At 65.9% G+C, this 46,331-nt stretch carries 52 protein-coding genes and 1 tRNA gene (1 of these 53 only partly in view); 32 read left to right on the forward strand and 21 right to left on the reverse strand.

The features are described 5' to 3' along the window. A protein-coding gene (locus tag A5759_RS04525) for a DUF1214 domain-containing protein (protein WP_068194418.1) crosses the window boundary here: on the reverse strand, positions 1-535 show its 5' portion. It extends 494 nt beyond the left edge of the window; only the first 535 of its 1,029 coding nucleotides appear in the window; its start codon is at positions 533-535; its stop codon lies off the left edge, out of view. Positions 536-590: 55 nt separating this feature from the next. On the opposite strand from A5759_RS04525, the gene A5759_RS04530 reads away from it, so the two are divergent. Further along, on the forward strand, positions 591-1,067 hold the full coding sequence (locus tag A5759_RS04530) for an RrF2 family transcriptional regulator (RefSeq protein ID WP_068194421.1): 477 nt from the start codon (positions 591-593) through the stop codon (positions 1,065-1,067). A gap of 15 nt (positions 1,068-1,082) precedes the next feature. On the opposite strand, the gene A5759_RS04535 is transcribed toward A5759_RS04530, so the two are convergent. Continuing rightward, the gene (locus A5759_RS04535) at positions 1,083-1,475 is read right to left on the reverse strand and encodes a VOC family protein (protein ID WP_068194424.1); all 393 of its coding nucleotides are present in this window, start codon (positions 1,473-1,475) and stop codon (positions 1,083-1,085) included. 54 nt (positions 1,476-1,529) lie between these two features. On the opposite strand from A5759_RS04535, the gene A5759_RS04540 reads away from it, so the two are divergent. Beyond that, positions 1,530-2,543 carry a nitronate monooxygenase gene (locus tag A5759_RS04540; RefSeq protein ID WP_068194522.1) on the forward strand — a complete coding sequence of 338 codons (1,014 nt, stop codon included), beginning with the start codon at positions 1,530-1,532 and terminating at the stop codon, positions 2,541-2,543. Between the two features lie 3 nt (positions 2,544-2,546). Here the strand turns inward: A5759_RS04540 and A5759_RS04545 are convergent, their stop codons facing one another. Then, complete coding sequence (locus A5759_RS04545) at positions 2,547-2,960, reverse strand: VOC family protein (RefSeq protein WP_067088758.1); 414 nt, start codon at positions 2,958-2,960, stop codon at positions 2,547-2,549. Between the two features lie 48 nt (positions 2,961-3,008). On the opposite strand from A5759_RS04545, the gene A5759_RS04550 reads away from it, so the two are divergent. Together A5759_RS04550 and A5759_RS25525 are read left to right on the forward strand one after the other, a co-directional pair. Continuing rightward, positions 3,009-3,893 (forward strand): LLM class flavin-dependent oxidoreductase, encoded by an 885-nt coding sequence (locus tag A5759_RS04550; RefSeq protein WP_068194427.1) that lies wholly within the window; start codon positions 3,009-3,011, stop codon positions 3,891-3,893. 132 nt (positions 3,894-4,025) lie between these two features. Beyond that, positions 4,026-4,280: a hypothetical protein gene (locus A5759_RS25525; RefSeq protein WP_082961973.1), complete on the forward strand. Its 255-nt coding sequence runs from the start codon at positions 4,026-4,028 to the stop codon at positions 4,278-4,280. Positions 4,281-4,293: 13 nt separating this feature from the next. Here the strand turns inward: A5759_RS25525 and A5759_RS04555 are convergent, their stop codons facing one another. Then, positions 4,294-4,737, reverse strand: coding sequence for a nuclear transport factor 2 family protein (locus A5759_RS04555; protein WP_068194525.1), 444 nt, complete (start codon positions 4,735-4,737; stop codon positions 4,294-4,296). A gap of 74 nt (positions 4,738-4,811) precedes the next feature. On the opposite strand from A5759_RS04555, the gene A5759_RS04560 reads away from it, so the two are divergent. The 4 genes from A5759_RS04560 to A5759_RS04575 all read left to right on the forward strand — a co-directional run bounded on the left by A5759_RS04560 (position 4,812) and on the right by A5759_RS04575 (position 10,140). After that, a complete protein-coding gene (locus A5759_RS04560) occupies positions 4,812-5,702 on the forward strand; it encodes an SDR family NAD(P)-dependent oxidoreductase (RefSeq protein ID WP_068194430.1) in 891 nt (296 codons plus the stop codon). Between the two features lie 537 nt (positions 5,703-6,239). Further along, positions 6,240-8,045 (forward strand): molybdopterin-dependent oxidoreductase, encoded by a 1,806-nt coding sequence (locus tag A5759_RS04565; protein ID WP_082961974.1) that lies wholly within the window; start codon positions 6,240-6,242, stop codon positions 8,043-8,045. 351 nt (positions 8,046-8,396) lie between these two features. Next, positions 8,397-9,524 (forward strand): site-specific integrase, encoded by a 1,128-nt coding sequence (locus A5759_RS04570; protein ID WP_068194433.1) that lies wholly within the window; start codon positions 8,397-8,399, stop codon positions 9,522-9,524. A gap of 52 nt (positions 9,525-9,576) precedes the next feature. Continuing rightward, entirely contained in the window at positions 9,577-10,140 is a 564-nt protein-coding gene (locus A5759_RS04575; RefSeq protein WP_156616810.1) for a hypothetical protein, read from the forward strand. Between the two features lie 11 nt (positions 10,141-10,151). Here A5759_RS04575 and A5759_RS04580 read toward each other — a convergent pair whose 3' ends face one another. From A5759_RS04580 to A5759_RS04645, 14 genes are all read right to left on the reverse strand, one after another. After that, positions 10,152-10,961 carry a hypothetical protein gene (locus A5759_RS04580; RefSeq protein ID WP_068194439.1) on the reverse strand — a complete coding sequence of 270 codons (810 nt, stop codon included), beginning with the start codon at positions 10,959-10,961 and terminating at the stop codon, positions 10,152-10,154. Next, positions 10,958-11,269, reverse strand: a complete 312-nt coding sequence (locus A5759_RS04585; protein ID WP_231984542.1) for a hypothetical protein — start codon at positions 11,267-11,269, stop codon at positions 10,958-10,960. The genes A5759_RS04580 and A5759_RS04585 overlap by 4 nt, the downstream gene beginning before the upstream one ends. Before the next feature lie 466 nt (positions 11,270-11,735). Continuing rightward, positions 11,736-12,131 (reverse strand): hypothetical protein, encoded by a 396-nt coding sequence (locus A5759_RS25835; RefSeq protein ID WP_068194445.1) that lies wholly within the window; start codon positions 12,129-12,131, stop codon positions 11,736-11,738. A 54-nt stretch (positions 12,132-12,185) separates the two neighbouring features. Beyond that, a complete protein-coding gene (locus A5759_RS04595) occupies positions 12,186-12,524 on the reverse strand; it encodes a hypothetical protein (protein ID WP_068194448.1) in 339 nt (112 codons plus the stop codon). A 122-nt stretch (positions 12,525-12,646) separates the two neighbouring features. Then, positions 12,647-13,006 (reverse strand): HNH endonuclease, encoded by a 360-nt coding sequence (locus A5759_RS04600; RefSeq protein ID WP_068194452.1) that lies wholly within the window; start codon positions 13,004-13,006, stop codon positions 12,647-12,649. A gap of 821 nt (positions 13,007-13,827) precedes the next feature. Next, positions 13,828-14,685 carry a phage major capsid protein gene (locus A5759_RS04605; RefSeq protein WP_068194455.1) on the reverse strand — a complete coding sequence of 286 codons (858 nt, stop codon included), beginning with the start codon at positions 14,683-14,685 and terminating at the stop codon, positions 13,828-13,830. A 171-nt stretch (positions 14,686-14,856) separates the two neighbouring features. Then, on the reverse strand, positions 14,857-15,444 hold the full coding sequence (locus A5759_RS04610; protein WP_068194458.1) for a hypothetical protein: 588 nt from the start codon (positions 15,442-15,444) through the stop codon (positions 14,857-14,859). Further along, on the reverse strand, positions 15,444-15,761 hold the full coding sequence (locus A5759_RS04615) for a hypothetical protein (protein ID WP_231984543.1): 318 nt from the start codon (positions 15,759-15,761) through the stop codon (positions 15,444-15,446). The genes A5759_RS04610 and A5759_RS04615 overlap by 1 nt, the downstream gene beginning before the upstream one ends. Before the next feature lie 184 nt (positions 15,762-15,945). Continuing rightward, complete coding sequence (locus A5759_RS04620) at positions 15,946-16,242, reverse strand: hypothetical protein (RefSeq protein ID WP_068194460.1); 297 nt, start codon at positions 16,240-16,242, stop codon at positions 15,946-15,948. A gap of 6 nt (positions 16,243-16,248) precedes the next feature. Beyond that, entirely contained in the window at positions 16,249-16,488 is a 240-nt protein-coding gene (locus A5759_RS04625) for a hypothetical protein (protein WP_068194463.1), read from the reverse strand. Positions 16,489-16,494: 6 nt separating this feature from the next. Further along, positions 16,495-17,613: an AAA family ATPase gene (locus tag A5759_RS04630; protein ID WP_082961976.1), complete on the reverse strand. Its 1,119-nt coding sequence runs from the start codon at positions 17,611-17,613 to the stop codon at positions 16,495-16,497. Beyond that, positions 17,606-18,181 carry a hypothetical protein gene (locus A5759_RS04635; RefSeq protein WP_068194465.1) on the reverse strand — a complete coding sequence of 192 codons (576 nt, stop codon included), beginning with the start codon at positions 18,179-18,181 and terminating at the stop codon, positions 17,606-17,608. The genes A5759_RS04630 and A5759_RS04635 overlap by 8 nt, the downstream gene beginning before the upstream one ends. Beyond that, positions 18,171-18,371, reverse strand: a complete 201-nt coding sequence (locus tag A5759_RS04640) for a helix-turn-helix domain-containing protein (protein ID WP_068194468.1) — start codon at positions 18,369-18,371, stop codon at positions 18,171-18,173. Before A5759_RS04640 ends, A5759_RS04635 begins: the two co-directional genes overlap by 11 nt. Before the next feature lie 417 nt (positions 18,372-18,788). Beyond that, positions 18,789-18,861: transfer RNA gene (locus tag A5759_RS04645), tRNA-Arg, on the reverse strand. Between the two features lie 100 nt (positions 18,862-18,961). On the opposite strand from A5759_RS04645, the gene argS reads away from it, so the two are divergent. The 6 genes from argS to rho all read left to right on the forward strand — a co-directional run bounded on the left by argS (position 18,962) and on the right by rho (position 27,615). Next, positions 18,962-20,614 (forward strand): arginine--tRNA ligase, encoded by a 1,653-nt coding sequence (argS, locus tag A5759_RS04650; protein WP_068194471.1) that lies wholly within the window; start codon positions 18,962-18,964, stop codon positions 20,612-20,614. A 35-nt stretch (positions 20,615-20,649) separates the two neighbouring features. After that, on the forward strand, positions 20,650-22,029 hold the full coding sequence (gene lysA / locus A5759_RS04655) for a diaminopimelate decarboxylase (protein ID WP_197505954.1): 1,380 nt from the start codon (positions 20,650-20,652) through the stop codon (positions 22,027-22,029). Positions 22,030-22,031: 2 nt separating this feature from the next. After that, positions 22,032-23,357, forward strand: a complete 1,326-nt coding sequence (locus A5759_RS04660) for a homoserine dehydrogenase (protein WP_064397780.1) — start codon at positions 22,032-22,034, stop codon at positions 23,355-23,357. After that, on the forward strand, positions 23,354-24,436 hold the full coding sequence (gene thrC, locus A5759_RS04665) for a threonine synthase (protein WP_068194473.1): 1,083 nt from the start codon (positions 23,354-23,356) through the stop codon (positions 24,434-24,436). The genes A5759_RS04660 and thrC overlap by 4 nt, the downstream gene beginning before the upstream one ends. A 3-nt stretch (positions 24,437-24,439) precedes the next feature. Then, on the forward strand, positions 24,440-25,384 hold the full coding sequence (gene thrB / locus A5759_RS04670) for a homoserine kinase (RefSeq protein ID WP_068194475.1): 945 nt from the start codon (positions 24,440-24,442) through the stop codon (positions 25,382-25,384). A gap of 296 nt (positions 25,385-25,680) precedes the next feature. Beyond that, on the forward strand, positions 25,681-27,615 hold the full coding sequence (gene rho / locus A5759_RS04675; protein WP_068194478.1) for a transcription termination factor Rho: 1,935 nt from the start codon (positions 25,681-25,683) through the stop codon (positions 27,613-27,615). Between the two features lie 60 nt (positions 27,616-27,675). Here rho and A5759_RS04680 read toward each other — a convergent pair whose 3' ends face one another. Beyond that, a complete protein-coding gene (locus A5759_RS04680) occupies positions 27,676-28,125 on the reverse strand; it encodes a MarR family winged helix-turn-helix transcriptional regulator (RefSeq protein WP_068194481.1) in 450 nt (149 codons plus the stop codon). Positions 28,126-28,193: 68 nt separating this feature from the next. Here A5759_RS04680 and A5759_RS04685 point away from each other — a divergent pair, with 68 nt between their 5' ends. Next, positions 28,194-28,784: a maleylpyruvate isomerase family mycothiol-dependent enzyme gene (locus A5759_RS04685; protein WP_082961977.1), complete on the forward strand. Its 591-nt coding sequence runs from the start codon at positions 28,194-28,196 to the stop codon at positions 28,782-28,784. Here A5759_RS04685 and A5759_RS04690 read toward each other — a convergent pair. After that, the gene (locus A5759_RS04690) at positions 28,781-29,392 is read right to left on the reverse strand and encodes a TetR/AcrR family transcriptional regulator (RefSeq protein WP_068194484.1); all 612 of its coding nucleotides are present in this window, start codon (positions 29,390-29,392) and stop codon (positions 28,781-28,783) included. The two genes, A5759_RS04685 and A5759_RS04690, sit on opposite strands and share 4 nt — an antisense overlap. Positions 29,393-29,493: 101 nt before the next feature. Between A5759_RS04690 and fadD1 the strand changes: the two genes are divergently transcribed. From fadD1 to A5759_RS04770, 16 genes are all read left to right on the forward strand, one after another. Beyond that, positions 29,494-31,062 carry a fatty-acid--CoA ligase FadD1 gene (fadD1, locus tag A5759_RS04695; RefSeq protein WP_068194488.1) on the forward strand — a complete coding sequence of 523 codons (1,569 nt, stop codon included), beginning with the start codon at positions 29,494-29,496 and terminating at the stop codon, positions 31,060-31,062. A gap of 216 nt (positions 31,063-31,278) precedes the next feature. Beyond that, positions 31,279-31,557: a 50S ribosomal protein L31 gene (rpmE, locus tag A5759_RS04700; protein ID WP_066842455.1), complete on the forward strand. Its 279-nt coding sequence runs from the start codon at positions 31,279-31,281 to the stop codon at positions 31,555-31,557. A gap of 87 nt (positions 31,558-31,644) precedes the next feature. Next, the gene (gene prfA / locus A5759_RS04705; protein ID WP_068194489.1) at positions 31,645-32,736 is read left to right on the forward strand and encodes a peptide chain release factor 1; all 1,092 of its coding nucleotides are present in this window, start codon (positions 31,645-31,647) and stop codon (positions 32,734-32,736) included. After that, a complete protein-coding gene (gene prmC / locus A5759_RS04710) occupies positions 32,733-33,596 on the forward strand; it encodes a peptide chain release factor N(5)-glutamine methyltransferase (RefSeq protein WP_068194492.1) in 864 nt (287 codons plus the stop codon). The genes prfA and prmC overlap by 4 nt, the downstream gene beginning before the upstream one ends. A 22-nt stretch (positions 33,597-33,618) precedes the next feature. Beyond that, positions 33,619-34,272 (forward strand): L-threonylcarbamoyladenylate synthase, encoded by a 654-nt coding sequence (locus A5759_RS04715; protein WP_068194495.1) that lies wholly within the window; start codon positions 33,619-33,621, stop codon positions 34,270-34,272. A 2-nt stretch (positions 34,273-34,274) separates the two neighbouring features. Further along, on the forward strand, positions 34,275-35,492 hold the full coding sequence (locus A5759_RS04720) for a glycosyltransferase family 4 protein (protein ID WP_197505951.1): 1,218 nt from the start codon (positions 34,275-34,277) through the stop codon (positions 35,490-35,492). Positions 35,493-35,728: 236 nt separating this feature from the next. Next, on the forward strand, positions 35,729-36,181 hold the full coding sequence (locus tag A5759_RS04725; protein ID WP_064397803.1) for an ATP synthase subunit I: 453 nt from the start codon (positions 35,729-35,731) through the stop codon (positions 36,179-36,181). Beyond that, positions 36,181-36,936 carry a F0F1 ATP synthase subunit A gene (gene atpB, locus A5759_RS04730; protein WP_064397804.1) on the forward strand — a complete coding sequence of 252 codons (756 nt, stop codon included), beginning with the start codon at positions 36,181-36,183 and terminating at the stop codon, positions 36,934-36,936. Before A5759_RS04725 ends, atpB begins: the two co-directional genes overlap by 1 nt. Positions 36,937-37,001: 65 nt before the next feature. Further along, complete coding sequence (locus A5759_RS04735) at positions 37,002-37,250, forward strand: F0F1 ATP synthase subunit C (RefSeq protein ID WP_064347125.1); 249 nt, start codon at positions 37,002-37,004, stop codon at positions 37,248-37,250. Between the two features lie 8 nt (positions 37,251-37,258). Next, entirely contained in the window at positions 37,259-37,777 is a 519-nt protein-coding gene (locus A5759_RS04740) for a F0F1 ATP synthase subunit B (RefSeq protein ID WP_064418751.1), read from the forward strand. A 3-nt stretch (positions 37,778-37,780) separates the two neighbouring features. After that, complete coding sequence (locus A5759_RS04745; RefSeq protein ID WP_068194498.1) at positions 37,781-39,112, forward strand: F0F1 ATP synthase subunit B/delta; 1,332 nt, start codon at positions 37,781-37,783, stop codon at positions 39,110-39,112. 79 nt (positions 39,113-39,191) lie between these two features. Then, positions 39,192-40,838: a F0F1 ATP synthase subunit alpha gene (gene atpA, locus A5759_RS04750; protein WP_064397810.1), complete on the forward strand. Its 1,647-nt coding sequence runs from the start codon at positions 39,192-39,194 to the stop codon at positions 40,836-40,838. 13 nt (positions 40,839-40,851) lie between these two features. Continuing rightward, positions 40,852-41,778, forward strand: a complete 927-nt coding sequence (locus A5759_RS04755) for a F0F1 ATP synthase subunit gamma (protein WP_064397811.1) — start codon at positions 40,852-40,854, stop codon at positions 41,776-41,778. A 21-nt stretch (positions 41,779-41,799) separates the two neighbouring features. Next, on the forward strand, positions 41,800-43,326 hold the full coding sequence (gene atpD / locus A5759_RS04760; RefSeq protein ID WP_068194501.1) for a F0F1 ATP synthase subunit beta: 1,527 nt from the start codon (positions 41,800-41,802) through the stop codon (positions 43,324-43,326). A 2-nt stretch (positions 43,327-43,328) separates the two neighbouring features. After that, the gene (locus tag A5759_RS04765; RefSeq protein ID WP_064397815.1) at positions 43,329-43,694 is read left to right on the forward strand and encodes a F0F1 ATP synthase subunit epsilon; all 366 of its coding nucleotides are present in this window, start codon (positions 43,329-43,331) and stop codon (positions 43,692-43,694) included. Positions 43,695-43,733: 39 nt separating this feature from the next. After that, the gene (locus A5759_RS04770; protein ID WP_068194503.1) at positions 43,734-44,180 is read left to right on the forward strand and encodes a DUF2550 domain-containing protein; all 447 of its coding nucleotides are present in this window, start codon (positions 43,734-43,736) and stop codon (positions 44,178-44,180) included. Here the strand turns inward: A5759_RS04770 and A5759_RS04775 are convergent. Further along, positions 44,177-44,755, reverse strand: coding sequence for a cob(I)yrinic acid a,c-diamide adenosyltransferase (locus A5759_RS04775; RefSeq protein WP_068194507.1), 579 nt, complete (start codon positions 44,753-44,755; stop codon positions 44,177-44,179). The genes A5759_RS04770 and A5759_RS04775 overlap by 4 nt on opposite strands. A 70-nt stretch (positions 44,756-44,825) precedes the next feature. Between A5759_RS04775 and murA the strand changes: the two genes are divergently transcribed. Further along, complete coding sequence (gene murA, locus A5759_RS04780) at positions 44,826-46,079, forward strand: UDP-N-acetylglucosamine 1-carboxyvinyltransferase (protein WP_064397820.1); 1,254 nt, start codon at positions 44,826-44,828, stop codon at positions 46,077-46,079. Positions 46,080-46,331 lie beyond the last annotated feature (252 nt).

A 46,331-nucleotide genomic window follows, 5' to 3' on the forward strand; every position in this document is an offset into this window, starting at 1 on the left:
TAGGGGAAGGGGGTGTGTCGTCGGCGTCGAGCACCTCGATGTGGCACCAGCCGGGGCTTGCCGGATCCGAGCTGTGGTGCGCATAGCGCACCCACACCGACGACGACCCCGGCGGCAGGTCCGCCAGCGTGGCGGTGAACTTCCCGTCGGAATCGATCTCCAGGTCGCCGGTCTCCAGGCGTGCCACAGCTGCCGCGTCGGCGACACCGGTCCCGCTGTACACCGTGATCGACTGGTACACCGAGTCTCCGACGTTGCCCGAGATTCGGTAGGTCCGGTTGTCGCGAATGTCGGTGATCCAATACCGGAAGTCGGGATTGTCCATGAAGAACTTCTCCCGCCAACCGTTGAACGGCACCAGTTCCGGGCGATCGCGGTCGACTTCGAGGCGGCCCAGCAGATTGTTGAGGGCCCGCGTCAGTGCCCGCTGGCCGTCGGCCTGTTCGCTCGGGTCGAGCCCTTCGGTGAACTCGGCCAGCGTCTCCCCGGCCGTGCGCATCCCGTCGACCAGTGTCCGCCAACCCTCACCCGCCATAGCTGCCGAACGTACCAACCGGGTCGTGCACGCGGTCAGTGGCAGAATCCTTCAGATGCGTATGTCGGCCAAAGCGGAGTACGCCGTCCGCGCGATGGTGCAACTGGCCACCGCCGACGACGGTGTCCTCGTCACCACCGACGACCTGGCCAAGGCGCAGGGCATTCCTCCGCAGTTCCTCGTCGACATCCTGTCCGCCCTGCGCACCGATCGACTCGTGCGCAGCCACCGCGGCCGCGAAGGCGGCTACGAGTTGGCCCGCCCGGCGAAAGACATCAGCATCGCCGACGTGCTGCGTTGCATCGACGGCCCGCTGGCCAGCGTTCGTGACATCGGACTGGGAGATCTGCCCTATACGGGCCCGACGACGCCGCTGACCGACGTCTGGCGTGCACTGCGCGCAAGCATGCGATCGGTGCTCGAGCAGACGAGCATCGCCGACGTGGCCGCCGATGCGCTGCCCAAGCGCGTCCGCAAGCTCGCCGACGACTACCGCGATCAGGAGACCAAGCGGGGACACTCGCTGAACTAGCCTCGTTGGCGCGGGTCAGGTCGCGCCGGAACCGTAGGGCCGGGTGATGATCTCGAGATAGTGGCCCGCCGGGTCCTGGAAGTAGACACCGCGACCGCCGTCGTTGTGGTTGATCTCGCCCGGGCGCATGCCCCGCGGATCTGCCCAGTGCTGCAGGCCGCGCGCCAGGACGCGGTCGTAGATGTCGGAGAACTCGTCCTCGGACACCAGGAATGCGTAGTGCTGCGGACGGATGTCCTCGTCCGGGCCGACTTGGGCGTAATCGAGGCTGGCGTCGTGCGCCAGGTCCACGACCAGAAAGTGACCAAACTCCCGGGCAGGGGGCAACCCGAACAACTCGGTGAAGAACCGGGCCGATTCCTCGCGGTCTTTCGAGGCCACGATGGTGTGGTTGAAGGTGATGGCCATACCGATTCAGTCAACCACCGCGGTGGCGCGCCGACAACGATGCACGATGGACGCGTGACCTTCGACTTCAGGGAACTTGAACATCCCGTCATCGTGGCCCCGATGGCGGGCGGCCCCTCCACGCCGCAACTCGCCGCCGCGGGAACCAGGGCAGGCGGACTGGGTTTCGTCGCCGCCGGTTACCTGACCGCCGAGGTGTTCGGCGAACGCCTCAGTGCGACACAGCGGCTGACAACCGGCCCGGTGGGTGCGAACCTGTTCGCATCGCAGCCCAGCGCCGCCGATCCCGAGACGATCGCCCGCTATACGCAGGCACTGATCCGCGACGCCGAACGCTACGGCGCCACGCTCGGTGAGCCCCGGTTCGATGACGACGCCTGGGCGGCCAAGATCGACGTCTTGGCCGACCTCAAGCCCGCGGTGGCGTCGTTCACCTTCGGTCTGCCCAGCGCCGAGGAGATACAGCGGTTGCGCGCGGCCGGCATCACCACGGTCGGCACCGTGACCACGCTCGCCGAAGCGCAGCAGGCGGTGGCCCGCGGCGTGGATGCGGTCGCCGTGCAGGGCCCCGGTGCCGGAGGCCACCGCGGCACGTTCGACCCGACCGCGCGGCCGTCAGAGGTCCCGCTGGACGAACTGCTGGCTTCGGTGATCGCCGACGTCGACGTGCCCGTCGTCGCCGCGGGAGGCCTGATGAGCGCCGACGACATCGACCGGGTGCGGTGCGCCGGTGCGGTGGCCGCACAACTGGGCACCGCGTTCCTTCTCGCCGACGAGGCCGGCAGCAGTGCCGTGCACCGTGCCGCACTACAAGACCGTTCCTTCACCGAAACGGTTGTGACGAAGGCATTCTCGGGCCGCTACGCACGCGGCCTGCGCAACCGGTTCGTCGACGACCACGAAGACGAGGCGCCGCTGGGTTACCCCGAGGTGCACTACCTGACCAGCCCGTTGCGGGCGGCCGCCGTGCGCGCGGGCGACCCGCACGGCGTGAACGTGTGGGCGGGTACGGGCTTCCGCGACGCGAAGCCGGGTTCGGTGGCCGACATCATCGGCAGGCTCACCTGAGGGTCACTTCGGGGCGCTCAGCTCCAGCGCGATGTTGTCCGGGTCGCGGAACTCCAGGATGTACATCGGGCCGATGTCCTTGATGGGTTCGTGGTCGATGCCGAGATCGTCGAGATGGCTTTCGGCGGAATCGAGTTCGTCCTTGCTGTTCAGCCGGAACGCGACGTGGTCGAGGCCGGTGCGGTCCTCGTCAAAGGTGTCGGTTCCCACGGGCCGCAGAGCGACCAGGACGCCACCTAGGTCGTAGATGACGCCGCCGTACAGGAAGCTCAACGCCTCGCGAGTGGCCGCATTGGCGCCCTCCGGAAGCTCGATGAACACGCGCCAGCCGAACACCGACTCATAGAACTCCCGCGACCGTTCGATGTCGGTGACCGTGAGCCGGAGGTGCGCGATGGACGTGGTGGTGATCGCCATGCCCCACATGCTGCCAGTCGTGCCAGAATCGCCGTTGTGCAAGTCGGAATGACGATGCCGGTCATGGAACCCGACCTCGATGCGAAGACGCTCGAGACCTGGGCCCGCGTGATCGACGAAGGGCCGTTCTCGTCGCTGTGCTGGGGTGAGCGCATCGCGTTCGACAACCCGCATTCGCTGACGTTGCTCGGGGCGCTCGCCGTGTGGACCGAGCGCGTCCGGCTCGTGACGACCGTCATCGTCCCGCAGTTGCACGATCCCGTGATGCTGGCCAAGGCGCTGGCCACCGGCGACATGCTCTGTGGCGGCCGGCTGACGGTCGGTCTGGGCGTGGGCGGCAGGGAGGAGGACTACCGCGCGGTGGCCGCGGACCCGACCGGCCAAACAATGCGCGGGATGGCCGATCGTGTCGCGGTGATGCGCAGAATCTGGGCGGGGGAGAAGGTCACCGAATCCGTCCTCCCGGTCGGTCCGGTGCCGGTTCAGCCCGGCGGACCCAAACTGTTGGTCGGCACGATCGGGCCGAAGACCGTCCGCAGCGCGGCCGGATGGGCGGACGGGCTGGCAGGTACGACGCTCGATCTCGATGTCGCCCGACAGAACGAACTGTTCGACGTCGCCCGCACCGCGTGGGCCGAGGCCGTTAAGCCCGCGCCGCACCTGGCGACGTCGTTCTGGTTCGCGATCGGCGAGGGTGAACAGCCCCGCGAACAGGTACATCGACATTTGCGGCGGTACATGAACTGGATCCCCGGCGACATCGTCGACGCGATGGCGCCCACGACGGGTTGGGCGGGCACCGAACAGGAACTTCTCGATGTTCTACACCGGTTCGAGGACATCGGCACCGACGAAATTCATCTGATTCCAACGAGTTCGGACATCGAGCAGGTGCGCAAGGTCGCCGAGGTGATCAGCGAGTTCGCGCCGTAGGGCGGTTGGCGGTCGGTTCCGCGCGAATGGCAGGATGGGTCTGTCGGGGAAGTCGTGAGGGTCGCATGGCGTTGGACTGCAATACGAGCGTCCATAGCAGCGGCGGGGGCAGATTGCCGAGAGGAAATCACGATGACGATGACAGGATTGAAGAGGTTAGCGGCAGGAGCCGTGATGGTCGGGGCGTTGGGATTCGCCGCAGGCCTCGGCGCGGGCCAGGCGGTGGCCGACGACCACTGGTGGCACCCGCCAGGACCGGGGCATATCGTTCCGCCACCAGGGCATATCGCGCACATCCCGGGGGTTCCGCCGCCCGGGCATATCGCCCATATCCCCGGCGTTCCGCCGCCCGGACATTGGGACAAGCCCTGGAAGTGGTGGAGGTGACCCGGGGCCGCCGCTAGAACTTCAGGTGGTGGCTGGTGTCGCCGACCTGGTCGATGAAGATGGTGCGAGTGTCGAACCACCACGCGCCATCGACGCGGTGGAACGTGTCGCGGTAACGACCGGTCACGATGACCTGCAGTGGTAGGTCCGGTGTCGCCTGCGTGACGCAGTAATAAGCGCTCCCGCGGGCGGTACCGGCCTCGTCGTCGACGAGCACGGTGACGTTCGTGGTCAGGTGTTTGGTCCTCGGTGTGCCGTCGTCGTAGAGGCGCACCGCCATTGCGAACATCTCGCGTGCGCGGTTCGCACCCTCGAACACCGTGTCCGGCGGTCCGTTCTCGACGGCGTTGATCCGCCCGTGGGCAAACAGTGCGCCGACACCTTCGAGGTCGCCGGCATCGATTCGCTCGGCGTATGCGTAGACGAGATTCTCGATCTCGCGGGCGGAGTCGCTCATCGGCGAGTAGACAACCAGCACCGATGTGTCGTGTCAACGATCGCGGGTGTCGGGGTTGTCGCTAATCTCGTGCGATGGCTACGAACTGGTCGCCGAGCAGGCTGGGCAATCTCAGCGGACAGCGGATCGTCGTCACCGGCGCGACGAACGGTGTCGGGCTGGCGACGGCGCGGGCGTTGGCCGGTGCGGGCGCGCACGTGATCCTCGCCGTGCGCAACCTCGAACTCGGCGCACAGCGGGCGGCCGAGATGGGCGGAGACACCTCGGTGCTCAAACTCGACCTCGCCGATCAGTCGTCGGTGCGCGCCTTCCCCGAGTTGCTCGAGGGCGACGTCGACATCCTCATCAACAACGCGGGCCTCGTCGCGCAGAACCGGCGCGAGACCAACGACGGTTTCGAGATCACGCTCGGCACCAACTTCCTCGGACCGTTCGCGTTGACCAACCTGCTATTTCCACGGGTGCGCTCGAAGATCATCAACGTGGGCTCCGACGCGCACAAGTCGGCGACGTTCAATTTTGACGACCCGCATCTGCGCTCGAGCAAATGGTCGGCGTTCCCGGCCTACGCCCGGTCGAAGCTGGCCGTGATGTGGTGGGGGCTGCAGCTCGACCGCCGGCTGCGTGAGGCCGATTCGCCGATCAGCAGCTTCCTCACGCATCCCGGCTGGGTGGCGTCCAACCTGTCGAACGTCTCGGAAAAGCCAGTCATGGCCGCGTTTCACGGGGTGGTCAAGACGGTGGCGCGGGTGCTCGCCAACGATCTCGACGCGGGCGCCGCTCCGACGTTGTACTGCATCACCGAGCCGATCCCGCCCGGCAGCTATGTCGGCATCGACAGCCGGTACGGGCTGAAGGGTGGGCCGACGCTGAGCGGTCGCGGCGCGGTCGCGTGCGATTACGACGACGCCCGCAGGTTGTGGGAGTTCGCCCAGAAGGAAACCGGCACCAGCCTGCCGGTATAGTCAGCCGCTCGCGATCTACGCGACGAGCAGCACGAGACGCGCCTTCGCTTCTCAGGTTCATCATCCGTTGGTATATGCACGTACTCAGGCTCAGTACAGCGAATTCACATACAGCAGAGTTACTTTGGTATTACCCCTCTCAATAAGCATGGAGGTGAGAGGTAATGAAGATTGGATCATTCGCCGCTCTTTTTGCGTCCGGAGCCGTCGCGGCCGTTATCTTAACGCCGGTGGCGCAGGCCGCACCCCCGGCAGAGCCCACAGCTAGTTCCGTTCAATCCGTTGGTAATCAACAGATTCAGCCGTCCCCGATGAGATGCACCACCACCAGAGTGGCAAGCATGTGCATGTCGCCCGGTAACGCGCAGATCAACGACTCCCCGCCGTTCGTCGACAACTATCCGATGTACGGCTACTTCCCGTGGATACTGTGACCGGCATCCTCGACCGGACTTATCCGCAAGTGCTGATTCTGCCGATTGCGTTGGGGCGGTCGACGGTTGGTGAGGTTGTGTTGACCTTCCGGGAGGACACCACATGACCATCGACGATCACCGCGCTGACGAGCTCAACGCGAACGAACCACTTGATGCGCTGCTCGATCCGCGTGCTCGACCGACATCAAGCCTCGAAAGAGTCGATGAACGTGAGTTCGCCGGCGGCATTCCGCAAGTGCGCGCGAATGTTCCGTCGTTTCGGCTCGGTCGGCGGTGGGTCAACTGCTTATGGTTGGTGCTGCTGGGCTGCGTCGGGATCGTGATCGCCGTCCTGGTAGCACGACAGTTGCGGCAGTACGCCTGGATGCAAAACTTCATCATCGAGTATCCGGGTACCGCAACAACTTACGCACCGGCGGTAACATCAGGCTTCCCGGCCTGGCTGCGCTGGCAGCATTTCTTCAACATCGTGTTCATGATGTTCATCATCCGTGCGGGGCTGCAGATACTCGCCGACCACCCACGGTTGTACGTGAACTCAGGATGTCGGCCGGGTACCGAATGGTTTCGGATGCGCGGCCCGGTTCCGCCCGACCGGATGGACAAGAGCAACCCGTCGCGGGTGTGGACGTCGAAAGATGACGCCGTTGCGCTTCCGAAGTGGCTGGGGATACCGGGGATCCGCCATTCGATCGGGTTGGCGCGCTGGTGGCACTTCAGCTTTGACCTGTTGTGGTTGCTCAACGGCGTGGTGTTCTACGTGCTGCTGTTCAGCACGGGCCAGTGGCAGCGGCTCGTGCCACAGTCGTGGACCGTCTTTCCGAACGCGTTGTCCACCGCGGTGCAGTACGCCTCCCTCGATTTCCCGGCCAACGCGGGTTTCACAACGTACAACGGCCTGCAAATCCTGGCCTACTTCGTCACAGTGTTCATTGCGGCGCCGTTGGCCCTGCTCACCGGCTTGCTCCAAGCGCCGGCCGTGGCCGCGCGGTTCGGCACTGGCCGTGGTGTGCTGAACCGGCAGGTGGCGCGCACCGTCCACTTCGGCGTCCTATGTTGGATGCTGCTGTTCATCGTCTGCCACGTCACCATGGTGCTCGCCACCGACGCCGTGCAGAACCTCAACCACATCACTTTGGGGACCGATACGCGTTCAAACTGGGCGTTGGCGATCGTCGGGGTAGCCGCTGTGGTGGTGGTGTTGTTATGGCTCATCGCGACTCCACTGACCATCCGGTACCCCCGGCTCGTCCAGAGCACCGGCCGGTTCATCGTCGGCTGGGCCAAGGATCTAATGGAACGCACGACCTCGCGAGCCAGCTACCAGGAAAAAGACATCACACCCTACTTCTGGATGAACGGTCGGTTGCCAGACTCCGAGTACTACCGGCGGCTGCAGCGATCCGGATGGTCGGAGTACTCCCTGCGTGTCGAAGGGCTCGTTGAGAATCCGGTGCGCTTGTCCTATGGAACCCTGCTGGCGATGCCGAAACGGGAGCAGATCACCCAGCATTACTGCATTCAGGGTTGGTCGGGGGTGGCCAAGTGGGGCGGGGTCGGCATGAGCGACCTTCTCGACATCGTCCGTCCGCTTCCTACGGCGCGGTGGGTGGTGTTTTACTCCTTCGCCGACGGCGCCGAACCGAACACCGGTAGGTACTACGCCTGCCACAAGATCGAGCACATGCGCTCGCCGATGGCGATGTTGGCCTACGAGATGAACGGCCAACCGCTCAGCGAGGCCCACGGCGCGCCGTTGCGGGTGCGCAATGAACTCGAACTTGGCTTCAAACAGGTCAAATGGGTTTCGGCCGTCGAGTTCGTGGCAGATATTAGCGACATCGGATGGGGGCACGGCGGCTATAACGAGGACCACGAGTTCTTCGGATATCGCATGCCGATCTGACCTACGACGTCCATCCAGGCATCCCGTAACGGCCGTCGACTCGGCTGACGGGTTGATCCCCGGTAGCGGATGCTTTGCAACCGACCGATTAGCGAAGTATCCGAGTATTTCTCGAAGTCGCGATTTGATGCAGCCGCATCAACGTCTTGACGGCTGATCACGAAGTGGTGACTGAGTGCCCCCGGCAGGATTCGAATCTGCCGCTTCGTTTGATCGCCGGATAGCTGCCAACCTGCCTTTATGCCCCTCTACCTTTACGTTCACACGGTGGCATTCGTTGCAAGCAAGGGCACTGCGGGTACTGTGTTGAAACATAGATCGTGCAGAGATCGTGCAGGGGAGGCAAACAAGATGGCAGGCAAGCCGGGACGGCGGGGATGGGGCCACGTCGTTCGGATGAGGTCGAAGCGATACCAGGCGAGCTACGTGTGGCCGCTGGGCGGGCCACGGCACTACGCGCCGATCACCTACACCGCCAAGACCGACGCCGAGCACTGGCTCGGCAACGAGCGCCGGTTGATCGAGCGCGGGGAGTGGACGCGACCGGCCGAGCGGGCCGCTGCGGCGACGGTGGCCGGGATGACGCTGGCCGTCTACGGCGATCAGTGGATCGAGCAGCGCAAGCTCAAGCCGCGCACCCGGTCGCTGTACAAGTCGCAGTTCACCCGGCTGATCGAGCCGACACTGGGCAAGCTGCCGGTCACCTCGATCACCCCGGTGCGGATCCGTGGCTGGTACGCGGCGCTGGACGCGGGTACCAAGCGCCAGAACTCGCAGGCATACGGGCTGCTGCACTCGATCCTGGCGACGGCGGTGAAAGATGGCCTGCTGGCGTCGAATCCGTGCCAGATCGATGGGGCGATGAACATCCACCGCGAGCGTGAGCCGGTCGTCTTGTCAGTGCGCGACATGGGGCGGCTGGCTGAGGCCGCGCCGGACAACCGGCGTGCCCTGATCCTGCTGTCGGCGTGGTGCGGTCTGCGGTGGGGTGAGGTCAGTGAGCTTCGCCGCCAAGACCTCAGTGAGGGCTGCGAGATCCTCACCGTGGCACGCTCGGTCACGCGCCGCGACGGCAAGACCTACATCGACACCCCGAAAACGGGTAAGCCGCGAAAGGTGGTGCTGCCGCCGCACATTCGCGAGGCCGTCAAGCACCACCTCGATGTGCATGTGGCTGCGGAGCCGGACGCGTTGCTGTTTCCCAACAGCCGGGGCGGGCATCTCAACGACAAGGTGTTCGCCGATTCGGTGTTCCGGCCCGCCCTGAAGGCCATTGGGCGCGAAGGGGTTCGGATACACGATTTGCGGCACTTCGCCGGAACACAGACGGCACGGGTGGCGAACCTGGTCGAGACCATGCAGCGGCTGGGCCACTCGACGGCCAAGGCGAGTCTTCAATACCAGCAGCAGGTCGACGGCCGGGACGTGATAATCGCCGACGCCCTGTCGAAGCTCGCGGATCAGGAGGTCGGGGCATGACTACGGGCGACGTCGACGCGGAGCCAATAGACCCGCAGGGGAGGTCGGGATTATGAGCACCACGCCGATTTGGGTGCCACTGGTCGTGGCGGCACTCGGGTTCATCGGCACACTCGGCGGTGCGCTCGGCGGCGTGGTTATCACCCAGCGAAGCGCCGACAGACGCGAGCGCGAGAGTCGAGCCGAGGAGTTCAAGCGGGAACGTGCGCGTTGGGCACGCGAGGATGCGGCAAGGACTTTTGAGGAGCGCCGCGACGCCTACCTCGGGTTCTACGAGGCCCTCCGTCAGGCGCTGGCGTTCGCGAATTCTTTCTTTGACGAAGGGGCGGACCTGTCCAGGCTGCCCTTGCCCTACGACTGGTATGGCCCGCTGTACCACCACCTTCAGCGAGTCGAGATTTATGGGTCTGAAGCAGTGATTGCTCTGGCGCAGAGGGCTTTCGAGATTACGACCGTGTGGGCCGGTACGTTGCGTCGGTCGTCCGATGACCCAGCGATGGTGACGCATGACGAAGATCTTGTCTACGAAGCGGACAGTTCGCCCTTCGTCCTCATCGCGGCAATACGCAAGGAATTAGGCGTGCCGGAAGGAGAGCCGCCGAAGACTATCCGCTGACACGTTGTGGCTCAAGCGATCTCACCCTCGGTGGGTGCCAGCACGTCCGCGAAGAACTTTTCGTTCGTCCCCTGCGGTGCATCGAGGTGATCGAGGACCGAATCGACCGATTCGCCGACGTGCTCGGCGATCTCCTCGATACTCATGCCGTCGTTCAGTAACCAGCGGATGCGAGTCGCCCGCCATCGGATATACAGGCCAAACTCGTATGCGTCGCGAAGCGCACCGGGAGGCCGTTTCTGCACTGCTATGAATGCCCGGTCGAACAGGATGCGCTCCAACCGGCGCATTTCGTCGGTAATGCGCTCGGCCATCTCAGCGGCCTCCTCAACGGTCGCGGGTATGTGAATCACGCGGCCTCGGGCCTCGCTCTCAGTTTGCATGCGAGCCAGAAAGTCTTCGTCGGATTCCTCGCCGTCTTCGCGGGCCTCGCGGTCATCGACGCTGTACTGCCTGCCGTCCGTGCCGGTGATCAGGTGCCCCAAACGGGGCGCTGCCTCAAGCTCGCGATGCACGGTGCCCTTGCCGATACCCAGCGCCTTGGCTATGGCTCGACTCGACATCCCGTGAGCGTCGAGGAATCGCACCACCTCACCTCGCTTGTCGCGCTCCAACTTCCACTGCCCGTCGAGGGCATCGGCGATGTAGGCGGTCCACGACGCGTAGCCCAGAGTCGTGTGGATGCTGTCAGCCTTGGCCTGCTCGACCAACGCGGCCAGCGCCTCGATGACGACGTGCGCGTGATGGGCCAGTGTGCGAATCTGCGAGTCGAGTTCGCGGGCGTACTCCTCGCTGTCGCTGCGCTGCTCGATCTCGCTCACTGCAGTACCTCCCTGGCGTCGGCCTGGGCGGCAGGCCGCTGACCGAAGAGCCACCCGGCCACGTCGACCAAGTCGAGGCCGAAGCCCCGGCCGGTGGAGTGGTCGGCGAACACCACGAAGTCGGTCGCTGCGTCGACCAGCATGTAGGTGCCGTACAGGTGTGAGCGCGGATCCTTCGCCCTCGACTTCACCAGCCGCAGACCTTGGCGCTCGGCGGCGCGGCGCAGCCGGTTCTCCAGCACCTTGTGCTCGGTGTCGGACATGGACTCGATCTCATCCCGCGTCGGGATACTCATGTCAACATTCATGCCGAAAAGTGTACGCGCACTGATGCGCGAGGACCGCGAATCATGTTGTCGCACCTCCTCTTTCATAGCCTATTAGCTGCTACGGGAGCAGCTACTTCCTGTTCCCCCAGGTCAGTTGGTGCGCCCGTTTTGGGAAATTGACCCAACCGGGCCAATAAGCCCGCCCAGGCCATCCCAGCCAGTGGACCCCACCGGGGATCTGGGATCCGAAGCCAACCGATTGTCCAGACCGGGCCGGTGGGGGTTCAGCTATGGGGGAGGCATCCCCCACCGGGGGGTTTATGCCGTGCAGCTAACTCGTAACTGTCTCAGGTGGAACAGTTGGTCGTCCGGTGTGTTGGGCGCGGGCCGTCGGGTGGCTGATGGTGTCGGCGCTCGGGGGTGCGCTGCGGGTGGCTGTGTGCCTCGCTGAGCGCCGTTGGTGGCGTGGTGTGGTGGTGGCAGCGGCCGTGCGGCAGAGAGGCTCTCAGGCGTCCTCGTCGTCGTCCAGGTGCGCGAGGATGATCGCGGCCTGGTCCTCGGCGTACTCCAGCACCCTGCTGACGTTGAGGGTGCCATTGGGTCGGGTGCCGAGTTCGATGGCGCGACGGCGAAGTTCGGCGGCTTCAGCGGCTGTGACGAGACCGTGAGCCGCGAGGGCGTTGAGGATGTTGTTGGCGCGGTGGTAACGCTCGATGGTGCGGCGGCTGCCGAAGTCTTCGCCGAGGACGGCTTCGATTGCGGCGCGGCCAGGATCGCGGGGTCGGCCTGGGCGCTTGACGGTGTGGGAGTCGCCGTGGCGGCGGTGACGGGCGTAGTGGACGGCGCAGAGCCCGCGTGCCTTGTGCGGTTTGGCGCATCCGGTGATCGAGCAGTCGGTCATTCCCCCACGGTAACAGAATTCATGTCAATTGGCATTGAATGTGTCACCTTCGGGTTAGGCCCGTTTCCTGGCCTTGGCGCGGGCCTTCTTCGCCACTGCGGCCGGACCACCTGTGCGCCGGTCGCTCTCGGGTGTGCGATACGGGGAGCGGGCAGCGTGGGCGCGGACGCGGTCATCGTCGCGGGCGTCGGCTGCGGCCTGGACGCGGCGAGCACGGTCGGCAGCCGTCGAGGTCGCAGCGGCGGTGACGGCGTCGATGGCGGCACCGACCAGGGCATCGTGGTCGGCGCTCCAGTCCGCTCGGCCACGTAGCGTCATCAGCCGGTCAGCGATGCCGGTGAGATCGGCGGCGAGCTTCTCAGCGGCCTGTACAGGCGAACCGACAGCAGTCATGTTGTCCTCCAACAATATTCAGTGGTGGTCGGAAAGTCCTCGCGGATCCGCGGATCCGCGGATCCGCGAGGGGTTTCGGTGCGCCAGCATTACCCACCCGTGGGTAATGTCGGCGTCTGGCGTCATCGGTTGGTGTGGCTGGCTCGGGCAGCATGCTTGGCGGTCTTGCGGCGATGACACGGGATGCAAACCGCGATTCCGTTCTCGACGCTGTCGACGCCGCCGTCGGACACCTCGCGAACATGGTCGACCTCGGTGGCGCGGCCAACGCAGATGCCGGGGAAGCGAAGCTGGCACTGGTAGCCGTCACGGCGCAGCACAGCCGGTCTCACAACCGCACGCCAGCGATGACGGCCAGTCGCCTGCGACGACGCGGTCTGCGGGCTGGTGTTCCAGCCGCTGCACGCCTCACAGTGCTTACGGGGCGGGTACACCAGTCGCTTACATCCGTTGCGGCCGCACGGTTTTGGTGCTCTCGGCATGCGTGAAACCTCCTGTGTCAGGCCACGTTCGGTGCGCCTGGTCGAATGCGGTGTGGCATCGGCGGCAACGTGGCTCGTAGAAGTCGGGGTTGGCCGAATACAACGCGCCGGTTTTCGGGTCGGTCTTCTCGTTGGGGTCGGCGTAGTTGTAGCTCCAGTCGGCGGCACGCTCGCTACAGGCGATGCAGTTGTGCTGCCTCGCTGGTCCTTTCAGTTTCTGGAGCCGCTCATGGGCTGTCCGATAGGCGATGTCGTCGCCTCGCCACCCAGGGCTGTCAGCGCCGCGTTTGAACCGGCGCTTAGGGACGAAGTGCGGGTCGCCGTAGCGCCGGACCCGCGTTTCATGCTTAGGACACAGGCCGTGCGGTCCACAGTCGAGGTTCTCGCACCCGTCCATCACGCAGACACCGCGAGACTCCCGCCGCCGCGTAGCCATCGGGTGCCCATTCCGGCACAGTCGATGATAGTGCCTGGCGCACAACGCCACTGAGACGACCTTGGCAGGACTGCCGCACCCGTCCATCGAGCAAGGCGGGTGACGGTCCTGTAGCTCGCGGTAGTAATGCGACCAGCACAGAGGTGCTGGGCCACCAAGTCGGCGAGATGCCTTCTTGTCACAACCTGGCGCGGTGCAAATGGGCATCGGGACTCCTCACACGTTTGGTGCGGCACACCAGCCGACGGCCCGAGGCAGGAGCTTCTTCTGGCTTCGCGCTCAGAGCAGCCGACCGTCGGCCGGGTGCCGCCTGAACCGTGTCAATCCCGTTGCTGCGCAGGAGGAACCAGATCCGCAGAGCCGGGACTGACCGGGTCAGATCCTGTTACGAGCCGTCGGGTCCGATGCGGACGACGCTCTGCGGGTGCGGGAACGCGAAGTCCACCCTCATCACACACCGGACTGCGAGGCTGTCGGAGCCGAAGAAGAAGCTCGGGTCCACTTGCAGGTCAACGTCTTTGCGCAGGACGACGAACACCTTCGACCGGTCGTATGCCCAGACCTCGTCCTCATCGAGGACGGTGTCGGGCACCGTCCACAGCCGCACGCCGAGCATCTGGCGCTCGATGCGCTGAGTCGCGCCGGTCGCCAGGTTCGGCGACAGCAGCGGTTCGTTGCTGTCGGTGGCCTTCTTCAGCTTGCTCAGTGAGAGCACGGTGCCAGCGGACCCGACGAACGCCGTCGGCGTCGAGCCGGTCTGCTCGATGGCGCTGATCGCTTCGGCGAACGGGTCGCTGTTGGCGTAGTTGCCGCCGACGACGGCACCGGCCGTGCCGATCAGTGAGCGCAGGCCCGCCGGACCCTTGGCTGTCGAGGCGGCGAACCACGCCTGGTCGACCTTGCGGGCGATGTCGCGGGCCACCGACTGGCCGACGAGCGCGGTCGCCTCGGGCGAGGAGTCCTCGGCCAGTTCGCGACTCACCTTGGTCAGCGACTTGAGCGCCTTCGGAACGGCGACGACAGCGTCGACCTCGGGGTCGGTGAGGTTGATGTCCTCGCCTTCGTCGTACCAGCCAGCCGCCACGTCGTCGGTGATCACAGGGAAGCGGAATTCCCGTGTGCTGGTGGGGATTACGGTGGCGGTCTGCATCGCTACCGACGCTTCCTGCGTGGGCTGGACGATGAGATCGTGGACTTCTTCGGGCTTGAGAATCCCGGCAGCATTTGAGCCGAGCAGAGTCATGTTTCACGCTCCAGGTGAACGGACCCGGCGTGCAGGCCGGGTCGACGGTGTGAGGTTCACGCGAGGGCCACGGGCCTGCTCGCGGTGCCCACCTGGGGCGTTCGTGACATTCGGTCGGCCACGGGCCGGTGGTCGAACGTCACATCGAGTGTGGCTCAGCGACGGGCAGATTCACAAGTCGTCGGCGTCTGCTCCGGTGAGGGCGCGGTCGAACACACCTTTCCACGTCGCCGTCGTGCCGCCGCCGTCGCCGTGACCGGGCTTCCCGGCACTGGTGACTGCAGAGGCGGGTGCTGCGGCGCTGCGGACCCAGTGCGGGCGGCTCACACGCAGATCGTTGACGACGCGGTCGACGCGGGCCGGGTCGACCTGCCCGGCGTCGGTCAACATCTGATCGAGGCTCACACCGGACGCCCAGATGTCGGACGGGTCGATCAGGCCGCGTGATCCGGCGAGGCGTTCGACCTCGCTGCGGTGGTAGGTCTCGACTTGTGAGCGCAGCCGGTCGCGTTCGGCTTCGGCTGCCCGCAACTGACGCCGGTACCGAGCGGCCTCGCGGTCACCGCCTTTGTCGTCCGGCTCCTGGTCGCCGTCCGGCTCACTGGCGTCGTCCGGCTCCTGGTCGGCCGGTGCCTCGTCGGTGGTGTCCGGCGTGTCCGATGTGTCCGGCTCAGTGGTCGAATCCTGTTGTGGCTCACCATGATCAGTGACTGCCGGCGAATCGGATGCTGTTGTGTCCGTTGATGTTTCAGTACTCACTAGCTTCTCCCTGTCAGTGTTCGGAATACGGTGTCGGTGGCGGCGAGCGTGTCGAGGGCGTTGTCGCGTGCGGCGGCGCACCGCAGTCGAGGTTCGATGCTCACGCCGATCTCACACAGCGCCGCTGCGATGCCTCTGACCTCCCGGTCGTCGGGCAGCATGTCCAGGGCGCGGTCGACGGCGGCGCTGTCGCCGTCAATGTGCCCGAGCCACAGCATGATCAGCGCTGCTCTCACCGAGATCGGCAAGGTCCGTGTCAGCGGCCCGACACGCTGCGATGTAGGCCGCTGCGGATGCTGGCCGTTGGTGCTGCTCACAGTTCCTCCTGAGCGGTTCGATGGTCAAGCCCGCGTGCGGGGTGCATGGGGCCTCGATGTGGCGGGTCAGCCGTCCGATGTGGTGGATGCCCGAGCAGAGCGGGCAGCGGACCCGGTAGACGGTGACGCCGTCGCGGACTGTCGCGCCGACGATGAGCGCGATCCTGTTGGGCAGTGGCATGCGTCAATCGTCGCGCTCCTCGTCCTCGCTGCACGCCAACGCGGCCTGCAGTTGGCGCAGGCTGGTTTCCACGTCGGTGACGCCGACGACTTCGGCGAGCCGGTCGGCTTGGTGGTTCACCAGATACAGCAGTGCCGCGATGGTGAACGACAAGCGGTGTTCGCGTTCGGCTTCGGCCAGGACGACGGCGACGCCGTGGGTGTCCTCTCGCCGCCACAGGATGACGGCCTCGATGGCGCGGCGTAGGTCCGCAGCGTTCGGTAGTTCGAGTGTGGTCTCATCAAATGCGTTGTCGGACAATGGGTATTACTCCTCTGTTTTCGTGGGGTACAGGCGGTCGAATTCGGCGATGCGTTTGGCGACGATTCGTCGGCGGGATGTGCGGGCGCGGTAGCTGGCCTGGCGGCAGTGAGGACTACAGAACCGGGTGGTGCGGCGCTTGGAGTAGAAGTTGCCGCCGCAGCGCTCACATGTCAGGAGCAGCGGCGGGCTGCTGGCGGCGAGCCGGACGACCGCATCGCGGAGAGCAGCATTGGCCTCGGGCACGGCCTCTCACTCCTCAGTGTCGTCTAGCGGAGGGGTGTCTGAAGTGTTTGAAGTGTTTGAAGCGAGGAGGTCGCGCTGGTCATCGTCACCAGTCGGTTCCTCACTTTCAGACACTTCAGACACTTCAAACAGGGGGGTGTAGAGACCTCGGGCGCGCTTACCGATGCGCCCCGACTCATAGAGGCGGCGCAGATATGTGCCCGCACTGTTGCCGTCGATGCCGAGATGCTCGGCGAGATCAGCGGGCCGTGTCTCACCTCGGCCATTGACGAATGCCACGGCCTCGGCGCTGCGGTCGCCGAGATCGGCCGATTCCCGTCGCCGTCGTGCGGTGGCCGCAGCATCCAGCAGATCCATGCCATCGAGCGACCAGCGGCCAGCGCTGCTGAGCAACGCGTATTCGTTCTCGGGCACATCACGTCCGGTGACGCTGAGCAGTGCCTCATCAGCGTGACGCTTGCGGTGGAGTACCAGCACGAAGTCGGCTGACCCGGCGATTCCCTGTGTGCCGGAAACGCTTTCGATGAAGTCGTGCGCCTCGGCCTTGCGCGTGTGATGCACAAGGACCATGCACCCGCCCGGTGCTGAGTCGATGCGGTCCTTGAGTGCGCCGCCGATGCGGTAGTCGGCCTGATAGGCGTCCTCGTTTGTCGCTCTGGGTGGCTTGACCTTTCCGAGGGTGTCAACGATGACCAACGGGGCCTCGCTGCCGTGTCGGCGCAGGAATTCGCCGATGATGGTCATCGCCTCGACTGACGTTGCGCGGGTGACCACCTGCAGCGCATCCGGCAAGGGCTGGTTCGCCATCAGAGTCCGGAACCGAGCCTGCAGCCGACGGTGGCCGTCCTCCAGGGCCAGCAGTAACACCGGTCGCTGCTTGACCGGTACCGCGCCGAGCGCCGTCCCGCCAGCGGCGCAGGCCAAGGCGAAATCCGCTGTCATCCAAGATTTCCCAGCTTTTGGCGGCGCAACCAGCAGGCCCAAACCCTCGGGCAGGATGTCGCGGACGGTCCACTCCAGCGGCGGGAATTCCTGCTGATCGAGCCACGCCGCTGTCACAGCGCGGCTGTCATAGAACTCTGCGGCTTCACGGGCGGCCTCGATCTGCTCCCACGTTTCATCCATCGGCCTCACCTCTCAGTACGGCGAGGCGGTGGGCGCAATCGGCGACCGAGACTGCGATCTGAGCGACCATCGGCGCGAGGTCAGCCTCGGGTTGCGCCCATGCAGCGGATTGCATTGCAACACTGGCAGTTTCAATGCGTCGGCGCAGTGAGCGGGCAACGACGGCGCAGGCGAGGTCGCGTGCGGCCTCGGGGCACACGCCTCGGGTGGATGCCTCGCGCAGCGCCGCGAGCACGCTGGTAACCGGGCCACAGCCGGAACGCCCCACCTGGGGCACCTGGCGCAGAAGCTCGTCACCGACGGTGACCGGTGTGATGATCCGGCCGGTGCGGTGCATCCACCGGATGACGCCGACGATGCGGTCGGCGGGCGCGTCGAGGTCGTCGTCGGCGACGTGCGCCAGGACGGCCGGATCGCCGTTCCAGAGCAACGCACAGACCAGATCGAGGTTCGGGTCGAGCTTGGGGGTGTCGGTGTGCGGCGGTACGCTGAGCGGGCTTCTGAGGGAAGCTGGGGCGGTACCGACACAGGTGCCGCCCCTCAGCGTTTCGGCCGCTCTACGCGACACCCAGCACCCCGCTGCGCATCAACTCGTCCAACTCGTCCAGGTCGACGCGGATGGTCTTCGGCCCGATGCGGTAGGTGGGCACCTTCCCGGCGGCGATGAGACCGCGAAGGGTGCGGGTCGAGCAGCCCGCGTATTCGGCGGCTTGCGTGACGTTCACCCGGCGTGGGCGTTGGTAGGCGACGGGCGGCATGTGGTTCCCCTTCTGGTGTGGTGTGTGACCTACACGGCCGTTGTTTGCTCGTACTCACCAAATGACACCAGTGAAATTCGTTGCCCGCAAGTCGCTGACCAGCTAGTTAACCGTGTGAGAATCAATGTGAGGCAGGCGAATTCATCCACAGGAGCATTAGCTGTGTAGGCCATTACAGGCAGGTCTGGATGACGCCGGGACCGAGGTGGCCTGTGGACAACTTGGGGATGGCGCTGTGCGGTCGGCCGTGGTCCGGCCGGTGAATTCGTTGGCGAGCAAACTGTGCTGGCAGGGCCGTCTTCAATTACGGTGCCAGCAAACGGGTTTGGCTCGCGATCCAGAGGGTCGGATCAGTCGTAGATCGGGCAGCGCCCCAACGGAATTCGAGAAAGTGGGCCTGACCTGCATCGCAGCTTGTGCCCCCGGCAGGATTCGAACCTGCGGCCTTCTGCTCCGGAGGCAGACGCTCTATCCCCTGAGCTACGGGGGCGCGTGAGAAACAGCGCCGATGGGCCTGCACAGCCTAACGCATTCAGCTCATCGGAAACGGATTCGGGGCCTGACCACCCGAGACCATAGGATGGACCCCCGTGACCCCCGCCGACCTGGCCGACCTGCTCAAGTCCACCGCTGCCGCGGTGCTGGCCCAGCATGGGCTCGACGCGTCAGCGCTGCCGGAGACCGTCACCGTCGAACGCCCGCGCAATCCCGAGCACGGCGACTATGCCACCAACCTCGCCCTTCAACTGGGCAAGAAAGTCGGCGCCAACCCGCGGGAACTGGCCGGCTGGCTGGCCGAGGCCCTGGCCGACAACGCCGGCATTTCCGCTGCGGACGTCGCCGGCCCCGGCTTCTTGAACCTGCGCCTGGAGGCGTCGGCGCAGAACGTCATCGTCACCGACGTCCTGACGGCCGGCGCCGCCTACGGTCACTCCGAGACGCTCGCAGGACGCAACATCAACCTCGAGTTCGTCTCCGCCAACCCCACCGGGCCGATCCACATCGGCGGCACCCGCTGGGCGGCCGTCGGCGACGCTCTCGGCCGGCTGCTGTCGACCCAGGGCGCCGCGGTCACCCGCGAGTACTACTTCAATGACCACGGTGCCCAGATCGACCGGTTCACCAGCTCCCTGATCGCCGCGGCGAAGGGCGAACCGACACCCGAGGACGGCTATGCGGGCGCCTACATCAAGGACATCGCCGCGCAGGTGCTCGCCAAGGAGCCCGACGCGCTGGCCCTGCCCGAAGACGAGATGCGCGAGACCTTCCGCGCCATCGGCGTAGATTTGATGTTCGCCCACATCAAGCAGTCGTTGCACGACTTCGGCACCGACTTCGACGTCTACACCCACGAAGACTCGATGCACACTTCCGGACGGGTCGAGCACGCCATCGCCCGCCTGCGCGAGGCGGGCAGCATCTACGAGAAGGACGGCGCAACCTGGTTGCGCACCACCGACTACGGCGACGATAAGGACCGCGTCGTCATCAAGAGCGACGGTGCGCCTGCCTATATCGCCGCCGACATCGCCTACTACCTGGACAAGCGCGAGCGTGGATTCGACCTGTGCATCTACATGCTCGGCGCCGATCACCATGGTTACATCGCCCGGCTCAAGGCGGTGGCGGCCGCGCTCGGCGAGGACCCGGCCACGGTCGAGGTGCTCATCGGTCAGATGGTCAACCTGGTGCGCGAGGGCCAGCCGGTCCGGATGAGCAAGCGGGCCGGCACGGTGATCACGCTCGACGACCTGGTCGAGGCGATCGGCGTCGACGCCGCCCGCTATTCGCTGATCCGGTCCTCGGTCGACAGCCCGATCGATATCGACCTCGAGCTGTGGTCGTCGGCGTCCAACGAAAACCCGGTCTACTACGTGCAATACGCGCATGCGCGGCTGTCGGCGCTGGCCCGCAACGCCGCCGAACTGGGTGTCGTTCCCAGCACCGAGAACCTGCAACTGCTCAAACATGACAAGGAAGGCACGCTGATCCGCAACATCGGCGAATTCCCGCGCGTGCTCAAAACGGCTGCCGCACTGCGAGAACCACACCGCATCTCGCGATACCTCGAGGATCTGGCCGGCGACTACCACCGGTTCTACGACTCCTGCCGTGTGCTGCCGCAGGGCGACGAGACACCCAACCAGCTGCACGGTGCGCGCCTGGCGCTCTGCGCAGCCACCCGTCAGGTGATCGCGAACGGCCTTGGCTTCCTCGGCGTCTCCGCTCCGGAGCGCATGTGATCGCCCATCCCGCCGGCCCCCGGCACGCCGAAGAAATCCACCACGGTGGTGCACCGCCGCGCCCGCAGTCGCCGTCTGAGCTTCTGTTGTTGGCGCCGAATGTGTGGCCTCGCAGCACCGTCCGCGATGACGATGGCCTGGTGTCGATCGGCGGTGTGCCGGTCACCGACATCGCCGCAGAGTTCGGCACACCGACTTTCGTGGTGGACGAGGACGACTTCCGCTCGCGCTGCCGCGAGATCGCCGCGGCGTTCGGTGGAGGCGACAACGTCCGCTACGCCGCCAAGGCGTTCATGTGTACCGAGGTCGCCCGCTGGATCGCCGAAGAGGGCCTCTCGCTCGACGTGGCCAGCGGAGGTGAGATGGCCGTCGCGCTAGCCGGTGGCTTCCCCGCCGAGCGGATCGCGTTGCACGGCAACAACAAATCGGTTGCCGAGCTGACCGCGGCCGTCAAGGCTGGTATCGAGCATGTGGTGGTCGACTCGATGATCGAGATCGACCGGCTCGACCAGATCGCCGGCGCCGCAGGAGTGGTCCAGGACGTGCTGGTCCGCGTCACGGTCGGCGTCGAGGCGCACACGCACGAGTTCATCTCGACCGCGCACGAGGACCAGAAATTCGGGCTCTCACTGGCTTCGGGTGCCGCCATGGATGCCGTCCGGCGGGTATTCGAGGCCAATCACCTGCGCCTCAAGGGTCTGCACAGCCACATCGGATCTCAGATCTTCGACGTCGCCGGGTTCGAGATCGCCGCCCATCGGGTGATCGGGTTCCTTCGCGACGTGGTCGCCGAGTTCGGCGTCGACAAGACCTCGCAGATGTCGATCGTCGACCTGGGCGGCGGCCTCGGTATTTCGTATCTACCCCAGGACGATCCACCGCCGATCGCCGATCTGGCGGCCAAGCTGGCCGCGATCGTGCGCGACGAGTCGGCCGCCGTCGGGCTACCCACTCCGCGGTTGGTCGTCGAGCCCGGTCGGGCCATCGCCGGTCCCGGCACGATCACGCTCTACGAGGTCGGCACCGTCAAGGATGTGGCCGTCAGCCCGACCGCACATCGCCGCTACGTCAGCGTGGACGGTGGTATGAGCGACAACATCCGCACGTCGCTCTACGGCGCGGAATACGACGCACGGCTGATATCACGCAATACCGACGCCGCGCCCACAATCGGGCGTATCGTCGGAAAGCACTGTGAGAGCGGCGATATCATCGTCCGCGACACCTGGGTGCCCGACGACATCCGGCCCGGCGATCTGTTGGGAGTCGCCGCGACCGGTGCGTATTGCTATTCGATGTCGAGCCGTTACAACCTGATCGGCCGTCCCGCCGTGGTGGCCGTGCGCGACGGGCGAGCCCGCCTGATCCTGCGCCGGGAGACGGTCGACGATCTACTGAGTCTGGAAGTGAGGTAACGATGACTGACTCGCAAAAGCCCATCGGCGTAGCGGTCCTCGGCTTTGGAAACGTCGGCAGCCAGGTGGTGCGCATCATCGAGCAGAGCGCCGACGACCTTGCTGCGCGCATCGGCGCGCCGTTGGTGCTGCGCGGCGTCGGCGTCCGTCGGGTGGCCGACGACCGCGGAATCTCCATCGACAAGCTCACCGACAACATCGAAGAACTCGTCTCCCGCGACGACGTCGACATCGTCGTCGAGTTGATGGGGCCCGTGGAACCGGCCCGCAAAGCGATCCTGGCCGCTTTGGAGCAGGGCAAGTCCGTGGTCACCGCGAACAAGGCGCTGATGGCGGTGTCCACGGGGGAGTTGGCCCAGGCGGCCGAGAACGCCCGGGTCGACCTGTATTTCGAGGCCTCGGTCGCCGGCGCGATCCCCGTGATCCGCCCCTTGACCCAGTCGCTGGCGGGGGACTCGGTGGTCCGAGTGGCGGGCATCGTCAACGGCACCACCAACTACATCCTCTCGGAGATGGACAGCACGGGCGCCGACTACGCCAGCGCGCTGGCCGACGCGAGCGCGCTCGGCTACGCCGAGGCCGACCCGACGGCCGATGTCGAGGGATACGACGCCGCGGCGAAGGCGGCGATCCTGGCCTCGATCGCCTTTCACACCCGCGTCAGCTCCAACGACGTGTACCGCGAGGGCATCACCAAGGTCAGCAGCGTCGACTTCGAATCGGCCAAGGCGCTCGGCTGCACCATCAAACTTCTGGCCATCTGCGAGCGGCTCACCAGCGATGAGGGCCAGCAACGGGTTTCGGCGCGGGTGTACCCGGCGCTGGTGCCACTGGATCATCCGCTGGCCGCCGTCAACGGAGCGTTCAACGCTGTGGTGGTCGAGGCCGAGGCCGCTGGCCGTCTGATGTTCTACGGGCAGGGCGCCGGTGGCGCGCCGACGGCCTCAGCGGTGATGGGTGACCTCGTGATGGCGGCCCGCAACCGCGTGCAGGGCGGCCGCGGACCGCGCGAATCGAAATACGCCAAGTTGCCGATCGCGCCGATCGGCTTCATCCCCACTCGCTACTACGTGAACATGAACGTCGCCGATCGCGCCGGCGTGTTGTCCGCTGTGGCAGCCGAATTCGGTAAACGTGACGTCAGCATCGCCGAGGTGCGCCAGGAGGGCATGGTCGACGAGGGTGGTCAGCGCTGCGGTGCACGCATCGTGGTGGTGACCCATCAGGCCACCGACGCGGCACTGTCGGAGACGGTGTCAGCGCTGGCCGACCTCGATGTCGTGCAGAGCATCAACAGCGTGCTGCGCATGGAAGGAACCAGCGAATGAGCACCTCAGCGCAGACCGTTCACCAGCCCTGGCCCGGCCTGATCGCCGCGTACCGCGACCGGCTGCCGGTCGAGGACAGCTGGACGCCGATCACCCTGCGTGAGGGTGGGACTCCGCTGCTGCCTGCGCAGCGGCTGTCCGAACTCACCGGGTGCACAGTGCATCTCAAGGTCGAGGGGCTCAACCCGACCGGTTCGTTCAAGGACCGCGGCATGACCATGGCGGTGACCGAGGCAGTGGCGCGCGGCCAGCAGGCGGTGCTGTGCGCGTCGACGGGCAACACATCGGCATCGGCAGCGGCCTATGCGGCCAGAGCGGGGATCACCTGCGCAGTGCTGGTGCCGCAGGGCAAGATCGCGATGGGCAAGCTGGCCCAGGCCGTCATGCACGGTGCGAAGATCATCCAGGTCGACGGCAACTTCGACGATTGCCTGGAACTCGCGCGCAAACTGACCGCCGACTTCCCGACCATCTCGCTGGTCAACTCCGTCAACCCGTACCGGATCGAAGGACAGAAGACCGCGGCCTTCGAGATCGTCGACGCGTTGGGAGTCGCGCCCGATGTGCATTCGCTGCCGGTGGGCAACGCCGGCAACATCACCGCCTACTGGAAGGGCTACACCGAGTATCACCGCGACGGTGTCTCGGATCGTCTTCCCCGCATGCTCGGCACGCAGGCGTCCGGCGCGGCGCCGCTCGTGCACGGGGAACCGGTCAAGAATCCGGAGACCATCGCAACGGCCATCCGAATCGGCTCGCCCGCATCGTGGACCACCGCCGTGGCCGCAGCGCAGCAGTCCGACGGTCGATTCCTGGCCGCCACCGATGAGGAGATCCTCGAGGCCTACCACGTGGTGGCCAGCAGCGAGGGTGTGTTCGTCGAGCCGGCGTCGGCGGCCAGCATCGCCGGTCTGCTCAAATCGGTCGAAGACGGTTGGGTCGCCAAGGGTTCGACGGTCGTGTGCACGGTGACGGGCAACGGGCTCAAGGATCCGGACACCGCGTTGAAGGGCATGCCGTCGGTCGTCGCGGTGCCTGTTGATCCCGTGGCCGTCGTCGAGCAGTTGGGGCTGGGATAGCCGGTGACTCACGTACTGCCGCCGGGACTGAGGGCCACTTCCGTGGTGGCGGCATCCAGCGCGAACCTCGGCCCGGGTTTCGACAGCCTGGGTATCGCGTTGAGCCTCTACGACGAGATCGTCGTCGAGACAACGGATTCCGGTCTGACGGTCGAGGTCGAAGGCGAGGGGCGGGGCCAGGTGCCGCTGGATGAAAGCCATCTCGTGGTGCGGGCCATCCGGCGAGGGCTCGACGCGCTGAACATCAGCGCTTCCGGCATGACGGTGCGCTGCCGCAACGACATTCCACACTCCAGAGGCCTCGGATCCTCGGCGGCAGCGGTGGTAAGCGGACTCTCGGTCGTCAACGGCCTTGCGGCGCAGACTTCTTCGGAGATCCTTTCCGAACACGACCTCGTCCAACTGTCCTCGGAGTTCGAAGGGCATCCCGACAACGCCTCGGCGGCGGTGCTGGGCGGCGGCGTGGTGTCCTGGACCGAAGGACCGGAGTCGGCGCCCCGATTCGACGCCGCGCCGATCCGGGTGCACCCCGACATCCGCCTGTTCGTCGCGATACCGGACGAGCGCTCGTCGACCGCAGAGACACGCGTGCTCCTACCGGAGAAGGTCAGCCATGCCGACGCGCGCTTCAACGTGAGCCGAGCCGCCCTGCTGATGGTCGCGTTGACAACGCGGCCCGACCTGCTGATGCCCGCGACCGAAGACGTCCTGCATCAGCCGCAACGGGCGTCGGCCATGCCGGCTTCCGCGGAATACCTGGGGGTCCTGCGACGTTGCGGCGTAGCAGCGGTGCTCTCAGGAGCGGGTCCGTCGGTACTTGCACTGTGCACGTCCCCGGAGTTGCCCGCAGAAGCTCTCGAGTGCGGTACCGCGAACGGGTTCACCGTCAAACCCATGACCATTGGTGACGGCGCGAAGTGGATGTCAGGCGCAGCAGCACGACGCTGAAAGCGGTCGGAACAGGAATCACAGGAGCAACACGACACCCATGTCTTTCTTGCTTCCCGTCCCGATGCGGGATATTCTCGCTGTCGTCAGGCAATCGCAGCGTCTCTACCTGCGCCGACAATAGGACACCACCCATTTTCCCCGTGGTCTACTCGTGGATTGACGGTTCGCCGTATACCGGCGAGGCCCGGCCATCACCGTTGCAGGGGCAATGGTGGGGCCCATGCGTTCAGTGGATCGACTGATCGCACCGAATCCCCGCACGACTCGTTCTGCGAGGGAAAGAAAGGACATCCGTGACTGAAACGGACCTGATCACGGCTGGGGGCAGCAGCGAAAACGGTGAGCTGCCAAACGCCGTGAGTTCAGATTCTTCTACTTCTGCGGCGGCGGACGCGCCGAACGCCACGCCGACCGCCGAAACCGCACCGACCGCCGAGGTCGCTTCGGGCAACCGCGGGGGCGCCTTGTCGACCATGGTGCTGCCCGAACTGCGCGCCTTGGCCAAGGAAATCGGCGTCGAGGGCGCGTCCGGTATGCGCAAGAGCGAACTGGTCGCCGCCATCCGTGAGCGGCGCGGCGATTCGAACGGCCGCGGAAAGGCTTCCGCCGGTGGCGAGGCTCCCGCGAGCAGCGAAGCCAAGACCGCCGAACCCGCCAAGGAGGCTCCGAACGCCGAGCAGGGCGCCGAGAGCGGCGACGACCGTAATTCCAACGCCGACGCCGAGCAGCAGCCCCGGCGCCGTGAGCGTCGTGGCGCGTCGCGCGGAGCCGGCACACCCGACGCTTCGGGTAACCAATCGGACAACGCCGCTGGCGACGCCAAGACGGGTGACCGCCAGAACGACCAGTCGAACAAAAGCGACCAGTCCAACAAGTCGGACAGCAAGTCCGACGGCGACCAGCAGCAGGGCGACCAGCAGGGTGGCCAGAACCGCGGCGGCGGAGGCGGCAACAACGACGACGACGGCGAAGGCCGGGGCGGTCGTCGCGGTCGCCGGTTCCGGGACCGCAGGCGTCGTGAGCGCGGTGGCGGTGACGGCGGCGGTGACCGCGACACCGAACTGCGCGAGGACGACGTCGTTCAGCCCGTTGCCGGCATCCTCGACGTTCTCGACAACTACGCGTTCGTCCGCACCTCCGGTTACCTGGCCGGCCCGAACGACGTCTACGTCTCGATGAACATGGTGCGCAAGAACGGTCTGCGCCGCGGTGACGCCGTGACCGGCGCCGTGCGCGTGCCCCGAGACGGAGAAGGCGGCGACAAGAATCCGCGGCAGAAGTTCAATCCGCTGGTGCGTTTGGACACCGTCAACGGCAAGCCGGTCGAGGAGGCCAAGAAGCGGCCGGAGTTCAACAAGCTCACGCCGCTCTACCCGAACCAGCGGCTGCGCCTGGAGACCAACACTGAGAAGCTGACCACCCGCGTCATCGACCTGATCATGCCGATCGGCAAGGGTCAGCGCGCGCTGATCGTGTCCCCGCCGAAGGCGGGTAAGACGACGATCCTCCAGGACATCGCCAACGCGATCACCACCAACAATCCGGAATGCCACCTGATGGTGGTGCTCGTCGACGAGCGTCCGGAAGAGGTGACCGACATGCAGCGCTCGGTCAAGGGCGAGGTCATCGCCTCGACGTTCGACCGGCCGCCGTCCGATCACACCCAGGCCGCCGAACTGGCGATCGAGCGGGCCAAGCGGCTCGTCGAGCAGGGTAAGGACGTCGTCGTGCTGCTCGACTCGATCACCCGCCTCGGCCGCGCGTATAACAATGCGTCGCCGGCCTCGGGTCGCATCCTGTCCGGTGGTGTCGACTCCACTGCGCTGTATCCGCCCAAGCGGTTCCTCGGTGCGGCCCGAAACATCGAAGAGGGTGGCTCGCTGACCATCGTCGCCACCGCGATGGTGGAGACCGGGTCGACCGGTGACACGGTCATCTTCGAGGAGTTCAAGGGCACCGGCAACGCCGAGCTCAAGCTCGACCGCAAGATCGCCGAGCGGCGCGTCTTCCCGGCCGTCGACGTCAATCCGTCCGGTACCCGCAAGGATGAGCTGCTGCTGTCGCCGGACGAGTTCGCGATCGTGCACAAGCTGCGGCGCGTGTTGTCGGGGCTGGATCCGCACCAGGCGATCGACCTGTTGATGAGCCAGCTGCGCAAGACCAAGAACAACTACGAGTTCTTGGTGCAGGTCTCCAAGACCGCTCCGGGCTCGATGGACGCCGACTGACCGCGTGCTGATTTCGGTGCCGCCGGTCGCGCTCAGCGCGACGAGTTGCACCGAAACCGCTCATCGGTAGGGGTCGGTGATCTCGCGCAGCGCCGTCAGTGCGTCGCGAAGTTGCTGAAACCGGCGCTCACCGAGGTAGCGTCGCCACTCGTCCTCGACGTTGGCGATCTCCTCGCCCGCGGCCCGGCACACCGCCATGCCCTTGTCGCTCAATGTGACGAGCCGAGCGCGCGCATCCGTGGGGTCCGTCGTGCGCACCACATAGCCGGACCGCTCCAGTTGATCGATCAGTGCGCCGGCGGTCTGCTTGGTCACGCGTGCCTGCTCGGCGAGATCGGTGAGCCGCATTCCGCTCGAATTCACCTGCCGCAGGTCGAGGCGTTGCATGAGCCTGGACTGCGCGAGCGTGATGTCGTCGGCACCTGCCGCGACCAATGCCTCCATGACGCGTGCCTCGGCAGCGCGATGGCCGATGAACATCAACGTCGCGGTGCTGACCCAGTCGCTCACCCCATTGACCTTAGTACGGGAACCTGACTATATTCGTCAGGATACCTGACTAACTGGAGGAGGCGTGCGTGAAATCCGACACCGTCTGGCGGCATATCGACGAACAGCGCGCGGGCCTTGCCGACATGCTCGACGGCCTCGAACCCGAACAATGGTCGACACCGACCCTGTGCGAGGGATGGACCGTTCGTCATGTGGCCGCGCACATCACACACTCCGCATCAGGTAAACCGAGACTGCTGTTCGAACTGCTGCGATCCGGCTTTCGGATCAACGCGATGATCTATCGAGTAGCGGTGCAGGACAACCGATCTCCTGCAGAGCTCACCGCGGCGCTGCGCGCTATGCGGGGATCGCGTAAACGCCCGCCGGGCACCGCCGAACTCGACCCGCTGATGGATGTGTTGGTGCACACCCAAGACATCGCGGTGCCTCTTGGGATCGACCGTCCTATGCCCGTGGACGCGGCGGCCGCTGCGGCCGAAAGGGTGTGGACGATGGGCTTTCCCTTCCAGGCGCAGCGACGCTTTCGAGGCGTGCAACTCGCCGCGACGGACGCCGACTTCCAGGCCGGCGAGGGCCGACGCGTCGAGGCGCCGATCCGTGACATCCTCATGGCGCTCGTCGGCCGGCCCGCCGTCGCCATCGACGTCGCCTAGAGATCACACGGCGGGGTGGCTCGCAGTCCCGGCATGACATAGCGGCGCAGGTGCCGCAACACCGCGTCGCCGTCGCTGGGATCGAGTGTCTTACCGGGTACCGTTGCCAGCGAAATCAGCACGCGGGCAAGCCATTCCGATGCCTCGGCGATATCCGTGTCGGGGTGGATCTCGCCCGACTCCCGCGCGTTAACCAGGTAGCGAGACCAGAAGTCGGCCAGGTCGGGCACCAAGCCCTGGACGCCGGCGCCCGCGCACGCGGCGAACTCCTCGGGCTCGTCGATGCGCAGCTTCATCAACAACGTGCCAGGGTCGTCATAGGCCGTGCGCCCGTGCAGGACGCCGGCGGCGAGCTGCCGGTCGAGGCCGTCGACGCGCTCGAGCATCTCGTGCGCCTCGGACCAATAGGCCTCGTTGAGCCGCACGATCGCCGCCCCCAGCAGCGAGACCTTGTCGGGAAAGTGGCGATACAGCCAACCGCGGGAGACGCCCGCCACCTCGGCTACCTCCGACACAGTGGTCGAGCGGATTCCCTTGGCGCGCAGGCAGACCTCGGCCGCGTCGATCAGTCGATCGTGGACGCTCTTGGTGGCGGCATCGCTCGTCACCGGGTGGGCTCCTCCGCTAACCTCGCCCTCAAGTGGGCCGATCGGAGCATTGTGTCATGGTAGACACAATCGCGAATCTGTTCACTGTCGGAAGGTGAGCCATGGCGGACACGCTCCAGCAGCTGCTCAACGAGCGTGCCGACCGCGACACCGTCGCCATTCGGTACGGCGACCGATCCTGGACCTACCGCCAGTACGTCGCCGAGGCCAAGACGCAGGCCGCCGCGCTCATCGGGGCCGCCGACCAGGACCGTCCCTTGCACATCGGCGTCCTGCTCGGCAACACCCCCGACATGCTGATCGCGCTGGCTGCGGCCGGCCTCGGAGGCTATGTCGTATGCGGTATCAACACCACGCGCCGCGGTGAGGCCCTGGCGCGCGACGTCGCCAAGGTGCACTGCCAGTTCCTGATCACCGACGCCGAGCACCGTCCGCTGCTCGACGGTCTGGACCTGCCGGGGGTCACGGTGCTCGACACCTCCACGACCGCCTGGTCCGATTTCCTGGCCACCGCGACGACATTCGTTGCGCACCGGGAAGCCGCGGTCGAGGACACATTCATGATGATCTTCACGTCCGGCACCAGCGGCGAGCCCAAAGCGGTCCAGGTCGCCAACCTGATGGTGCTGTTCGCGGGCAACGCCTTGGCCGAGAAGTTCGAACTCACCGAGCGCGACGTCTGCTACCTGTCGATGCCGATGTTCCATTCGAACGCCGTGGTGGGCGGATGGGCACCCGCACTCGTCGCCGGGGCCGCGATGGTGCCCGCCAAGTTCTCCGCGTCCCGGTTCCTGGCCGATATCCGACGCCACGGCGTGACCTACATGAACTACGTGGGCAAACCGTTGGCCTACGTGCTGGCCACACCCGAGCAGCCCGACGATCGCGACAACCCGCTGCGCGTCGCATTCGGCAACGAGGCCACCGACCGCGACATCGAGCAGTTCAGCCGACGCTTCGACGTCACCGTCGACGACGGCTTCGGCTCCACCGAGAACGCCGTGATCATCACCCGCACCCCCGACACCCCGAAAGGGTCGATCGGACAAGGCTTTCCAGGCGTGGCGATCTACAACAGCGACACGGTCACCGAGTGCCCGGTGGCGGAGTTCGACGAGAACGGCGCTTTGACCAACGCCGATCTGGCGATCGGCGAACTCGTCAACACCGACGGCAGCGGCCTGTTCCGCGGCTACTACAACGACCGGGAAGCCACCGACGAGCGGATGCGCCACGGCATGTACTGGTCGGGTGATCTGGCCTACCGCGACGCCGACGGCTACATCTACCTGGCCGGGCGCACGGCCGACTGGATGCGGGTCGACGGCGAGAACCTCGCGACCGCGCCGATCGAGCGGATCCTGCTGCGGTTGCCGGCGATCAACCGCGTCGCGGTCTATCCGGTGCCCGACGAACTCGTCGGCGACCAGGTGATGGCCGCCCTGGTGCTGCAGGACGACGCCGACCTCGATCCGGAGACGTTCGAGCAGTTCCTGGCGGCCCAGCGGGACCTGTCGCCGAAGGCCTGGCCGCGCCACGTGTGGGTGGCCGACGACCTGCCCAGCACCGCGACCAACAAGATTCTCAAGCGTGAGCTCGTGGCACGAGGAGTCACACCCGACGGCAGGACGCTGTGGCGGCGCGACGGCAGCAGGTACCAGCCTGTCTAGGCGCGAATGTGGGGATGTGCACGCCAAACCGGCCCCGCCGCGTGCCGGTAACCCACGTTCGGCCGAACGTGGAAGCGGAATACGGCCCGGTGCGCACGCGTTTAGGCACTTGGCGGCCCTAGCTGGCATAATTGACCGCCGACCCTCGGTTCCGGTTCACGCCCGTCACCTCCAGCACGGAGGGGCGACCCGGGGCCCACGATCGAAGAGGAAACCATGAAAACGGGTATTCACCCTGATTACGTAGAGACCACGGTGCACTGCGGCTGTGGCCACACGTTCACCACGCGCAGCACCAAGCAGAGCGGACAGATTCACGTCGAGGTCTGCTCGCAGTGCCATCCCTTCTACACCGGCAAGCAGAAGATCCTCGACAGCGGCGGCCGGGTGGCGCGCTTCGAGAAGCGCTACGGCAAGCGCACCGGGGCGAGCGCAGCGACGGGAAAAACCGAAGCCGCGGCCGACAACGCCGACAAAGGCTCAGCGGACAAGTAGCGTCCTTTCCGGCGCCCGTTCTGCCGCATCAGCGGCCAGGCCGGGCGCCGGTTTGCGTTCGCGAGGGGCCACGGAGAGGAGGTCGACATGGCTCGCGCGCAGTCCCCGACTCAGTCGGGAGGAGCGATCGACACGCTGCTGGCCGAGCATGCCGACCTCGAACGCCAACTCAGCGATCCGGACCTGCACGCCGACGCCGCCCGCGCCCGCAAAGTAAGTAAGCGCTTCGCGCAGGTGTCGCCGATCGTCGCGACGTACCGCAAGCTCGAGGCGGCCCGCGGCGACCTAGAGGCGGCACGGGAGCTGGTCGCCGACGACCCGTCGTTCGCGGCCGAGGTCGACGAGCTGGTGGGCACCGTCGAGCAGCTCGACACCCAGCTGACCGATCTGCTCGCACCCCGCGACCCGCACGACGCCGACGACATCGTCCTCGAGGTCAAGTCGGGGGAGGGCGGCGAGGAGTCTGCGCTGTTCGCCGCCGACCTGGCCCGGATGTACATCCGTTACGCCGAGCGCCACGGCTGGACCGTCACGGTGCTCGACGAGACCTTCTCCGATCTCGGCGGCTATAAGGACGCCACACTGTCCATCCGGAGCAAGGGTGACTCGGCCGACGGCGTGTGGTCGCGCCTGAAGTTCGAAGGCGGCGTGCACCGGGTGCAACGCGTCCCGGTCACCGAGTCGCAGGGCCGCGTGCACACTTCCGCGGCCGGAGTGCTCGTCTACCCCGAACCCGAAGAGATCGAGGAGGTGCAGATCGACGAGTCCGATCTGCGCGTCGATGTCTACCGGTCGTCGGGCAAGGGCGGCCAGGGCGTCAACACCACCGACTCCGCGGTGCGCATCACCCACCTGCCCACCGGCATCGTCGTCACCTGTCAGAACGAGCGGTCGCAGCTGCAGAACAAGGCCCGTGCGATGCAGGTGCTCGCCGCGCGGTTGCAGGCGATGGCCGAGGAGCAGGCGCAGGCCGACGCCTCGGCCGACCGCGCCAGCCAGATCCGCACCGTGGACCGCAGCGAGCGCATCCGGACCTACAACTTCCCGGAGAACCGGATCGCAGATCACCGGATCAACTTCAAAGCGCACAACCTCGACCAGGTCCTCGACGGCGACCTCGACGACCTGTTCGACGCGTTGGCCGCCGCCGACAAGCAAGCGAGACTGCAGGCCACATGATCCGGCCCAGCCCGGCGCCGGCATCCACCACGCTGAGCCAGACCATCGACGCCGCCGAGACGGTGCTGGCCGAAGCGGGTGTCGCCACGCCGCGCGTCGACGCCGAACTGCTGGCCGCGCACGTGTTGGGCACCGACCGGGGCCGTCTGCGGTTCATCGAGGCCGGACCTGAGTTCGCGCAACGATACGACGATCTCATCGCCCGGCGCGCCCGGCGCGTCCCGCTGCAGCATCTGGTCGGCACCGCCGCGTTCGGACCGGTCGACGTGCACGTCGGCCCTGGTGTGTTCATCCCGCGCCCCGAGACCGAAGCCTTGCTGGAATGGGCTCTGGCGCAACGGTTGCCCGATGCCCCGGTGATCGTCGACCTGTGCACGGGCAGCGGTGCGCTGGCGCTTGCGCTGGCGCATGACCGGCCCGACGCGCGCATCATCGCCGTCGACGACTCGGAATCGGCGCTCCAATACGCGCGACGCAATCTCGCCGGAACGGCCGTCGAGGTGGTCTGCGCCGATGTGACCGAACCCGCGCTGCTGCCCGAACTCGACGGCTCGGTCGACCTCGTCGTGGCGAACCCGCCCTACATTCCCGACGGTGCGCAGCTGGAACCCGAAGTGGCCGAACATGATCCGGCCCACGCATTGTTCGGGGGACCAGACGGGATGCGAGTGATCGAGGCGATCGTCGGCCACTCGGGCCGGTGGCTGCGCACCGGCGGGCTTGTGGCCGTCGAGCACGACGACACGACGTCGGACCGCACCGTCGAGCGTTTCAGCCACGCAACGCGCTTCGACGACATCACCGCCCGGCCCGATCTCAGCGGGCGGACACGGTTCGTGACCGCGCGGAGGACCGAATGACGCCCGAAGGAGATGTCGCGGGATGAGTCAGTTGTTCGACTGCTCCGACGCCGACCAGCGTGAGACCGGTATCGCGTCGGCGATCAGCGCGCTCAAAGGCGGCCGTCTGGTCGTGTTACCCACGGACACCGTCTACGGCGTCGGCGCCGACGCATTCGACGGTGAAGCCGTCGCCGCCCTGCTCGCCGCCAAGGGGCGCGGCCGCGACATGCCGGTGCCCGTCCTGGTCGGTTCGTGGCACACGATCGAGGGCCTGGTCTACAACGTGCCGAACAGCGCACGCGAACTCATCCGCGCCTTCTGGCCGGGTGCGCTGAGCTTGGTGGTACGCCAGGCGCCGTCGCTGCATTGGGACCTCGGCGATGCACACGGAACCGTGATGCTGCGCATGCCGTTGCATCCGGTGGCCATCGAACTGCTGCGCGCAGTCGGGCCGATGGCGGTCTCGAGTGCCAACGTCTCCGGACAACCCCCGGCCGTCACCGCAGAAGCGGCGCGCGAGCAACTCGGCGAGCAAGTCGAGGTGTACCTCGAAGCAGGGCCATCCGAGCGGCGGGCCGCGTCGACGATCGTCGACCTCACCGGCGCACACCCCCGCGTGTTACGCGAAGGCCCGGTTGGCGCGGATGCGATCGCGACCGTGCTCGGTGTCGAGCCGACGACTTTGACGGACTGAGATTGGCTTTCGTGCAGTACGGTTCACCGGTGGTCTACGCCACCGACACGCTGCTGGCACTCAACGATCGCGGTGCGGGCGTACCGATCCGGGAGCTCGCGCTGGTCGGTCTGACGGCCGCGATCATCACCTACTTCGCGACCGGGTGGGTCAGGGTCATGGCGCGTCGCTTCGGTGCCGTCGCGATCCCGCGCGACCGAGACGTGCACGCGCAACCCATCCCGCGGATGGGGGGGCTCGCCATGTACATCGGCGTCGCGTTCGCCGTCCTGCTGGCCTCCCAACTGCCTGCGCTCACGCGGGGATTCGTCTACTCGACGGGCATGCCGGCGGTGGTCGTCGCCGGCGGGCTGATCATGGTCGTCGGCCTGATCGACGACCGCTGGGGCCTGGACTCGCTGACGAAGTTCGCCGGTCAGATCACCGCGGCGAGTGTGCTCGTCACCATGGGGGTGGCGTGGAGCGTGCTCTACATTCCGATCGGCGGCGTCGGCACCATCGTCTTGGATCAGGTGTCGTCGATCCTGCTGACGCTGGCCCTGACGGTGTCGATCGTCAACGCGATGAACTTCATCGACGGGCTCGACGGGCTCGCGGCCGGCCTCGGGCTGATCACCGCATCGGCGATCTGCATCTTCTCGGTCGGGCTGTTGCGCGACCACGGCGGCGATGTCCTGTTCTATCCGCCCGCGGTGATCTCGGTAGTGCTGGCCGGGGTGTGCCTCGGGTTCCTGCCGCACAACTTCCACCCCGCCAGGATCTTCATGGGCGACTCCGGGTCGATGCTGATCGGCCTGATGCTGGCGGCGGCGGCCACCACCGCCGCGGGCCCCATCTCTCAGACGGCGTACGGGGTGCGCGACGTCTTCGCGCTGCTGTCGCCGTTCCTGCTCGTGGTCGCGGTGATGTTCGTGCCCGCGCTCGACACCCTGCTGGCGATCATCCGGCGTACCCGCGCGGGCGTGCATTTCACGACACCGGACAAGATGCACCTGCATCACCGGTTGCTCCAGATCGGTCATTCGCACCGGCGAGTCGTCCTGGTGATCTACCTGTGGGTGGCCATCGTCTGCTTCGGTGCGGCCAGCACGATCTTCATCGATCCGCGCTACAGCGGAGCCGTCATGCTGGCCGCGATTCTCGTCGCCGTCGTCGTGACCCTGATCCCTCTTCTCCGTCGACGGAACGGCCAATTCCAGCCGATGTACGACGAAAAGTAGTAGACCCCCTTTTATGCCTCCCACCATGTGTTAGGGTGCCTTCAGAACCCGAAAAAACCTCACGGGTTGCCGGCCCCCGGGCCATCGGTACACCACCGATCGGAACGGAACCACGACCGACAAAGGGAGCTGCCCCGTGGGTGATTCCAGCGAGCCAAACGCCCTCCGATACGCTCAGGGCGCATGCACGCAAATCATCGGGGCAGCCACCGTGAACCGCGGATTGAGGTGAAGTTGTGACGACGCCAGCGCAGGATGCGCCATTGGTGTTGCCATCCGTTGCGTTCCGCCCATTACGGCTCTCGGTGATCTGCTTTGCGCTGACCGTGCTCGCCACGGTGGCGACCGCCCTGCTCGGCCACCCGATGGTCGGAATCTTCTTCGGCATCGGCTTGGGCCTCGGCTTGTTCAACGCAATTCTGGTACGACGATCGGCCCTGCGGATCACCGCCCATGCTCACCCGCTGAAGAGCAAAATGGCCGTGAACTCCGCCGTCCGCTTGATGGTCCTGACGGTGATCGGCCTGGTGATCGCGTTTGCGTTCCGGCCCGAGGGACTGGGTGTGGTCTTCGGAATGGCGTTGTTCCAGATGTTGCTCGTGTTCACGACCGCCGTGCCCGTCGCGCGGAAACTGCGCGCAGGTAGCCCGACTGACACCGTTGGACCCCAAGGGGAGGCCATCCAGTAATGACCGAAACCATCCTCGCCGCCGACTCCGGAATTCACGTCGGCACGCATACCGAGGCCAATTGGTTTGGGCTGACTGTCAACACCGATACGTTGCTCTCCGCGTCGATCGCCGCTGTGATCGTGCTGGCGCTGGCGTTCTACTTGCGCGCGAAGGTGACGTCGAGCGGTGTGCCCAGCGGAGTGCAGCTCTTCTGGGAAGCCATCACCGTCCAGGTGCGCAACCAGGTCGAGTCCGCGATCGGTATGAAGATCGCGCCGTTCGTGCTGCCTCTCGCGGTGACGCTGTTCGTCTACATCCTGATCGCGAACTGGCTGTCGGTCTTCCCGTGGCAGTACAGCGACGAGACCGGTATTCACGAACTGCTCAAACCCGCGGCCGCCGACATCAACTTCGTGTTGGCGCTCGGCTTGTTCGTATTCATCTGCTACCACGCCGCCGGGTTCTGGCGCCGCGGTCCGCTCGGCCACCCCGTGCGACTGCTCAAGGGGCACGTGTCGTTCCTCGCCCCGATCAACCTCGTCGAAGAGCTCGCCAAGCCAGTCTCGTTGTCACTCCGACTTTTCGGCAACGTCTTCGCCGGCGGCATCATGGTCACGATCATCGCCTTGTTTCCGGCATACATCCTGTGGGCACCGAATGCCCTGTGGAAGTCGTTCGAATTGTTCATCGGCGCCATCCAGGCGTTCATCTTCGCGCTGCTGACGATCTTGTACTTCGGTCAGTCGATGGAGCTTGAGGATGAACATCACTGACCACGCGTAAATGCTCGACAAAACCACCTGGTAGGACTGCTACCAGAAATCAAGGAGGATAAGGAATGGATCCCACTATCGCTGCCGGAGCGCTCATCGGCGGTGGACTTCTTCTGGGCGGCGGCGCCATCGGTGCCGCGATCGGCGACGGTGTCGTCGGTAGCGCTCTGGTCAACGGCGTAGCCCGCCAGCCCGAAGCTCAGGGTCGGCTGTTCGTGCCGTTCTTCATCACGGTGGGTCTGGTGGAGGCCATGTACTTCATCAACCTGGCGTTCATGGCTCTGTTCGTGTTCGCCACGCCGGTCGGAGGTTAAAGCCGGCCATGGCTGACTCGAACGTCGTTCTGTTGGCGGCTGAGGGAGGCGGTCAGAGCAACTTCCTCATCCCCAACGGCACCTTCATCTTCGTGCTGCTGATCTTTTTGATCGTGCTCGGAGTGATCGCCAAGTGGGTCGTGCCCCCGATTTCTCGGGTCCTGCACGAGCGCGAGGCGATGGTGTTCAAGACGGCCGAGGACAACAAACGGGCAGCCCAGTTGAGGGCTGCCGCGGATGCCGACTATCGCAACGTGATGGCGGATGCCCGCCGCGAGGCGACGTCGGTCCGTGAAGAGGCCCGTGCAGAGGGTCGCAAGATCGTCGACGACGCGCGGGCCCGCGCCAACGCGGAAGTCTCGACACTTCTGCAGCAGGCGAACGAACAGCTCACGCAGCAGTCGCGGGCACTGACGACCGATCTCCAGTCGTCGGTGGAGACGTTGGCCGCCAACCTCGCAAGTCGGGTGCTCGGCGTCGACGTGGCGACGCGCACGGTGCCGGTCGCGACAGGACGGGAGCGCTGACGCATGTCGACCTTTATCGGCCAGCTCATCGGCTTCGTCCTCATTGTGTTCCTGATCGTGAAGTTTGTCGTGCCCCCGGTGCGCAACATGATGAGGACCCAGCAGGAGACGATCCGCGATCAACTCACCCAACACGCCGAGGCCGAGAAGAAGGTGGCCGACGCCGATACCGAGCACGCGAAGGCTCTGGAACAGGCCAAGGCCGAGGCTGCCAATGTGATCGAAGAGGCCCGCAGGGACGCCGAGATCATCGCCGAGCAGCTGCGCGCACAGGCCGACGTCGAGCTCGAGCGCATCAAGACGCTAGGGGCGCAACAGGTTCAGCTCCTTCGCCAGCAGCTCGTTCGCGAGCTCCGGCAGAGCCTCGGTGCCGAATCGGTGCAGCGGGCAGGCGACATCGTGCGCGACTTCGTCTCCGATAGCGCCGAACAATCCGCGACTGTCGACCGCTTCCTCGCCGAGCTCGACGAGATGGCCCCGTCGACGACGACGTTCACCGACGTCGTCACGGCGAAGCTTCGTGCCGCCAGCCGCGACTCCCTGGCTCAGCTGGTCGAGCGGTTCGATGGGGTGGCCGACGGGCTGGACGGGGAAGCGCTGACGCGGCTGGCCGACGATCTGGCGTCCACCTCGAAACTGTTGCGCCGCGAGCCCGTGCTCTCCCGGCATTTGGCCGATCCCTCCAGCGCTGATGAGCCCAAGGTTCAGCTCGTCGAGCGGTTGCTCTCGGGCCAGGTCTCGGACTCCGCGCTCGACCTGATCAAAACCGCTGTGTCGCAGCGCTGGTCGGCCACGTCCGATCTGATTCACAGCATCCAGCACCTCGCCCGGTTGGCACTTCTGGTGCGGGCCGAGGGGGAGGGTCAGATCGAGGACGTCGAAGATCAGCTGTTCCGGTTCAGCCGCATCCTCGATTCTGAGCCGCGCCTGATCTCGTTGCTGGGTGAATACACCGCCCCGCTCGAGGGACGAATCGGGTTGCTGAACAACGTGCTTGGGCGACGGGCGAGCAAGAACACCGCCGACCTGCTGCGTCAGACGCTCGATCTGCTGCACGGGGAGCGCGCCGACGAGGCCGTCCGCGAACTCGCGAACCTGGCTGTGTCGCGGCGCGGCGAGGTCGTCGCGCAGGTTCGCGCGGCCGCTGAGCTCAGCGACACCCAGAGCGAGCGGCTCACCGAACTGCTCACCCGTATCTACGACCGTCCGGTGTCGATTCAGCTCGACGTCAACCCCGAACTGCTCGGCGGCTTGACGATCGCCGTCGGCGACGAGGTGATCGACGGGTCGCTGGCCTCGAAGCTGGCAGCGGCCGAGACCCGGTTACCCGACTGACCCACCACACCAAGACCCACACACGAAGTAGGAAAGCGAGAAAGCCGCCGATGAGCGCTCGCGCGAAGAGGAGAAGACCATGGCAGAGTTGACGATCTCGGCGGATGAGATCCAGGGCGCGATCGAGGAGTATGTCTCCGGCTTCGAGGCGGACACCGAGCGCGAAGAGATCGGCACCGTCATCGACGCCGGCGACGGTATCGCTCACGTCGAGGGTCTCCCGTCGGTGATGACCCAGGAGCTGCTCGAGTTCCCCGGCGGCGTGCTGGGCGTGGCGCTGAACCTCGACGAGCACAGCATCGGTGCCGTCATCCTCGGTGACTTCGAGAAGATCGAAGAAGGCCAGCAGGTGAAGCGCACCGGCGAGGTCCTCTCGGTGCCGGTGGGCGACGCCTTCCTCGGTCGCGTGGTCAACCCGCTGGGCCAACCGATCGACGGCCGCGGCGAGATCGAGACGACCGAACGTCGCGCGCTCGAGCTCCAGGCGCCGTCGGTGGTGCAGCGCCAGGGCGTGAGCGAGCCGCTGCAGACGGGCATCAAGGCCATCGACTCGCAGACCCCGATCGGTCGCGGCCAGCGTCAGCTGATCATCGGCGACCGCAAGACCGGTAAGACCGCGGTGTGTGTGGACACCATCCTCAACCAGCGGCAGAACTGGGAGTCCGGCGATCCCGATCAGCAGGTCCGCTGCGTGTACGTCGCGATCGGGCAGAAGGGCACCACGATCGCCAGCGTGCGCCAGACCCTCGAAGAGGGCGGCGCCATGGAGTACACGACGATCGTCGCCGCGCCGGCGTCGGACTCGGCCGGCTTCAAATGGCTTGCGCCGTACACGGGATCGTCGATCGCTCAGCATTGGATGTACGACGGCAAGCACGTGCTCATCGTCTTCGACGACCTGACCAAACAGGCCGAGGCGTACCGCGCGATCTCGCTGCTGCTGCGTCGGCCGCCGGGCCGCGAGGCGTACCCGGGCGACGTGTTCTACCTGCACTCCCGGCTGCTGGAGCGCTGCGCGAAGCTTTCCGATGAGCTCGGCGGCGGTTCGTTGACCGGTCTGCCGATCATCGAGACCAAGGCCAACGACATCTCGGCGTACATCCCGACCAACGTCATCTCGATCACCGACGGTCAGTGCTTCCTGGAGACCGACCTGTTCAACCAGGGTGTGCGGCCGGCCATCAACGTCGGTGTCTCGGTGTCGCGTGTCGGTGGCGCCGCGCAGATCAAGGCGATGAAGGAGGTGGCCGGGTCGCTGCGTCTGGACCTGTCGCAGTACCGCGAACTCGAGTCGTTCGCTGCGTTCGCCTCCGATCTGGACGAGACCTCGAAGGCGCAGCTCGACCGCGGCGCCCGGCTCGTCGAGTTGCTCAAGCAACCGCAGAGCAGCCCGATGCCCGTCGAGGAACAGGTCGTCGCGATCTTCCTCGGCACCAGGGGTCACCTGGATTCGGTTCCCGTCGAAGACGTTCAGAAGTTCGAGCGCGAATTCCTCGACCACGTGAAGGGGTCGCAGGAGGGCATCCTCAAGGAGATCCGGGAGAGCAAGAAGCTCTCCGAGGAGCTGGAGGAGAAGCTCGAAAAAGTCGTCAACGACTTCAAGAAGGGCTTCGCCACCACCGACGGCAGCTCGGTCGTGCCCGACGAGCATGTCGAGGCAATGGACGAGGAAGACGTCGAAAAGGAATCGGTGAAGGTCCGCAAGCCCGCACCGAAGAAGAAGTAAGGCCTGAACACAGATGGCTGCCACACTGCGCGAATTGCGCGGCCGCATCCGCTCCGCGGGCTCGATCAAAAAGATCACCAAAGCCCAGGAGCTGATCGCGACGTCGCGAATCGCCAAGGCGCAGGCCCGAGTCGAGGCGGCTCGGCCCTACGACCGCGAGATCACGAACATGCTCACCGAACTCGCGAGCGCGAGCGCACTGGATCACCCACTGCTGGTCCCGCGTGAGAATCCCCGGCGGGCCGCCGTGTTGGTGGTGTCGTCGGACCGAGGTCTGGCCGGTGCGTACAACGCGAACATCTTCCGGAGGTCCGAGGAGCTGTTTGCCCTTCTTCGTTCGGAGGGCAAGGAACCGATCCTGTACGTGGTGGGCCGTAAAGCTCTCGGGTACTACAGCTTTCGCAACTGGGACATCCAGGAGTCGTGGACCGGGTTCTCCGAGCGGCCCGACTACGAGAACGCCCAGGAGATCGCGAGCACGCTGGTGGACGCGTTCACGGCGGGCATGGACGACGAAGGCGACGACCCCGGTGCCGACAACGTCCTCGGAGTCGACGAACTGCACATCGTCTTCACCGAATTCAGGTCGATGCTGTCGCAGTCGGCGATCGCACGCCGGATCGCACCGATGGTGGTGGAGTACAGCGAAGAAGACCCCGGGCTGCAGACGCTCTTCTCCTTCGAACCGGATGCCGAGACCCTCTTCGGCGCCCTGTTGCCCCGGTACATCTCGACCCGCATCTTCGCCGCGCTGCTCGAGGCGGCGGCGTCGGAGTCGGCCTCTCGCCGGCGCGCCATGAAGTCGGCGACTGACAACGCCGACGATCTCATCAAGGACCTGACCCTGATGGCCAACCGCGAACGGCAATCTCAGATCACCCAGGAAATCAGCGAAATCGTCGGTGGCGCGAACGCGCTTGCGGACGCCGCCAAGAAGTAGCCCCAGAAAGCGAAGAAGACAATGACTGCTACTGCTGAAAAAGCGACCAGCACCGACACCGCGGGTCGCGTCGTACGTGTCACCGGCCCGGTCGTCGACGTCGAGTTCCCGCGCGGTTCCGTGCCGGAACTGTTCAACGCGCTGCACGCCGAGATCGGTTACAAGGACCTGGCCAAGACGCTGACCCTCGAGGTCGCCCAGCACCTCGGCGACAACCTCGTGCGCTGCATCTCGATGCAGCCGACCGACGGCCTGGTGCGTGGTGTCGAGGTGACCGACACCGGCAGCTCGATCTCGGTGCCGGTCGGTGACGGCGTCAAGGGCCACGTGTTCAACGCGTTGGGCGACTGCCTTGACGAGCCCGGCTACGGCAAGGATTTCGACCGCTGGTCGATCCACCGCAAGCCGCCGGCGTTCGATCAGCTCGAACCCAAGACCGAGATGCTGGAGACGGGTTTGAAGGTCGTCGACCTGCTGACCCCCTACGTCCGCGGCGGCAAGATCGCCCTGTTCGGTGGTGCCGGCGTCGGCAAGACCGTTCTGATCCAGGAGATGATCAACCGCATCGCCCGCAACTTCGGCGGTACCTCGGTGTTCGCCGGCGTGGGTGAGCGCACCCGTGAGGGCAACGACCTGTGGGTCGAGCTCGCCGACGCTGACGTGCTCAAGGACACCGCGCTGGTGTTCGGCCAGATGGACGAGCCGCCGGGCACTCGTATGCGAGTCGCGTTGTCCGCGTTGACGATGGCCGAGTTCTTCCGTGACGAGCAGGGCCAGGACGTGCTGCTGTTCATCGACAACATCTTCCGATTCACCCAGGCGGGTTCGGAGGTTTCGACGCTGCTGGGCCGCATGCCCTCGGCGGTGGGCTATCAGCCGACGCTGGCCGACGAGATGGGTGAGCTGCAGGAGCGCATCACCTCGACCCGAGGCCACTCGATCACCTCGATGCAGGCCGTGTACGTGCCCGCCGACGACTACACCGACCCGGCCCCGGCGACGACGTTCGCCCACCTCGACGCGACCACCGAGTTGAGCCGTTCGGTGTTCTCCAAGGGCATCTTCCCGGCGGTGGACCCGCTGGCTTCCAGCTCGACGATCCTCGATCCGAGCGTGGTCGGCGACGAGCACTACCGCGTCGCCCAAGAGGTCATCCGAATCCTGCAGCGCTACAAGGACCTTCAGGACATCATCGCGATCCTCGGTATCGACGAGTTGGCCGAAGAGGACAAGCAGCTGGTGCAGCGCGCCCGCCGGATCGAGCGCTTCCTGTCGCAGAACATGATGGCGGCCGAGCAGTTCACCGGGCAGCCCGGCTCGACGGTTCCGCTGAAGGAAACCATCGAAGCGTTCGACAAGTTGACCAAGGGCGACTTCGACCATCTGCCGGAGCAGGCGTTCTTCCTGATCGGTGGTCTCGAGGATCTGGAGAAGAAGGCAGAAAGCCTCGGCGCCAAGATGGATGCCGGCGGCGGTGATGGCGCCCCCGCTCAGAAGGACTCGAACGGCGACGCCGACAAGGGCGACGATTCCGACAAGGACGAATAGCGATGGCAGATCTGGACGTCGACATTGTCGCCGTCGAGCGGGAAATCTGGTCGGGCAAGGCGACGTTCGTGTTCACCCGCACCACTGCGGGTGAGATCGGCATCTTGCCCCGCCATATCCCGTTGGTTGCTCAGCTCGTCGACGACGCCATGGTGCGCGTCGAGCGAGAGGGCGAGGAGGATCTGCGCATCGCCGTCGACGGCGGGTTCATGTCGGTCACCGGTGAAGGCGTGATCATCCTTGCGGAGTCCGCCGAACTCGAGTCCGAGATCGATAGCGACCGTGCGCGGCAGGACTCCGAATCCGACGATCCCGCAGTCGCGGCAAAAGGTCGAGCCAGGCTTCGCGCCCTGGGCCAGATCGACTAACGGTCGGCACCTGGGCGAGCGGAGCGATGGGATAGACAGATGAGCGCGCTCATGTTCGTCATGGTCGCGCTGATCTGCGTGCTGCTTTTCGTCGTGATCGCGCTGTCCTACCGGCTGTGGAAGCTGCGGCAGGTAGGCGGTACCGCAGGGATTCTGCGAGACGTGCCGGCTGTCGGTGGCCAGGGCTGGCGTCACGGTGTAATGCGTTATCGCGGTGGCGAAGCCGGCTTCTACCGGTTGTCGAGTCTGCGCTGGTGGCCCGACCGTCGGCTGAGCCGCCGCGGCCTGGAGATCGTGTCGCGCCGCGGTCCGCGCGGCGACGAGTACGACATCATGACCGACGAAATCGTGGTGCTGGAGCTGCGCGATACCAGCCCTGAACGTCGTCGCGGCTACGAGATCGCGCTGGATCGTGGTGCGCTGACGGCGTTTCTGTCGTGGCTGGAGTCCCGGCCGTCGCCTCGCGCGCGGCGCCGAAGCTTCTAATCCGTTGCCGGACCGCCCGGTTGCCACAGCACGTCGCCCTGTGGGTTGGCAGCGCGGGACAGGATGAAGAGCAGGTCCGACAGCCTGTTCAGGTATTTCGCGGGTAGCACGGTGATCGAATCGCCGTGTTGCTCGACCGCTGCCCAGGCCGATCGCTCAGCGCGGCGGGCAACCGTGCGAGCCACGTGCAATAACGCCGATAGGGGAGTACCGCCGGGCAGCACAAACGAATTCAGCGCGGGAAGCGGCTCGTTGAACTCGTCGCACCAGGCTTCCAGTCGGTCGATATAGCTTTGGGTGATTCGCAGCGGCGGGTGTTCGGGGTTCTCGACCACCGGAGTCGAAAGGTCGGCGCCCGCATCGAAGAGGTCGTTCTGAATTTGCTTGAGTACCTTCGACGTTTGCTCGCTGGGATTTCCCAGGGCGATGGCAACGCCGATGGCGGCGTTGACTTCGTCGCAGTCGGCATACGCCACGAGGCGGGCGTCATTCTTTGACACCCTGCTGAAATCGCTCAGGCCCGTCGTGCCGTCATCGCCCGTACGCGTGTATATCCGGGTGAGATGGACCGCCATGGTCAAACCGTACCGGAACCCGTAGCCGAGGAAACTGACATGGCCCGCGGCGCTGTTTAGACTTACCCGCGTGAGCGAGCGATTCGTGGTGACCGGCGGAAACCGGTTATCTGGCGAAGTTGCCGTCGGGGGAGCAAAGAACAGCGTCTTGAAGCTGATGGCCGCGACCCTGCTGGCTGAAGGCACCAGCACGATCACGAATTGTCCGGACATCCTCGACGTACCGCTGATGGCCGAGGTGCTACGGGGTCTCGGGGCCACCGTCGAGCTGAACGGCGACGTCGTCCGAATCACCTCGCCCGACGAACCCAAGTACGACGCCGACTTTGCCGCCGTTCGTCAATTCCGCGCTTCTGTGTGCGTATTGGGGCCGCTCGTCGGCCGGTGCAAGCGTGCCAAGGTCGCGCTGCCGGGAGGTGATGCGATCGGCTCACGACCGTTGGACATGCACCAGGCAGGCCTGCGCCAGCTGGGTGCGCGGTGCAACATCGAGCACGGTTGCGTGGTGGCCGAGGCCGACCACCTCCGCGGCGCCGAAATCCAGCTGGAGTTTCCCTCCGTCGGTGCCACCGAGAACATCTTGATGGCGGCCGTCGTCGCCGAGGGTGTCACGACCATTCACAACGCCGCGCGCGAACCCGACGTCGTCGACCTCTGCGCGATGCTCAACCAGATGGGCGCCCAGATTTCCGGCGCGGGCACCCCGACCATGACGATCACCGGCGTTGATCGGCTGCATCCGACCGAGCACCGGGTGATCGGTGACCGGATCGTGGCGGCGACGTGGGGGATCGCCGCCGCGATGACGCACGGCGACATCTCCGTGACCGGCGTGGACCCCCAGCACCTGCAGCTGGTCCTGCACAAGCTGCACGACGCCGGCGCCACCGTGACGCAGTCCGACGACGGATTCCGGGTGGTCCAGTACGAGCGTCCGAAGGCGGTGAACGTCGCGACGCTTCCGTTCCCCGGCTTCCCGACGGACCTGCAGCCGATGGCCATCGCCCTGGCGTCGATCGCCGACGGCACGTCGATGATCACCGAGAACGTCTTCGAAGCCCGCTTCCGATTCGTCGAGGAGATGGTGCGTCTGGGAGCCGATGCCAGGACCGACGGCCATCACGCGGTGGTCAGGGGTATCCCGCAGCTCTCCAGTGCGCCGGTCTGGTCGTCCGATATCCGGGCCGGTGCCGGCCTCGTCCTGGCCGGGCTGGTCGCCGACGGCGATACCGAGGTCCACGACGTCTTCCACATCGACCGCGGTTATCCGCTGTTTGTCGAGAATCTGCAGAGCTTGGGCGCGGAAATCGAGCGCGTAGCCTGACCGGCGCCGCCGGGCTGCCGCGCACTTTGCCCCTGTCCCCGGAACCCGCTTTGGGGTTTGTCCGGAACTGGCGTATCCTCTTGTGAGAAGCCCACGGCCCCAGGCCAATCGGACTGGCGGACGGGGTTTGACGTCTCTGTCCAGATCGGTATAGACTGGCAGGGTTGCCCCAAAAGCGGGTGTGTTGTTTGAGAACTCAATAGTGTGTTTGGTGGTTTTTGTTTGTTGTTGTTTTTTGCCATGCCCTGTTTT

The sequence above is a fragment of the Mycobacterium sp. 852014-52144_SCH5372336 genome, from assembly GCF_001665615.1.
GTDB lineage: Bacteria > Actinomycetota > Actinomycetes > Mycobacteriales > Mycobacteriaceae > Mycobacterium > Mycobacterium neumannii_A.

Coding starts and splice junctions, on each gene's coding strand:
- A5759_RS04530 (WP_068194421.1), top strand. CDS start 591: ATGCGTATGTCGGCCAAAGCGGAGTACGCCGTCCGCGCGATGGTGCAA.
- A5759_RS04535 (WP_068194424.1), bottom strand. CDS start 1,475: ATGGCCATCACCTTCAACCACACCATCGTGGCCTCGAAAGACCGCGAG.
- A5759_RS04545 (WP_067088758.1), bottom strand. CDS start 2,960: ATGGCGATCACCACCACGTCCATCGCGCACCTCCGGCTCACGGTCACC.
- A5759_RS04550 (WP_068194427.1), top strand. CDS start 3,009: ATGACGATGCCGGTCATGGAACCCGACCTCGATGCGAAGACGCTCGAG.
- A5759_RS25525 (WP_082961973.1), top strand. CDS start 4,026: ATGACGATGACAGGATTGAAGAGGTTAGCGGCAGGAGCCGTGATGGTC.
- A5759_RS04555 (WP_068194525.1), bottom strand. CDS start 4,737: ATGAGCGACTCCGCCCGCGAGATCGAGAATCTCGTCTACGCATACGCC.
- A5759_RS04560 (WP_068194430.1), top strand. CDS start 4,812: ATGGCTACGAACTGGTCGCCGAGCAGGCTGGGCAATCTCAGCGGACAG.
- A5759_RS04565 (WP_082961974.1), top strand. CDS start 6,240: ATGACCATCGACGATCACCGCGCTGACGAGCTCAACGCGAACGAACCA.
- A5759_RS04570 (WP_068194433.1), top strand. CDS start 8,397: ATGGCAGGCAAGCCGGGACGGCGGGGATGGGGCCACGTCGTTCGGATG.
- A5759_RS04575 (WP_156616810.1), top strand. CDS start 9,577: ATGAGCACCACGCCGATTTGGGTGCCACTGGTCGTGGCGGCACTCGGG.
- A5759_RS04585 (WP_231984542.1), bottom strand. CDS start 11,269: ATGAATGTTGACATGAGTATCCCGACGCGGGATGAGATCGAGTCCATG.
- A5759_RS25835 (WP_068194445.1), bottom strand. CDS start 12,131: ATGACCGACTGCTCGATCACCGGATGCGCCAAACCGCACAAGGCACGC.
- A5759_RS04595 (WP_068194448.1), bottom strand. CDS start 12,524: ATGACTGCTGTCGGTTCGCCTGTACAGGCCGCTGAGAAGCTCGCCGCC.
- A5759_RS04600 (WP_068194452.1), bottom strand. CDS start 13,006: ATGCCGAGAGCACCAAAACCGTGCGGCCGCAACGGATGTAAGCGACTG.
- A5759_RS04605 (WP_068194455.1), bottom strand. CDS start 14,685: ATGACTCTGCTCGGCTCAAATGCTGCCGGGATTCTCAAGCCCGAAGAA.
- A5759_RS04630 (WP_082961976.1), bottom strand. CDS start 17,613: ATGGATGAAACGTGGGAGCAGATCGAGGCCGCCCGTGAAGCCGCAGAG.
- A5759_RS04640 (WP_068194468.1), bottom strand. CDS start 18,371: ATGCCGCCCGTCGCCTACCAACGCCCACGCCGGGTGAACGTCACGCAA.
- A5759_RS04660 (WP_064397780.1), top strand. CDS start 22,032: ATGACTGACTCGCAAAAGCCCATCGGCGTAGCGGTCCTCGGCTTTGGA.
- thrC (WP_068194473.1), top strand. CDS start 23,354: ATGAGCACCTCAGCGCAGACCGTTCACCAGCCCTGGCCCGGCCTGATC.
- fadD1 (WP_068194488.1), top strand. CDS start 29,494: ATGGCGGACACGCTCCAGCAGCTGCTCAACGAGCGTGCCGACCGCGAC.
- rpmE (WP_066842455.1), top strand. CDS start 31,279: ATGAAAACGGGTATTCACCCTGATTACGTAGAGACCACGGTGCACTGC.
- prfA (WP_068194489.1), top strand. CDS start 31,645: ATGGCTCGCGCGCAGTCCCCGACTCAGTCGGGAGGAGCGATCGACACG.
- prmC (WP_068194492.1), top strand. CDS start 32,733: ATGATCCGGCCCAGCCCGGCGCCGGCATCCACCACGCTGAGCCAGACC.
- A5759_RS04715 (WP_068194495.1), top strand. CDS start 33,619: ATGAGTCAGTTGTTCGACTGCTCCGACGCCGACCAGCGTGAGACCGGT.
- atpB (WP_064397804.1), top strand. CDS start 36,181: ATGACCGAAACCATCCTCGCCGCCGACTCCGGAATTCACGTCGGCACG.
- A5759_RS04735 (WP_064347125.1), top strand. CDS start 37,002: ATGGATCCCACTATCGCTGCCGGAGCGCTCATCGGCGGTGGACTTCTT.
- A5759_RS04740 (WP_064418751.1), top strand. CDS start 37,259: ATGGCTGACTCGAACGTCGTTCTGTTGGCGGCTGAGGGAGGCGGTCAG.
- A5759_RS04745 (WP_068194498.1), top strand. CDS start 37,781: ATGTCGACCTTTATCGGCCAGCTCATCGGCTTCGTCCTCATTGTGTTC.
- atpA (WP_064397810.1), top strand. CDS start 39,192: ATGGCAGAGTTGACGATCTCGGCGGATGAGATCCAGGGCGCGATCGAG.
- A5759_RS04755 (WP_064397811.1), top strand. CDS start 40,852: ATGGCTGCCACACTGCGCGAATTGCGCGGCCGCATCCGCTCCGCGGGC.
- atpD (WP_068194501.1), top strand. CDS start 41,800: ATGACTGCTACTGCTGAAAAAGCGACCAGCACCGACACCGCGGGTCGC.
- A5759_RS04765 (WP_064397815.1), top strand. CDS start 43,329: ATGGCAGATCTGGACGTCGACATTGTCGCCGTCGAGCGGGAAATCTGG.
- A5759_RS04770 (WP_068194503.1), top strand. CDS start 43,734: ATGAGCGCGCTCATGTTCGTCATGGTCGCGCTGATCTGCGTGCTGCTT.
- A5759_RS04775 (WP_068194507.1), bottom strand. CDS start 44,755: ATGGCGGTCCATCTCACCCGGATATACACGCGTACGGGCGATGACGGC.